This is a genomic window from Anaerotignum faecicola, assembly GCF_003865035.1.
Lineage (GTDB): Bacteria > Bacillota > Clostridia > Lachnospirales > Anaerotignaceae > Anaerotignum_A > Anaerotignum_A faecicola.
In genome coordinates, this window is sequence record NZ_BHVZ01000001.1 from 461,372 (window position 1) to 519,042 (window position 57,671).

General features: G+C 48.3%; 48 protein-coding genes, 8 tRNA genes, 1 rRNA gene and 1 pseudogene (2 of these 58 running past the window's edge). 6 read left to right on the forward strand and 52 right to left on the reverse strand.

The window, feature by feature from the left end:
• The 10 genes from EJE48_RS02155 to EJE48_RS02200 all read right to left on the reverse strand — a co-directional run.
• On the reverse strand, positions 1–914 hold the 5' portion of the coding sequence (locus EJE48_RS02155) for an electron transfer flavoprotein subunit alpha/FixB family protein (RefSeq protein WP_124984255.1). It extends 139 nt beyond the left edge of the window; the window shows 914 of its 1,053 coding nt (coding positions 1–914); the start codon lies at positions 912–914; the stop codon falls past the left edge of the window.
• Positions 915–943: 29 nt separating this feature from the next.
• Positions 944–1,735, reverse strand: a complete 792-nt coding sequence (locus EJE48_RS02160) for an electron transfer flavoprotein subunit beta/FixA family protein (RefSeq protein ID WP_016406921.1) — start codon at positions 1,733–1,735, stop codon at positions 944–946.
• 34 nt (positions 1,736–1,769) lie between these two features.
• On the reverse strand, positions 1,770–2,912 hold the full coding sequence (locus tag EJE48_RS02165; protein WP_016406922.1) for an acyl-CoA dehydrogenase: 1,143 nt from the start codon (positions 2,910–2,912) through the stop codon (positions 1,770–1,772).
• Between the two features lie 243 nt (positions 2,913–3,155).
• On the reverse strand, positions 3,156–4,244 hold the full coding sequence (locus EJE48_RS02170; RefSeq protein ID WP_118582955.1) for an iron-containing alcohol dehydrogenase family protein: 1,089 nt from the start codon (positions 4,242–4,244) through the stop codon (positions 3,156–3,158).
• Positions 4,245–4,658: 414 nt separating this feature from the next.
• Positions 4,659–5,207: an RNA 2',3'-cyclic phosphodiesterase gene (thpR, locus tag EJE48_RS02175; protein ID WP_160117296.1), complete on the reverse strand. Its 549-nt coding sequence runs from the start codon at positions 5,205–5,207 to the stop codon at positions 4,659–4,661.
• A gap of 87 nt (positions 5,208–5,294) precedes the next feature.
• Positions 5,295–7,277, reverse strand: coding sequence for a transketolase (tkt, locus tag EJE48_RS02180; protein ID WP_118582961.1), 1,983 nt, complete (start codon positions 7,275–7,277; stop codon positions 5,295–5,297).
• Between the two features lie 50 nt (positions 7,278–7,327).
• Positions 7,328–7,975: a fructose-6-phosphate aldolase gene (gene fsa, locus EJE48_RS02185; RefSeq protein WP_016406926.1), complete on the reverse strand. Its 648-nt coding sequence runs from the start codon at positions 7,973–7,975 to the stop codon at positions 7,328–7,330.
• A gap of 343 nt (positions 7,976–8,318) precedes the next feature.
• Positions 8,319–9,314: a hypothetical protein gene (locus EJE48_RS02190; RefSeq protein WP_118582964.1), complete on the reverse strand. Its 996-nt coding sequence runs from the start codon at positions 9,312–9,314 to the stop codon at positions 8,319–8,321.
• A gap of 15 nt (positions 9,315–9,329) precedes the next feature.
• The gene (gene thrC / locus EJE48_RS02195; protein WP_118582967.1) at positions 9,330–10,793 is read right to left on the reverse strand and encodes a threonine synthase; all 1,464 of its coding nucleotides are present in this window, start codon (positions 10,791–10,793) and stop codon (positions 9,330–9,332) included.
• 110 nt (positions 10,794–10,903) lie between these two features.
• Entirely contained in the window at positions 10,904–12,241 is a 1,338-nt protein-coding gene (locus EJE48_RS02200; protein WP_118582970.1) for an RsmF rRNA methyltransferase first C-terminal domain-containing protein, read from the reverse strand.
• Positions 12,242–12,385: 144 nt separating this feature from the next.
• On the opposite strand from EJE48_RS02200, the gene EJE48_RS02205 reads away from it, so the two are divergent.
• Entirely contained in the window at positions 12,386–13,036 is a 651-nt protein-coding gene (locus tag EJE48_RS02205; protein ID WP_118582973.1) for a flavin reductase family protein, read from the forward strand.
• Between the two features lie 44 nt (positions 13,037–13,080).
• Here EJE48_RS02205 and EJE48_RS02210 read toward each other — a convergent pair whose 3' ends face one another.
• The 5 genes from EJE48_RS02210 to EJE48_RS02230 all read right to left on the reverse strand — a co-directional run bounded on the left by EJE48_RS02210 (position 13,081) and on the right by EJE48_RS02230 (position 17,515).
• Positions 13,081–13,734, reverse strand: coding sequence for a hypothetical protein (locus tag EJE48_RS02210; RefSeq protein WP_124984256.1), 654 nt, complete (start codon positions 13,732–13,734; stop codon positions 13,081–13,083).
• A gap of 74 nt (positions 13,735–13,808) precedes the next feature.
• A complete protein-coding gene (locus EJE48_RS02215) occupies positions 13,809–14,498 on the reverse strand; it encodes a metallophosphoesterase (RefSeq protein WP_118582979.1) in 690 nt (229 codons plus the stop codon).
• 16 nt (positions 14,499–14,514) lie between these two features.
• Positions 14,515–15,306 carry a GTP pyrophosphokinase gene (locus EJE48_RS02220; RefSeq protein WP_118582982.1) on the reverse strand — a complete coding sequence of 264 codons (792 nt, stop codon included), beginning with the start codon at positions 15,304–15,306 and terminating at the stop codon, positions 14,515–14,517.
• Between the two features lie 255 nt (positions 15,307–15,561).
• A complete protein-coding gene (ptsP, locus tag EJE48_RS02225; RefSeq protein WP_118582985.1) occupies positions 15,562–17,238 on the reverse strand; it encodes a phosphoenolpyruvate--protein phosphotransferase in 1,677 nt (558 codons plus the stop codon).
• Between the two features lie 16 nt (positions 17,239–17,254).
• Positions 17,255–17,515 carry an HPr family phosphocarrier protein gene (locus EJE48_RS02230; RefSeq protein WP_016406935.1) on the reverse strand — a complete coding sequence of 87 codons (261 nt, stop codon included), beginning with the start codon at positions 17,513–17,515 and terminating at the stop codon, positions 17,255–17,257.
• Between the two features lie 198 nt (positions 17,516–17,713).
• Here EJE48_RS02230 and EJE48_RS02235 point away from each other — a divergent pair, with 198 nt between their 5' ends.
• From EJE48_RS02235 to EJE48_RS02245, 3 genes are read left to right on the forward strand one after another with little or no spacing between them, the layout of a single operon-like run.
• On the forward strand, positions 17,714–17,998 hold the full coding sequence (locus tag EJE48_RS02235) for a DUF2325 domain-containing protein (protein WP_016406936.1): 285 nt from the start codon (positions 17,714–17,716) through the stop codon (positions 17,996–17,998).
• Between the two features lie 52 nt (positions 17,999–18,050).
• On the forward strand, positions 18,051–18,641 hold the full coding sequence (locus tag EJE48_RS02240) for a DUF3793 family protein (RefSeq protein ID WP_016406937.1): 591 nt from the start codon (positions 18,051–18,053) through the stop codon (positions 18,639–18,641).
• Positions 18,642–18,688: 47 nt separating this feature from the next.
• Positions 18,689–19,102 (forward strand): flavodoxin, encoded by a 414-nt coding sequence (locus EJE48_RS02245; RefSeq protein WP_016406938.1) that lies wholly within the window; start codon positions 18,689–18,691, stop codon positions 19,100–19,102.
• Positions 19,103–19,569: 467 nt separating this feature from the next.
• On the opposite strand, the gene EJE48_RS12920 is transcribed toward EJE48_RS02245, so the two are convergent.
• The 11 genes and pseudogenes from EJE48_RS12920 to glmS form a co-directional block, all read right to left on the reverse strand.
• Positions 19,570–19,743, reverse strand: coding sequence for a FeoB-associated Cys-rich membrane protein (locus EJE48_RS12920; RefSeq protein WP_016406939.1), 174 nt, complete (start codon positions 19,741–19,743; stop codon positions 19,570–19,572).
• 25 nt (positions 19,744–19,768) lie between these two features.
• A complete protein-coding gene (gene feoB, locus EJE48_RS02255; RefSeq protein ID WP_016406940.1) occupies positions 19,769–21,793 on the reverse strand; it encodes a ferrous iron transporter B in 2,025 nt (674 codons plus the stop codon).
• Positions 21,794–21,937: 144 nt separating this feature from the next.
• On the reverse strand, positions 21,938–22,153 hold the full coding sequence (locus tag EJE48_RS02260) for a FeoA family protein (RefSeq protein ID WP_016406941.1): 216 nt from the start codon (positions 22,151–22,153) through the stop codon (positions 21,938–21,940).
• Positions 22,154–22,392: 239 nt separating this feature from the next.
• Complete coding sequence (locus EJE48_RS02265; RefSeq protein ID WP_118582991.1) at positions 22,393–22,524, reverse strand: FeoB-associated Cys-rich membrane protein; 132 nt, start codon at positions 22,522–22,524, stop codon at positions 22,393–22,395.
• Between the two features lie 12 nt (positions 22,525–22,536).
• Positions 22,537–24,773: pseudogene (gene feoB / locus EJE48_RS02270) on the reverse strand (ferrous iron transport protein B).
• A 141-nt stretch (positions 24,774–24,914) separates the two neighbouring features.
• Positions 24,915–25,649: an ABC transporter ATP-binding protein gene (locus tag EJE48_RS02280; RefSeq protein ID WP_118582997.1), complete on the reverse strand. Its 735-nt coding sequence runs from the start codon at positions 25,647–25,649 to the stop codon at positions 24,915–24,917.
• Positions 25,650–25,665: 16 nt separating this feature from the next.
• Entirely contained in the window at positions 25,666–27,189 is a 1,524-nt protein-coding gene (locus EJE48_RS02285) for a hypothetical protein (RefSeq protein WP_124984258.1), read from the reverse strand.
• Between the two features lie 13 nt (positions 27,190–27,202).
• Complete coding sequence (locus EJE48_RS02290) at positions 27,203–28,051, reverse strand: hypothetical protein (RefSeq protein WP_124984259.1); 849 nt, start codon at positions 28,049–28,051, stop codon at positions 27,203–27,205.
• Positions 28,048–28,428, reverse strand: a complete 381-nt coding sequence (locus EJE48_RS02295; RefSeq protein ID WP_016406947.1) for a GntR family transcriptional regulator — start codon at positions 28,426–28,428, stop codon at positions 28,048–28,050. Before EJE48_RS02295 ends, EJE48_RS02290 begins: the two co-directional genes overlap by 4 nt.
• Before the next feature lie 147 nt (positions 28,429–28,575).
• Complete coding sequence (locus EJE48_RS02300; RefSeq protein WP_124984260.1) at positions 28,576–29,178, reverse strand: hypothetical protein; 603 nt, start codon at positions 29,176–29,178, stop codon at positions 28,576–28,578.
• Positions 29,179–29,292: 114 nt separating this feature from the next.
• Entirely contained in the window at positions 29,293–31,116 is a 1,824-nt protein-coding gene (gene glmS / locus EJE48_RS02305) for a glutamine--fructose-6-phosphate transaminase (isomerizing) (RefSeq protein ID WP_124984261.1), read from the reverse strand.
• A 485-nt stretch (positions 31,117–31,601) separates the two neighbouring features.
• Here glmS and EJE48_RS02310 point away from each other — a divergent pair, with 485 nt between their 5' ends.
• Complete coding sequence (locus tag EJE48_RS02310; RefSeq protein ID WP_118583018.1) at positions 31,602–32,477, forward strand: hypothetical protein; 876 nt, start codon at positions 31,602–31,604, stop codon at positions 32,475–32,477.
• A 78-nt stretch (positions 32,478–32,555) separates the two neighbouring features.
• Here the strand turns inward: EJE48_RS02310 and EJE48_RS02315 are convergent, their stop codons facing one another.
• The 12 genes from EJE48_RS02315 to glgA all read right to left on the reverse strand — a co-directional run bounded on the left by EJE48_RS02315 (position 32,556) and on the right by glgA (position 44,433).
• Complete coding sequence (locus tag EJE48_RS02315) at positions 32,556–34,142, reverse strand: NAD(P)/FAD-dependent oxidoreductase (protein ID WP_118583021.1); 1,587 nt, start codon at positions 34,140–34,142, stop codon at positions 32,556–32,558.
• Entirely contained in the window at positions 34,139–34,903 is a 765-nt protein-coding gene (gene truA / locus EJE48_RS02320; RefSeq protein WP_118583024.1) for a tRNA pseudouridine(38-40) synthase TruA, read from the reverse strand. The genes EJE48_RS02315 and truA overlap by 4 nt, the downstream gene beginning before the upstream one ends.
• 9 nt (positions 34,904–34,912) lie before the next feature.
• The gene (locus EJE48_RS02325; protein WP_118583027.1) at positions 34,913–36,553 is read right to left on the reverse strand and encodes a putative manganese-dependent inorganic diphosphatase; all 1,641 of its coding nucleotides are present in this window, start codon (positions 36,551–36,553) and stop codon (positions 34,913–34,915) included.
• A 222-nt stretch (positions 36,554–36,775) separates the two neighbouring features.
• Positions 36,776–36,846: transfer RNA gene (locus EJE48_RS02330), tRNA-Cys, on the reverse strand.
• Positions 36,847–36,965: 119 nt separating this feature from the next.
• Positions 36,966–37,036: transfer RNA gene (locus EJE48_RS02335), tRNA-Cys, on the reverse strand.
• A gap of 3 nt (positions 37,037–37,039) precedes the next feature.
• Positions 37,040–37,111 (reverse strand) — tRNA-Glu (locus EJE48_RS02340).
• A 7-nt stretch (positions 37,112–37,118) separates the two neighbouring features.
• Positions 37,119–37,190, reverse strand: a tRNA-Asn gene (locus EJE48_RS02345).
• Between the two features lie 104 nt (positions 37,191–37,294).
• Positions 37,295–40,190, reverse strand: a 23S ribosomal RNA gene (locus tag EJE48_RS02350).
• Between the two features lie 265 nt (positions 40,191–40,455).
• A complete protein-coding gene (locus tag EJE48_RS02355) occupies positions 40,456–41,148 on the reverse strand; it encodes a CvpA family protein (protein ID WP_118579708.1) in 693 nt (230 codons plus the stop codon).
• A gap of 111 nt (positions 41,149–41,259) precedes the next feature.
• Positions 41,260–42,594 (reverse strand): DUF5711 family protein, encoded by a 1,335-nt coding sequence (locus EJE48_RS02360; protein ID WP_118579711.1) that lies wholly within the window; start codon positions 42,592–42,594, stop codon positions 41,260–41,262.
• A gap of 6 nt (positions 42,595–42,600) precedes the next feature.
• On the reverse strand, positions 42,601–42,855 hold the full coding sequence (locus tag EJE48_RS02365; RefSeq protein ID WP_016406544.1) for a hypothetical protein: 255 nt from the start codon (positions 42,853–42,855) through the stop codon (positions 42,601–42,603).
• Positions 42,856–42,999: 144 nt separating this feature from the next.
• Complete coding sequence (glgA, locus tag EJE48_RS02370; RefSeq protein WP_124984262.1) at positions 43,000–44,433, reverse strand: glycogen synthase GlgA; 1,434 nt, start codon at positions 44,431–44,433, stop codon at positions 43,000–43,002.
• Positions 44,434–44,634: 201 nt separating this feature from the next.
• On the opposite strand from glgA, the gene pepF reads away from it, so the two are divergent.
• Positions 44,635–46,431 carry an oligoendopeptidase F gene (gene pepF, locus EJE48_RS02375; protein WP_118579717.1) on the forward strand — a complete coding sequence of 599 codons (1,797 nt, stop codon included), beginning with the start codon at positions 44,635–44,637 and terminating at the stop codon, positions 46,429–46,431.
• An 88-nt stretch (positions 46,432–46,519) separates the two neighbouring features.
• Here the strand turns inward: pepF and EJE48_RS02380 are convergent.
• The 14 genes from EJE48_RS02380 to EJE48_RS02445 all read right to left on the reverse strand — a co-directional run.
• Positions 46,520–46,601, reverse strand: a tRNA-Leu gene (locus EJE48_RS02380).
• A gap of 176 nt (positions 46,602–46,777) precedes the next feature.
• Positions 46,778–46,851, reverse strand: a tRNA-Arg gene (locus EJE48_RS02385).
• A 10-nt stretch (positions 46,852–46,861) separates the two neighbouring features.
• A tRNA-Gly gene (locus tag EJE48_RS02390) sits at positions 46,862–46,932 on the reverse strand.
• Between the two features lie 10 nt (positions 46,933–46,942).
• Positions 46,943–47,016: transfer RNA gene (locus EJE48_RS02395), tRNA-Arg, on the reverse strand.
• 123 nt (positions 47,017–47,139) lie between these two features.
• The gene (locus EJE48_RS02400) at positions 47,140–47,649 is read right to left on the reverse strand and encodes a metallophosphoesterase family protein (RefSeq protein ID WP_118579720.1); all 510 of its coding nucleotides are present in this window, start codon (positions 47,647–47,649) and stop codon (positions 47,140–47,142) included.
• Positions 47,650–47,653: 4 nt separating this feature from the next.
• A complete protein-coding gene (locus EJE48_RS02405) occupies positions 47,654–48,247 on the reverse strand; it encodes an XTP/dITP diphosphatase (RefSeq protein ID WP_016406548.1) in 594 nt (197 codons plus the stop codon).
• A gap of 20 nt (positions 48,248–48,267) precedes the next feature.
• The gene (gene rph, locus EJE48_RS02410; RefSeq protein ID WP_016406549.1) at positions 48,268–48,999 is read right to left on the reverse strand and encodes a ribonuclease PH; all 732 of its coding nucleotides are present in this window, start codon (positions 48,997–48,999) and stop codon (positions 48,268–48,270) included.
• Between the two features lie 112 nt (positions 49,000–49,111).
• The gene (locus EJE48_RS02415; RefSeq protein ID WP_160117297.1) at positions 49,112–51,193 is read right to left on the reverse strand and encodes an N-acetylmuramoyl-L-alanine amidase family protein; all 2,082 of its coding nucleotides are present in this window, start codon (positions 51,191–51,193) and stop codon (positions 49,112–49,114) included.
• A 183-nt stretch (positions 51,194–51,376) separates the two neighbouring features.
• Complete coding sequence (locus EJE48_RS02420; protein WP_124984264.1) at positions 51,377–52,321, reverse strand: copper amine oxidase N-terminal domain-containing protein; 945 nt, start codon at positions 52,319–52,321, stop codon at positions 51,377–51,379.
• Between the two features lie 38 nt (positions 52,322–52,359).
• A complete protein-coding gene (locus EJE48_RS02425; protein WP_124984265.1) occupies positions 52,360–54,765 on the reverse strand; it encodes a Lon protease family protein in 2,406 nt (801 codons plus the stop codon).
• Between the two features lie 80 nt (positions 54,766–54,845).
• Complete coding sequence (gene rimI, locus EJE48_RS02430) at positions 54,846–55,310, reverse strand: ribosomal protein S18-alanine N-acetyltransferase (RefSeq protein WP_124984266.1); 465 nt, start codon at positions 55,308–55,310, stop codon at positions 54,846–54,848.
• Positions 55,307–56,020 (reverse strand): tRNA (adenosine(37)-N6)-threonylcarbamoyltransferase complex dimerization subunit type 1 TsaB, encoded by a 714-nt coding sequence (gene tsaB, locus EJE48_RS02435; protein ID WP_124984267.1) that lies wholly within the window; start codon positions 56,018–56,020, stop codon positions 55,307–55,309. Before tsaB ends, rimI begins: the two co-directional genes overlap by 4 nt.
• Positions 56,021–56,022: 2 nt before the next feature.
• A complete protein-coding gene (gene tsaE / locus EJE48_RS02440) occupies positions 56,023–56,454 on the reverse strand; it encodes a tRNA (adenosine(37)-N6)-threonylcarbamoyltransferase complex ATPase subunit type 1 TsaE (RefSeq protein ID WP_124984268.1) in 432 nt (143 codons plus the stop codon).
• Positions 56,455–56,464: 10 nt separating this feature from the next.
• Positions 56,465–57,671, reverse strand: the 3' portion of a protein-coding gene (locus EJE48_RS02445) for a TolB family protein (protein ID WP_118579738.1). Its footprint extends 779 nt past the window's final position; only the last 1,207 of its 1,986 coding nucleotides appear in the window; the start codon falls outside the window, past its right edge — the gene reads right to left on this strand; the stop codon is at positions 56,465–56,467.

Sequence of the window (57,671 nt, forward strand, 5' to 3'; positions counted from 1 at the left end):
AGTTCAGAGTTTTCCATACCTGCAACGTGCTGGATAGCACCGGAAATACCGCATGCCATGTACAGGTCGGGACGTACTGTCTTACCTGTCTGACCAACCTGTCTGTCTTTTTCAATCCAGCCAGCGTCTACACATGCTCTGGAAGAACCAACTTCTGCGCCCAGTGCATCAGCCATATCTCTGATTACATCAAAGCCTTCTGCGGAACCAACACCACGACCACCGGAAACAATCAGTTTTGCTTCTGTCAGGTCAACGGATTTCTTGTCGGATTTAACAGCTTCAACGATTTCAACGTTCATGTCTGCTGCTGTGAAATCTACCTTGAATTCAACCAGTTCGCCTTTTCTTGTTTCGTCCTTTGCGATCATTTTCATAACGCCGGGACGTACAGTTGCCATCTGAGGTTTTGTTCTGGGGCACATCAGTGTTGCCATGATGTTACCACCGAATGCGGGACGAGTCATCAGCAGAGCTCTTTCGGGTGTTGCGTTACCCATTGCTGCTTCCTTGTCCAGTTCTTCCTGTGTCTTAGCCATTCTCAGACCTGTTGTATCTGCAACCAGACCTGTTTTTACACGAGATGCTACACGGGGAGCAACGTCACGACCGATGGAAGAAGCACCGAACAGCATGATTTCGGGATCAAATGCTTTGATAACTTCGCAAACAGCCTTTGTGTAAGGTTCTGTTACATAGTCCTTCAGCATGGGATCGTCAACCAGGACAACCTTGTCAGCACCATAGTGGAAGATTTTGTCAACTTCGCCTTTGATATCATGACCCAGCAGTACTGCTACTACGTCATCCTTCAGATCTTCTTTCAGTCTTGTAGCTTCACCAACAAGTTCCAGACCTACGTTCTGAACCTTGCCGTATCTCTGTTCCATTACTACAAAAATACCTTTGCTCATTGGGTTTGCCTCCTAAATCTATTTCAAAATCAGATAATGAATTTTTCTTCCAGCTTCTTCACGATTGCATCAACCGCTTCTTCGGGTGTCAAACCATTCAGAATGGTACCTGCGCCCTTCACTTCTTTTGTGAAGGATTTGAATACGTTTGTAGGGGAACCCTTCAGACCAATCATATCCAGTTCCAGGTCGTCCTTCAGGTCTTCAAAGCCCAGAACCTTGATTTCTTTCTGGTATGCATCGAAAACGCCGCCGATGGACATATATCTGGGTTCTGCCAGCTCAGCGATAGCTGTCAGCAGGCAGGGTGTTTTTACCTTTACGATGTGGTAACCATCTTCAAACTGTCTCTTTACAACAACATGATCTTCTGCTGCTTCTACAACTTCTTCTACATAGGAAACCTGAGCCAGGTGCAGCTTCTCAGCAATCTGGGGACCAACCTGAGCTGTGTCACCGTCGATAGCCTGACGACCTGTGATGATCAGATCATAGCCGATGTGCTTCAGCGCTGCTGCAATGATGCCGGATGTAGCATAAGTATCGGAACCACCGAATTCTCTTGCGGATACCAGGTAAGCATCATCACAACCCATAGCCAGTGCTTCTCTCAGTGCAACGTCTGCCTGAGGGGGGCCCATGGAAACAACTGTTACTGTGCCGCCCAGCTGTTCTTTGATTCTCAGTGCAGCTTCGATACCTGTCTTGTCGTCATGGTTGATGATAGAGGGTACACCGTCACGAATCAGTGTGCCTGTTTTGGGGTCAATCTTTACTTCAACTGTATCGGGAACCTGTTTGATACAAACTAAAATCTTCATGGATTTTTTTCTCCTTCCGTTCTCTTATGTCAAATTATTTCAGTTTCATCCAGCTGGAGATAACCATCTTCTGAACTTCAGATGTACCTTCGTAGATTTCTGTGATCTTCGCGTCACGCATCATTCTTTCTACGGGGTAGTCTCTTGTATAACCATAGCCACCGAACAGCTGCAGGCATCTTCTTGTGATATCGCTTGCTGTAGAGCCGGCAAAGTATTTGCACATTGCAGACAGATGGCTGTAAGGCTTGCCTGCATCCTTTGTTGCCGCTGCTTCATAAACCAGCAGCTTTGCAGCCTCTGCTTTTGTAGCCATATCTGCCAGCTCGAACTGTGTATTCTGGAACTGACCGATCTTCTTGCCGAACTGTCTTCTTTCCATTACATATTTCACACATTCATCGATTGCACCCTGCATGATACCCAGAGCCTGAGAAGCGATACCGATACGGCCGCCATCCAGTGTCTGCATTGCAATCTTGAAGCCCTGACCTTCTTTGCCCAGGATGTTTTCCTTGGGGATTCTGCAGTTTTCAAAAATCAGATCGCAGGTTGCAGAACCGCGAATACCCATTTTTCTTTCCTTCTTACCAACGGAGAAGCCGGGTGTGCCTTTTTCTACGATGAAAGCAGAAATGCCCTTATTGCCTTTAGATTTATCTGTCATAGCGATAACTACATAAATATCAGCGTAGCCTGCGTTTGTGATAAATACCTTTGTACCGTTCAGAACATATTCGTCACCATCCAGAACAGCTGTTGTCTGCTGCATGGAGGAGTCTGTACCTGCACTGGGCTCTGTCAGGCCGAATGCACCGATTTTTTCGCCCTTTGCCAGGGGTACCAGATATTTCTGTTTCTGTTCTTCTGTACCGAAGTAATAGATAGGACCTGCACACAGAGATGTGTGAGCGGAAACGATAACTGCTGTAGTCGCGCATACCTTACCCAGTTCTTCAACTGCCATTGCGTATGTCAGATAGTTGCCGCCTGCGCCGCCGTATTCCTTAGGGAAGGGAATGCCCATAAAACCGTATCTAGCAAGTTTGGGAATGCTTTCTACGGGGAATCTTTCTTCTTCGTCAAGTTCTTCTGCCAGAGGTTTGATTTCCGTTTCAGCGAATTTCTTGTACATTTCTCTCAGCAGTACCTGCTCCTTAGAATATCCGAATTCCATAAATTTGTTTCCTCCTTTAAACATTTGCTTGTGTCTTTAGACGCATCGTCTTTTGCTCTTGTGAGACAAGTCTCACGGTTTATATAGATGAAATCCTCGATTTTTTCGATTTTTTCACACTATCCTAGTATAATGTACTTTTTTCTGTTTTACCAGAGTGTTTTTTTAAAAAAACTAAACAATTTTCAGGGGGCTCTGCATATCAACAAAATTGACAATAAAGACCCCCCTGAATTCCCCTAATTATGCTCTTTTTTTGTTATATTCTTCTAATTCCAGAATTGCATCCTTAATCATAGCAGGTGTGATTTCGTAAGGAACCACATCCAGGTCATATCTCTGTACTGCCAGCTCCAGTACGGGATCCAACTCGTCAACCTCGATTTCCAGGTCAGCCAGCTTTGTAGGCAGCTCCATGCCTTTGTAGAAGTCGAAGAATCTTTCCAGCTTGTCATACTGCTTATCCAGTGTCAGCAGCAGCAGTGTGCCGTAGGAAACAACCTCACCGTGTTTGTGTCTTGCTTCAATCTGAGGCAGTGTTGTGCTTGCGTTGAAGAAAGCGTGTGCCAAGGATGTGTTGTATTTTGCAGAGTCAACCATGTTGGAAACCATACCTGTGTTGATGAAGATGTTCAGTGCAACCTCTTCGATTGCCTTGGATGCACGGTTGTTTCTGCAGTCCTCCATTGCCTGTACGCCATATTTCAGCAGAGGCTCTGTGCAGCATGCTGCCAGTGCAACGCCTGCCTGTTCCTCCAGTGTCAGCTCGTGCTCTCTGCCTCTTGCAGAGAATCTTACCTCTGTTTCCTTACTCATGCCATCGCCGATGCCTGCCCACAGGAATGCAGCGGGTGCTTCTGCGATAACCTTTGTAGAGATGAAGATATGTACGGGGGGTCTGTCCACGCGGAAGAAGGTGCGGAACTCGTGGTTGGGGTAGTAGTAAATTCCCAGCGCGGAGTTACAAGCGCATGTAGATGCAATAGTGGGGAATGTGAAGTAAGGCTTATTCATTCTGTGAGCCAGCAGCTTACCCGTATCAATGGCCTTGCCGCCGCCCAGACAGAAAATCATATCTGCATTTTTCACAATTTCATTCTGTTCCAGGTCTTCTACAGCCTCGAAGGATGCTTCACCGGGGAACAGGATATAATCAATCTTTACAATACCGTCCTGTGTTGCTTCATCCAGATATTTCTTTGTTGCGTTGATAGAAATTTCATCACTGATAACAACAGCCTTTGTACCATAGGGAGAGCATACCTTGTCGATTTCCTTGTAAGCATTTTCACCTGCGGAATAGCCGGGGAAAAATACAGTATTGTTTGCCATAATTACATTCCTCCTAAAAAATTTAAATTCTCAAAAACTTCCTCATTATTTTGAACAAAAACTTTTCATACCTGTCAAGCAGGCTCCTCTTTGTACACAGCGGAAATACATTCCGTTGTTATACAAATAAAGTATATGAAAAAACCCTTTATTTTTCAATCAATTTCGCAAACAACAAATCATCTTCGGAACAATGAACAAGAAAATATGCCTTTTTCTTCCTTTTTTTGCTGAAAATTTGTTCATTTTTGTTGCTAATTTCACAAAATTAAACCTTATGTTTAATTTTTTTAAATTACTTCTATACGAAGGATTCCCCTCTCTCTCCCACACTTTGCACAAATAAAAAATACCAATCCCACGAAAAGACTGGTATTTTTTTTATTGCATCCTGCAAAATGAGATTTTTCTGTCTCATTTTCCGATTAAATTCTGTCTGAAAACAGGCACATACATCAACCTTGCACCCCTTCTGACACTTTCCATCAGCGAAATGCTTCTCACAGAAACACGCATCGGCTCCACCCGAACACCCCTCTGCACGTCAGTAAAATTCCGCTGTGACTCCACCTCTCTGCCAAGGGTGATATGCGGGCTGAGTCCCTTTCTCTCCCTCGCAAAGCCCTGCTGCTCCAGAGATTTTTCCAGCGTGCTGAACAATCTTTGCAGATGATTGCTTCTTTCAATCCCTGCCCATAAAATCCCCTTGTTCCCTCTCGGAAAAAAGCCGATTTTATCTATCGTCATCGTGAAAGGACGATTGCGGCGTGCCGTTTCGTAAATTGCCTCATGCAGATAATCCAGATCCTCCTCCTGCACCTCTCCCAGAAAATGCAGCGTCAGATGAAAGTTCTCCTTCGGTGTATAATTCCCCCTGCGGCAAAGCTTCTCTGCTTCTGCCTGCACCTCTGCCAGCTGTGCTTTGGTTTCCTCCTCCAGTTCAATCGCAATAAATGTACGCAAGCGTATCCACCTCCTTTTCTCAAGAAAAGCTCTGCACAGCCTTATCTTGCAGGACTGCACAGAGCCTTTTCCTTCCTTAAAATACTATTATTTTACCAGTGCCAACGCCTTCTCTACTACGTTTTCTACCGTAAAGCCAAAGTCCTTGAACAATAAGCCTGCGGGTGCAGATGCACCGAAGCCGTTCATGCAGATGATGTCGCCATCCAAACCAATATATCTCTGCCAGCCGAAGTCAGCCGCCGCTTCCACAGCCAGTCTTGCGCGCACATTCTTGGGCAGTACGCTTTCCTTATACGCCGCATCCTGTGCTTCAAATACCTCCCAGCAGGGCATGGAGATGACTCTTGCCTTTACGCCCTTTGCCGCCAGCTCGTCTGCCGCCTTGTAAATCAGCTCCACCTCGGAACCGGATGCCATCAGCAGAACATCAGGTGTACCCGCGCAATCCTTCAGCACATACGCACCCTTCAGTGCGTCCTTGCCTGTGCCTTCCAGTGCAGGCAGATTCTGTCTGGAAAGAATCAGTGCGGTAGGTGTTGCTTTGCTGTGCAGTGCATTATACCAAGCCGCCGCGGTTTCTCTTGTATCACAGGGACGGAATACATTGTAATTGGGCAGGCTGCGCAGCATTGCCAGATGCTCAATGGGCTGATGAGTAGGGCCATCCTCGCCAACGCCGATGCTGTCATGTGTCAGAATACTGATTACGGGCAAGCCCATCAGTGCTTCCATTCTCAGCCCCGCCTTCATATAGTCTGCGAATACAAAGAAGCCTGCAATATAAGGTCTTACGCCCCCATGCACAGACATACCGTTTGCGATTGCTGTCATCGCAAATTCGCGGATACCGAAATGCACATTAGAGCCTGCGGGGTTTTCCTTGCTGTAATATTCTCTGTCCTTCATCTGAGATTTATTGGAGGGTGCGAGGTCAGCAGAGCCGCCAAACAAGTTCGGCACTACCTTTGCCACCTTCTGCAATACCTTCTCGGATGCCGCTCTGGTTGCAAGGTCGCCCTCGTTCTTCCAGAAGTCCTCGTCATTGAGCAAATCAGCCGCCAGCTCGTCGCTGTGCCACTGTGCATATTCCTTCGCCAGTTCGGGATATTTTTCTGCATACGCGCGGAACATTTCATTCCATTCTGCTTCCGCCTTTGCACCCTCTGCCGTGATTGCCGCAACGTGCGCCTTCACCTCTTCAGGAACAAAGAATTCCTTGTCGGCATAGGGCCAGCCCAGGTTTTCCTTTGTCAGCTTAATTTCTTCCTCGCCCAAAGGCTCGCCGTGCGCAGAAGCCTTGCCCTGCTTATTGGGTGCGCCGTAGCCGATTTTTGTTTCAATCTTGATGATGGAGGGCTTGTCGGATTTCTTCGCTGCCGCAATCGCTGCCTGAATTGCGTCAACATCATTGCCGTCCGCAACCTCCTGTGTGTCCCAGCCGTAAGCCTCAAAGCGCTTCAGCACATCCTCGGCAAATGCGGTTGCTGTATCGCCTTCAATCGTAATATGGTTGCTGTCATACAGTACGATAATCTTATTCAGACCCATTGTCCCTGCCAGAGAAGCCGCCTCGGAGGCAACGCCCTCCTGCAAGCAGCCATCACCGCAGAGTGCGTATGTGTAATGGTCTACCACCTTGAATTCGGGTGTGTTGAATTTTGCAGCCAGATGGCTTTCTGCCAGTGCCATACCAACCGCATTGGCAATGCCCTGTCCCAGAGGGCCTGTTGTCACCTCAACCCCTGTTGTATGCTTATATTCGGGGTGGCCGGGTGTCAGGGAATTTCTCTGACGGAAGTTTTTCAGATCCTCAATCGTCAGCCCATAGCCAAACACATGCAGCAGGGAATACAGCAGTGCAGAGCCGTGTCCTGCGGAAAGAATAAATCTGTCTCTGTCATCCCAGTTGGGGTTTGCAGGGTTTGCTTTCAGCTCCTTTGCCCACAGGGTATATGCCGCAGGTGCCGCACCAAGGGGCAGACCGGGGTGACCGCTTTTTGCCTTCTGGATAGCCTCTGCCGCCAGAAAACGCAGGGTATTGATTGTCAGGTTGTCCATATTATTCATTTGGTTTTCCTCCAAAAGCTTCAATTTTTCTTCGCCGTTTCAAAACTGTCTTATTTCTTGGGTACGGATTCCCAGTCCTTCAGAAATCTTTCGATACCGATATCTGTCAGAGGGTGCTTTGCCATCTGAATCAGCACGTTATAAGGGATGGTTGCGATATGGCAGCCTGCTCTTGCCGCATCGATTACATGCAGGGGGTTGCGGATGGATGCCGCGATAATTTCTGTTTCAATGCCGTGGATATCAAAAATATCAACGATTTCTTCGATCAGTGTCATCCCGACAGAGCCAATATCGTCTACTCTGCCCAGGAAGGGGCTAACATAGGTTGCGCCTGCTCTTGCCGCCATCAGTGCCTGTGTAGCGGAGAAAATCAGTGTCACGTTTGTCTTTACGCCCTCTGCCGCCAGAATCTTAACCGCCTTCAGGCCCTCCAGTGTCATAGGAATTTTGATAACGATATTCTTATGAATTTTCACCAGCTCTCTTGCTTCCTTTACCATGCCCTCGTGGTCAAGGCTGATCACCTCTGCGCTGATGGGACCGTCTACGATGGTTGTGATTTCCTTTACCACCTCAACGAAATCTCTGCCTTCCTTTGCAATCAGGGAAGGGTTTGTGGTAACGCCGCAGATTACGCCCAGATCGTTTGCCTCTCTGATGTGGTCAACATTGGCTGTGTCAATGAACATTTTCATGATGCTTGTCTCCTTTTTTATCTTATCTTTTTTATCAGTATCCATTTCATCCGGCACCCTGCCGAACGCACATAATATGCTGATTTTATTTTACGTCATGCACGCAATAAAATCAATGCTTTTCCGTTTTTCTGCCAAAGAAACAAAAAAAGCAGGAAACCTCCTGCTTGATTTTTTTGCAAAACGCGGAAGGGTTCGGGAAACGAAGCGTTTTCCCGACCGGAATCCGCAGGCGAAATTTACTTTCGCCGAGGAAAACCGTAGGTTTCAAGGCATTCGCCGCCGGAACCTACGGTTTATTCTTCTGTCTCAGCAAGTTGAAAACCCCGTTTTCAACTTAATTTTATTCTACCTTCAATCTGCCCTCCTGCACCGAATCAGCCGCCTCAATCGCCGACTCCGCCGTCTCTACATCGCCGTTTGTCACATGAGAGCGGTCTACCAAATAGGTATATTTCAAGCCGTTTTCATCCTCCGCCTTGAAGTAAACCTCAATGTACTGTCCTTCTTTCACTTTAAACGCCTTCTCAATCGTGTAGGTGTAGCGTGTAAAATCCGTATCGTCTATTTCTGCCTGCATCTTATGCTTCTGCACCCGTTTTCCGTCCACATAAATTTCAATCGCGGGATTTTTCAGCGTCAGGCTCTTGTCCTTCTGCATCATCCAGTCGCTCGGCTGCACCTCAACATTGATGTCTCCACCGACCGTTGCCTCTTTGCCGACAGCTACCCAGGAATAGCTGCCCAAAAACTCACCGCTGAAATAAGGATATACCGCACCCGCTACACTCGTTTCGCCCAAATCGAAGGGGTACTCCGTATCTCCTCTTTGCAGGATTGCCGTAACCGCCGCTGTTTCGCAAAAGGGAATTTCCTTTTCCGCCGTAAAGCTATGGTCTGCACCTGCCGCCGCATCAACGGCAATCTTTTCGCCGCCGTCGCAGGAAAGATAGAACTGCAAGGAGGTATCCCCCGTTTTCCATTCCTTCGGCATTACCGTCATGCGAAGGGTTACCTTCTTCGCCTTCAAATCTGCCGCTGCAATTTCCACACTGCTCTCCCGAAAGGGATTATCCGCCTCCCGCAATGCAGTCTCAATGCTGTTCGGGATGTTGCCAATGCGGCTCTCCACGCTTGAGATTCGGTTTGCTATGCTGTTTTCAAGCTGTGTATTCCCCCTGCGGATGAGTGCTCTTGTCTGCATCCCCTGCAAAAAAATCGCAATCAGCAGAATAATCACACAGCCGTAAAAATCCCTGCGTGTCACAGGATACTGCTTCTTTTTCTCCTGCTTTTCGTCCTGTCTTTCCTCCGGATGTTCAAGCTTTTTTTCTTCCATACGTGCCTCCTTTTTTTATTTCAGCCAGTTTTTCACAACTTCCTTGATTTCATTTTTCTCGCAGACGTTCTTATGCAGAATCGGTCTATGCGCCAAGCCCACAATGGGTGCAGGCACAGCCACACCGCTGATTCTCTCCAAATCCGCCTGCAATGCAAAGGCATCCCCATCCTTGTATTTCGCATCCAGTGCTGTCATTACGTCCTTTGTGAATTTATACGGGCTTGCGGTGGAAACAATCACCATCGGCTTATCGTCGCCGCTCTCCGCCTTATATTTCTGATATGCCGCATAGGCAACCGCCGTATGCGTATCCATCACATAGCCTGTTTTTTCGTAGAAATCCTTAATTGCCGCAAAGGTTTCCGCCTCTGTTGCATATTCGCCGCTGATTTTCTTTTCTGTTACCTCCGCATGATATACCCCTGTTTTATTCAGGCTTTCCATTTCCGCCTTTGTCGCGGCCTGTCCGCCCATGTGTGCCAGCAGACGCTCCAGATTGCTGGAAATCAAAATATCCATAGAGGGAGAAACCGTTACATGGAAGGCTCTGTTTTTGTTATATTCGCCTGTGCGGAAGAAATCGTACAGCACCTTATTGTCATTGGATGCACAAACGAAGTGTCCTACGGGCAGCCCCATCTGCATCGCATACCAGCCTGCAAGAATATCCCCGAAGTTCCCTGTCGGTACAGTGAAATTCAGCTCCTCGCCGTTTTTGATTTCGCCCATGCGTACCGCCTGCAAATATGCCCAGAAATAGTAAACAATCTGCGGCACCAGTCTGCCGATGTTGATGGAGTTCGCCGAAGAAAATTGGAATCCCTTCGCCGCCAGCTCCTGCTCCAGCTCCTTATCCGTAAAAATGCTCTTTACCGCAGACTGCGCATCATCAAAGTTCCCCTTAATGCCGACCACGCAGGTATTCGCGCCCTCCTGCGTATTCATCTGCAGCTTCTGCACGGGGCTGACCCCATCCTCCGGGAAGAATACCATAATTCTTGTACCCTCCACGTTCGCAAAGCCCTCCAGTGCCGCCTTGCCTGTGTCACCGCTTGTCGCAGTCAGAATCACAATCTCCTTATCCAGACCGTTCTTTTTCGCCGCAGTTTTCATCAGATAGGGCAGTATAGAAAGTGCCATATCCTTAAATGCCAGTGTTCTCCCGTGGAATAATTCCAAAAACAGTGCATCGCCCTTTTTCACCACAGGCACAATCTCAGGTGTATCGAATTTCTCATCATACGCCCCCCTGATGCACGCCTTCAGCTCCTCCTCCGTAAAGTCCAGAAATTTGCTCAACACCTCATACGCCAGCTCCCGATAGTCCAGCCTTCCCAGTTCCTCCAAGGATTTCTCCATTTTGGGAATCTCCTCCGGAATATACAGCCCCCCATCGGGACAAATCCCCCGCAGAATCGCCTCGGACGCTGTTGCCTTGATGCTTCTGTCTCTTGTACCGATATATGTCAATGCCATTTGTTCCACTCCTTCTTTTCTTTTATGTCTGCCTATGATAGTTCTATTTTACAGGCGATTCCGCATTTGTCAACAGGAATCAAACAAATGTCTGTCTATTGTACACATTTTTATTCCCATTTCCAGCTGACAGCGTATTTATTCTTCAAGCGTCCCTTCTGCCGTTTTGCCCAGCCAAGCGGAAACCCGTCCACGCAAACCAGTGTCCAGCCATCCTTGCCTTCCGCCTCAACCGTTTCCCCCTTCAAATATCGAATCACCCGTTCATCCTCCAGAGAAAAATCCGCCGTATGCTTCACTTCTTCCTTACGCAGTCCCATTGCAAATGCCTGCGAAGGCTCAAACCGCCCCTTTTTCAGCGTTCCAAGCATCCATCCCGTCCGCAGTACGCGCAGCTTTTCCAGCTTCGGTGTCCCTTCCGGCAGAAGATACAGCCCCTCGCCGTAAATTTTATAAATTCCCTTCGGCTTCTCCTGCAAAACCTCCTTTGCAAAGTCCCCAAAGGCATCCATTTCCTTTGTCCATCCGCCACTTTCCGCAGGAATCGCCTTGCCCTCTGCCGCCTCCTTCTTCCGCAGCAGTGCCAGAAAATGTCCCTCGCCCTTCAGCCTGTGCGGATAGAGTCTGGCGCAGTCCGTATACGGTGCAAGCCCTTCCGCAAAGCCGTTTTTCTTTGCAATCGGCATCAGCTCAAATTCGGGATGGCGTTCCAGAAAATTGCCAATGCTTTTTTCGTTTTCCTCCGGCGAAAAGGTACAGGTGGAATAAAGGAGCATCCCGCCTGCCTTGAGCATCGGTGCGCATGCCTCCAGAATCTTCGCCTGCTCACTGCGACAAAACGCAAGCATCTCCGCATCCCAGCTTTTCACCATATCCGGCTCCTTACGGAACATTCCCTCGCCGCTGCAAGGCGCATCCACCAGAATCTTATCAAAAAAATGCGGCAGCCGCTCCGCAATCCGCTCCGGCGTTTCGCTCATCACAATCGCATTGCGTATTCCCGCAAGCTCCACATTTTTCAGAAGCGTTTTCGCCCTGCCTGCGCTGATGTCATTCGCAACCAGAAGTCCCGTTCCGCCCAGTCTTGCGCCAAGCTGTGTGGTTTTTCCGCCCGGTGCGGCGCAAAGGTCAAGCACCCTGTCTCCTTCCCCAATCGGCAGCGTCGCCGCAGGGCTCATGGCGCTTGGCTCCTGCAAATAATACAGCCCTGCATGGTAATACGGATGCTTGGCAGGGCGTTCTGCCCCGTCATAATAAAATCCCGTTTCGCACCACGGCACAGGTCTAAGAGAAAATACTCCCCTCGCCGCCATTTCCTCTGCGGAAAGCTTCAGCGTGTTCACGCGCAGTCCGTAAAATCGCTCCTCGTCAAAAGAGGCGAGATATGCGTCATATTCCTCCCCCAGAAGTGCTTTCATTGTTTCGGTATATTTTAAAGGTAGCTTCATCGTTCTTCTCCTATCGTTTTTGTTTGATTTTATCATACCGAAGCCATGTCGGTTTTACAAGTAAAATTCATTTTTTCTCTTTACAAACCGCCTCGCTTCATACTAAGATAAGCAGTAAGAAACCCATGAAAGGAGTACAGCACTATGGGAAAAGATATCTGGAAACCGGGGACTGTCATTTATCCTGTCCCTGCCGTTATGGTCTCCTGCGGCACAATGGAGCAGAAAAATATCATCACCGTAGCATGGACAGGCACTGTCAACAGCGACCCTGCCATGACCTACGTTTCCATCCGTCCGAGCCGCCATTCCTACAATATCATCAAGGAAACGGGCGAATTTGTCATCAATCTGGTTACGGAAAGGCTAGCGTATGCCTGCGATTTCTGCGGCGTGCGCAGCGGCAGAGATTTGGATAAATTTGAAGCCATGCACCTCACCGCAAAGAAGGGCGAAAAGGTCAATGCACCCATCATTTATGAAAGCCCTGTAAATATCGAATGTAAGGTAAAGGAAATTATCCCCCTCGGCACGCATGATATGTTCCTCGCGGAGGTTGTTTCCGTGCAGGTCAGCGATGAATATTTAGATGAAACAGGCAAGTTCCATTTCGACCGTGCAAAGCCTATCTGCTACTCGCATGGCGCGTATTACGGTCTGGGCAGAAAAATCGGCACCTTCGGCTATTCCGTCCGCAAAAAAGAGGAAACCAAACCCGTCAAAAAACCCGAAAAAAAGCCTGCAAAGGGCAAAACGAAAAAATCATCCGTAAAGAAAAAATCAAAGAAAAAATAACAGCAAAAAGGTCTCTTGGATATTTCGTCCAAGAGACCTTTTATTTATGCCGTTTCCTTGATTTCTGTTTTTTCTGTTTCTTCTGCTTTATCGGCATTTTCTGCTTCAACTTCTTCCGCTTCCGCCGTTTCTTCTGCTTCCTTTTCGGCTTCTGCCCCCAGAACCGCCTCCACCAGCTGTTCTACATTGCCTTCCTCCAGAGCAGTCTCCTCCACATCGGGTGCATCCGTCTCCGCAATGCCTGCCTCGGCATCCTTTCTGTCCTGCTCCTTCTGCAAAATATTTCTGCCGACCATAAATAACAGCACTGCAATCACCGCAGGGGGAATTGCCGTCAATGCCATCCGCACCAGCCGTAGTTCCTCACTCCAGCGGAAGAACGGCAAAAATACGCCATAAATCATCGTATAAAGTGCCGCAAGCAGAATCAGCACGCCTGCCAGTGTTTTCTTTTCCTCAAAGCGCTTCAGCGGGTCGCTTTTCACAAACGCAACCACCGTATCCCAGCAATCCTGGTCCTCAAATTCGCGGATTTCCTCAGGCAGCTTTGCAACATGGAAGGTATCGAAAAAGCAGTAGCACCAGATGACGGGCAGCAAAAACGCAAGGAATTTCCATCCAATCGTCAGCGTCAGCCCCGTAACCGCCGTAAAAAGCGCCATCACCATTGTCCCCTTCTTCATCATGCCGAAGTACATATAGCCACCGCCGGGCCAAAGGGCACAAAGAAATATCTGTATTTTTTCCTGTCGATATTCACTTGCCTTCCTCCTTATAAAATCCGCCTCGGACAAAACGCAATATAATCCGCCGCAATCAGCGCATAATCAATGCCTTCCCGTTTTCCTTCAAATGCCGTTTTATGGCTTGCCGCGCCATGCAGATGCCCATAAATCACCTTTTTGACGGGATATTCCCGAAATAACGCCGTAAATGCAGAATCCTCCTGCTTATCATTCATCGGCGGAAAGTGCATCATCAGTATGATTTTTTCCGCACCATCGCGCATGGCGGCATCCAGAGACAGCCTGAGCCGCACCTGCTCCCTTTCATAAATCCTTTTATCCTGCTCCGTAAACTGCACATCATTCGGGCAAAGCCAGCCCCTTGTGCCGCAGATATGCCAATCCGCATACCGATCAAAATTGTTTTTCAGAAACCGCATTCCGGGGTATCTCGCCTCTAATTTTGAGGAGGATTTCCACCAGTAATCATGGTTGCCGCCAAGCAGAATTTTTCTCCCCGGCAGGCTGTAAATCACATCCAAATCCGCCGCCGCTTCATCAATCCGCATCCCCCAGGAAAGGTCTCCCGGCAGAAGAACGGTATCTTCTTCGGTGATATACTTCTTCCAGCTTGCGATGATTTTTTCACTGTGATTCTTCCAGTTCTCCCCAAAAATATCCATGGGCTTATCCACGGAAAAGGCAAAATGCAGGTCTGCAATGGCAAAAAGTGCCATTTTCTCTCTTCCTTTCTTATATCCGATAAACCTCCACCAGCACATTCAGCTTTTCGTTGAATTCGCGCAGTTTATCAATATCGTTGCTGTTCCATACATCCGAAAATTCCTTATTGATGGCGCTCATATCCTCCAGATTCAGCATAAAATGCAGCTTCTGGATGTTATCCAGAATATTCGAGGTCATCTTTCTGCGGATTTCATTCAGCCGCTGTGCATTCGTGATTTCCTCCCGAATCGTAGACATTTCCTGATCTAAGTGGAACGCCGCCTCCGCGCAGTTATGCAGTCTGTCCTGCAGCTCCTGCGGAATGTTGCCGCTGTATTTATACCGCAGGGAATGCTCCGCCGTTGCCCAGAAATTCATTGCGTTTGTGCGAATCTGAATTTCCGCGAAAACCTCCTTCGGTCCCAGCGCCGTACTGAGCGGGTAGCGGATGATGATGTGGTAGCTGCGGTAGCCGCTCGCCTTTGTATTTGTTATGTAATCCTTCTCCTGCACGATGGTCATATCACGGCGGGAACGCACCATATCAACCACCTTTTGGATATCCTCCACGAACTGGCAGAGAATACGAATGCCTGCGATATCCTCGATTTCCTCCTCGATATGCTCGGGTGCGATATGCTTTCTGCCTGCCTTATCCAGAATACTGGCAGGGGTTTTCAGCCTGCCCGTGACAGAATCGACAGGAGAATAAATGCCTAAATGTCGACATTCTTTATCCAGATTTTTGAACTTCAGCAGCAGCTCCTCCACCGCCTGCTCATAGGGATAAAGTAATTCTTTCCAATTTATAATTTCCAAAGGGGTTCCTCCTTCGACTAAATTGCCATATCTCTTCTATTTTATTGTACTACAAAATCCTGCGGCTATGCAACGGGAGATTCTTTGAAACTAGGCGAAAATATGCCAAAATTCAGCAGCTGTCCACAGGGTGTCCACTTTTGCGGACTTATGGACAGAGTGGACACCGAGTGGACACATCTTTTCAGCCGTTTTTGCAGATGTGTCCACTGTGTTTTTCCACTGATTTTCCACTTCGATTTCAGCATTTCGATTTCAGCGTTCCAGTAACCCCCTGACCTCTTTTTCCGTTCCTGCCGCCAGAGCCCTTCGCGCAAGCTCCGCAGCCTGCTTTGCGGCAAGCCCCCGCACCTGATAGCGCACCGCCGCAATTTCATTAGATGCCATGCTGAATTCATCCAGACCCATGCCAAGAAGGAGCGGCACCGCTCTTGCATCTGCCGCAAATTCGCCGCACATCCCAACCTCCTTGCCCTCCTTATGCCCTGCCGCGATTACCTTTGCCACCGCACGCAGCACCGCAGGATGAAAGGGGCTATAAAGCTTGGTCAGCTTTTGGTTGCCGCGATCTGCCGCAAGGATATACTGTGTTAAATCATTCGTGCCGATGCTGAAAAAATCAGCCTCCTTCGCCAATTCCTCCGCTATAAAAGCCGCCGCCGGCGTTTCTACCATGATGCCCGTGCTGATGCTTTCCCGAAACAGCAGCTTTCGCTCGCGCAGCTCCGCCTTACATTCCTCCAAAATGGCATTTGCTTTACGAAATTCCTCTACGGAAACAATCATGGGGTACATGATGCGGATATCCCCGAAGGCAGCGGCACGCAGGATCGCCTTCAGCTGTGTTTTGAACACATCGCGCATATCCAGACAGAAGCGAATGGCGCGCCACCCCAGAAACGGATTTTCTTCCTTTTCAAACTGATAATACGGCAGGTTTTTATCCCCACCGATATCCAAGGTGCGAATGGTAATCGGCTTTTTCAGCATTTCCGCCGCCTGCTTATAAATTTCAAACTGCTCCTGCTCTGTCGGGAAGCGGCTGCTTTCCATATATAAAAACTCACTGCGGAACAGACCGATGCCCTCCGCGCCATGCTTTTTCGCCAGTTCAATATCTCTGAGACTGCCTGCATTGGCAAAAAGCACGACCTGCCGCCCATCCGTTGTAGCAGCAGGCAGGCGGTTCATTTCCTTCAGCTTCCGCTTCACTTCCTTTTCCGCCTGCTGCTTTTCCTGATACGCCGCCTGCGTTTTGGCATCGGGAGAAAAAATCAGCCGTCCCTCCTTTCCATCCAGAATGACGGCTTCGCCCTCCCGTACCTTTTTCAGAATCCCTTCCATCCCCAGAAGGGCAGGGATTTCCAGACTGCGCGCCAGAATGGCAACGTGGCTGGTCGTGCCGCCCTTTTCCGTCACCATCCCTCGGATGTATCGAAAATCCATCTGAGCGGTATCGGAGGGATGGAGCTCCTCTGCAAAAAGAATGGCCTTCTCGGTGATATTCCGAAGGGAGGTCTCCGAGACTCCCTTGAGTGCCGCCATCATCCGGCGGCATACATCACGCACATCTGCCGCACGCTCGCGCAGATAGGCATCCTCCAGACTTTCGAGCATCCCGGAAAGCTCCTCTGTTTCCTCCTCCAACGCCCACTCCGCATTTTTCCCTGCAGCAATTTTTTCTTCCACGCCCTGCAAAAGCGTTGCATCCTCCGCCATATCCAGATGGGCGGCAAAAATAGCGTTTGTTCGTGCAAGCGGGCGCAGTGACTCCCTCACCTGCTCCGCCGCCCGCCGAAATGCTGCCTGCTCCTTCTCCGCCTCTGCCGCAGTGATTTCACGCCGCTCCGCCGCCAAATCCGGCTGCTTCAGCAAAACAGCCTTTCCGATGGCAATGCCGCCGCTCTGCGGCTCCGTTCTGATTTCTTCCATGCTTATCCCTCCAGACTTATCCCTCCAGAATCGCCAGAAAGGCTTCCAGTTTTTCCACAGAATGCTTATCCCCTTCGCCATCCGCAGAAAGCACAAGCTCGCTGCCCTCCTTTGCCCCCAACGCAAGAAGCTGCAGGATACTGTCTGCCGCGGCTTTTTTGCCGTTATGCTCCAAATAAACCCTGCAGGGCAATTCCTTCGCGAAGGCAACCAGCTCCGATGCCGGACGCGCATGCAGCCCCGTCCGATTTTTTAAAACCACTTTTCGTTCTATCATTTCTTTTCCCTCCCGAAAATCATTTTTCTTAGTTTCTCTGCTTTCCCGAAAAATATGAGCCATTCTCAAGGAAGCGGCTTTTTGAGAATCTTTTTCACATAAATTCCCTAGGAATTGCTTGACATTCTTTTTTCCGCATGCTATGATAGGCGCATAAGTTAGTTACGGCTAACTAATCTTTGAAAGGAGGTCATCCTCATGAGCGTTGTCATTGTAGGCGGACATGACAGAATGGTTCGTCAATACATGGATATCTGTAAAAAATTCAACTGTAAAGGAAAAGTATTTACACAGCTACCCGGCAATTTCAAGGGACAGATTGGTCAGGCGGATTTGATTATCCTTTTCACCAGCACTGTTTCCCACATCATGGTAAACGGCGCAGTACAGGAGGCAGAAAAAAACAATATTACCATTGAGCGCAGCCACAGCAGTTCTTCTTCTGCATTAAAGCGTATTTTGGGTCAATATTGTTGTGCCTGAGTTATATGTTTCACCAAAAGTTAGCAATAGCTAACTAATAAGGAGGTATTTCATGTCTGATTTTGAAAAAGACCTGTTATATTTTGCCTCCCCCGCCCTTTTGGGCAGAAAGCAGGCAAATCTGTTTTCCTTTTCGATCAACTGCCTGACAGACTATCGCAAGGAAATCGACAGATATAAAAAAGAGCTTGCCCCCCTGGGCATTTCCGTTGAATATCTTTACTGCAAAAAACAGCGGGTATATCTTCTTGTTTACCGCAAGGATATGATGCTGCATTATTTCAAGCAGCCCGCTGTAAAGGAATTCCTCATCAAGCAGGGCTACCCCAAAACGCCGGATGAGGAAGCCTCCCTTTATGAAACCCTGTGCATCCTGCGCAAGCGTATCATTCAGGGCGCAGAATTTCCGCACGAGATCGGGTTCTTCTTCGGCTACCCCGCAGAGGACGTTTTCGCATTCATTCGCGAAAAAGGGCATAACTACAAGCTGGTTGGCGACTGGAAGGTTTACGGCGACGGCAAGGCCGCCCTGCATACATTCCGCAGCTATGCCAGATGCAGAAAAAGACTCTTGGAGCAAGCTTCCGCAGGTGCAGATATTGTGTCTCTTTTGACACCGGCACGCACCGGCGCAGCGATATAAAAAACACAATTACATCTCAAAAATTACATCTTAGGAGGCAAAACATTATGAAAAAAGCAGTTATCTATTGGAGCGGCACAGGCAACACAGCAGCAATGGCAAGTGCAATCGCAGCAGGTATGGGCGAAGGCACAGAGCTGTACTCCGTAGATCAGTTCACAGGCGATATTGCAGAATATGACAAAATCGCTTTCGGCTGCCCCGCAATGGGTGACGAAGTTCTGGAAGAAGGCGAATTTGATCCCTTCTTCTCCTCTATCGAAGGCAAGCTGGGCGGCAAAAAGGTTGCTCTGTTTGGTTCCTACGGTTGGGGCGACGGACAGTGGATGCGCGACTGGGCAGAAAGAACAACAAAAACAGGCGCGAACCTGTATGACGATGGTCTGATGGTAAACGGTTTCCCCGATGCTGATGCAAAAGTGCAGTGCACAGCATTCGGCGAAGGCTTCGGCGCATACTAATTCGTTAGATAGCATCTGACTCAGATGTTTCTATAAAAAAACTCCTCAAATAAACTCTCTTAAATTTAAACTCTATTATCTCTCTAAAAACGAAAACGAGTCCAAATGGGCTCGTTTTTGTTATGCTTTTTTCGGGATGCTCTCCCCTGCTCATGCTCCCACCCTCTTTAACTTCCCTGCTCTTCGCGCTTTGGGGCGGTGTACTGGATCGGTGGTGGTGTTCTTCCCTCTTGTTCCGCTGCGAAAGAGGTATAATGTTTTGGATGATTGGGATGGGGATTTATTCAGCCTCCCTGCGGCTGTCAGAGAGACTTTTGGGTTTGGATGACTGCGAAGTCGGGTTGCGCCGAGAACGCCTGTCAGAGAGGGAATTACAGCGCGGACAGGGCGTGCCTTCTCTGCAAAACGGACATATAAAATGCCCCTCACAGGAAATTCCTGCAAGGGGCGGAGAGAGGATTCGATATTTATTTTTCTGTATGACAGTCACAGCTGTGGTCAGAATCACCGGGGTGATGCTTCTGGCAACGTGTGGAATAGGGGCAACCTACGCATGCACCTTTCTTTTTCTCTTTTCTGATGTAGAACAATGCTGCACCAATAATAATTACCACTAATAAACCAACGATAATATCTATCATACTTATGACTCCTTTTTATGCGAACTTATGCGCTCTTTGCGCTATTGCTCATGTTATTGCCAAGCGCATATTCCTTTGCAATACTCTTGTTTGCTTTCACAATCAGATGTGCAATGAATGCAGCGATCAGGATAACCACAATCAGGCCGGGGATGAAGCCATTGCCCAGAGAGCCGGTTGTGATCAGTGTACCAATCTGGTATACGAAGAATGCGATTGTGAAGCCTGTTGCAAACTGCAGACCAATGCCGCCGAACAGCCATTTTTTGCTCTTGATTTCAGAGTTCATCGCACCCATTGCCGCGAAGCAGGGAGGTGTATACAGGTTGAACATCAGATATGCCAGAGCAGCTACCTTTGTCAGACCCATAATGGTTGCAACCTGATTGCCGCCGCCTACCAGTGCCAATTCCTCTGTATCAATGAAGTTTGTTACACCATAGCAAACTGCCAGCGTACCAACTACGTTTTCCTTTGCGATAAAGCCTGTGATTGCTGCTGCTGCCAGCTGCCATGCGCCGAAGCCCAGAGGAATCAGCAGAACTGCGAAGGGAGAAGCGATAGAAGCCAGAATGGAGGTATGCTCCATGCCCTCTTCTACCAGCTGCAGCTGCCATGTGAAGGACTGCATAATCTGTACGACTGTGTTACATACCAGAATTACAGTACCGGCTTTTACGATATAAGCCTTACCACGAGAGCACATGGAATAGAATGCTCTTTTCAGGCTGGGGATTTTGTATTCGGGCAGCTCCATAATGAAGAAGGATTTTCTTACCTTATGACCTGCGATTTTGTTAATCAGCAGTGCGCCGACAAAAATCAGAATAATACCTACGAAGTACATCAGGGTACCAACCCAGGATGCGTCTGCGAAGAATGCACCTGCGAACAGCGCGATTACGGGCAGCTTTGCACCACAAGGCATGAAGGATGTCAGCATTGCTGTTACTCTGCGTTCTCTTTCGTTTCTGATGGTACGCGCCGCCATAACACCGGGGATTGCACAGCCGGTACCGATAACGAAGGAAATGACGGATTTACCGGACAGACCAACCTTTTTGAAGATGGGGTCCAGAACCATGGATACACGTGCCATGTAGCCGCAGTCCTCCAAGAGAGCCATCAGGAAATACATTACCATTACCAGAGGCAGGAAGCCGACAACGGCACCAACACCGCCGACGATACCATCTGCTACCAGTGCCTGCATGAAGGGAGATGCGCCGGAAAGCTTATCTGCAACGAAGCCCTGGAAGGACTCAATCCAACCTGTCAGAATATCTGCCAGATAGGGCCCCAGCTGAGACTGGGAGATATTGAATACCAGGAACATAACCACAACGAAGATTAAGATACCGCCGATGGGGTTTGTCAGAATAGCATCCAGCTTATCCTGACTGTTTTTCTCTCTTGTCAGAATCTTTCTTGTTTCCACCTGCTTTACAACGCCGTTTACAAATTCAAAACGCTTTCTGTCGGATTCTGTAACTGCGTTCTTATCGGTCAGATCTACATTACCTTCCCAATAGGGTGCCTTCTGCTCTTTGCCCTTCTGCGCTACGGCTGCCTTTACAACCTCCAGAAGCCCCTTATCGGATGCGGTAACGGAAACTGTTTTGATAACGGGGCAGCCCAGCTTTTCGGACAGCAGCTTTTCATCAATCTTTGTTTCCTTCTTTTCGTTGATATCGCTCTTGTTCAGTGCAACAACAACAGGAATACCCAATTCCAGCAGCTGTGTTGTAAAGAACAGAGAACGGCTCAGATTTGTTGCATCCACGATATTGATAATAACATCGGGATGTTCATTTTTAACATAGGTACTTGTGATGCTCTCCTCAGATGTGAAGGGAGACATGGAGTAAGCACCGGGCAAATCGACTGCAATCAGTTCCTCTGCGCCATCATAGAAATTCTTCTTGATGTGAAATTCTTTTTTGTCTACCGTAACACCTGCCCAGTTACCAACACGTTCATTTCTACCTGTGAGCGCATTGTACATGGTGGTCTTACCGCTGTTGGGATTCCCCGCCAATGCAATTCTCATTTTTCTGTTCCTCCTATGAGCTTTTGATCTTCTTTCTACTCCTTTAGTTTTCCCGCTTCGGTTAGCTGAATCTAACCAAAGCACAAAATATATGTGGTGAATAAATCCACCACTTATACTTCATTCTTTTTCTTACTTTTTCTTTCACTCTACCTCAATGGCCTCTGCCAGATGATTGTCGATATTATAGCGACCATCCTTGATGGATACCACACAGCCACCCTTTACACGCCTTACAACTGTAATAGGTTCGCCTGCATAGCAGCCCAAAGAAAAAAGAAATGCATCCATTTCTTCATCATCTGTCACAATCGCCTTGACGATATGTTCTGTGCCTTCTTGCACATGTGTCAGGTTCATTGGATCCTCTCCTTCTTTTGTTAGTTATAACTAATTTAATTAGAGTTTACCATGACTAATTTTCTCTGTCAACCCCTTCTTATTGAGAAAAAATGTTTATTTGTGAAAAATTGCAAATTTTTTCCGCCTGCTTTTCCGTAAAAAAAAGAAGTGCACAGAGGAAAGAAAAATACCCTTCTTTTCCTCTTGCACTTATCCCATAGAAATACGCTGAAAAGAAAATTTCGCCAAAAATTTTTCTATTTTTTCTTCTCACAGTGGCTACAGTCTCCACCGCAGCCGCCACAGCCCTGATTCCTTTTCAAATGCCGCACTGCCGCAAGGATGCCGACTGCAATTCCTGCAAGAATGAGGTAATCCAAAATTCCCATGCGCCTTCCTCCTCAGAACAACAGGCAAAGGCCCTGATATACCAAAAAGGCAGCTGCCCACGCAACCACGCACTGCAGCACCACGACGCAGCCTGCCAACACACCACTGCCCAGCTCTCTCTTTACTGCCGCAATCGCCGCCATGCAGGGGGTATATAATAAGGTAAAAACAAGAAAGCTGATCGCAGAAAGCGGCGTAAACAATCCTGTCAATGCCGTTCCCAAGGTCTCCATGGAGGTTCCTGTCAGAACGCCCAAGGTGCTGACCACCGCCTCCTTTGCGGAAAAGCCTGTAATGAGTGCTGTGGGAATCCGCCAATCATCAAAGCCAAGTGGTGCAAAAATGGGTGCCAGCCAATGCCCCATCATGGCAAGCAGGCTATCTGCACTATCCGCCACCACATTCAGACGGCTGTCAAAGCTTTGCAGGAACCAGATTAACACGGTTGCCACAAAGATAATCGTAAACGCCCTTTGCAGGAAATCCTTCGCCTTATCCCACATGAGAAGGAACACGCTTTTTGCGGAAGGGAAACGATAATTCGGCAGCTCCATAACGAAGGGAACCGGATTCCCTCTGAAAACGGTTTTGCCAATCAGCAATGCCATCAGAATTCCGACAAGCATCCCTGCGGCATACAAGCCAATCATCACCAGTGCCGCACGCTGCGGGAAAAATGCCGCTGCAAAGACCGCATAAATGGGAATCTTTGCGGAGCAGCTCATAAACGGCGTAAGCAGAATCGTCATGCGTCTGTCTCTGTCCGAGGAAAGGGTACGCGTTGCCATAACGGCAGGAACGGTACAGCCAAAGCCAACCAGAAGCGGCACAATGCTTCTGCCGGAAAGACCAATTTTTCGCAGCAGCTTGTCCATCACAAAGGCAATCCGCGCCATATAGCCGGTATCCTCCAGAATAGAAAGGAAGAAAAACAGCACCACGATAATCGGCAGAAAGCTCAGCACACTGCCCACACCTGCAAACACACCATCAATCAGCAGGCTATGTACTACAGGGTTAATGCCATAAGCCGTCAGCGCCTTATCCACCACTGCCGTTACCCAATCAATGCCTGCCGCCAGAAGGTCGCTCAAAAACGCCCCGAATACGTTAAAGGTCAGATAAAACACCAGAAACATCACAACAATAAAAATCGGAATCGCAAGGTATTTATTCGTCAGCACACTGTCGATTTTTACACTGCGCAGATGCTCCTTGCTCTCCTGCGGCTTAATGACGGTTGCACTGCAAACCTTCTCGATAAAATCATAGCGCATGTCTGCCAGAGCGGCATTTCTATCCATGCCATGCTCCTCCTCCATCTGGATGATGCTGTGCTCAATCAGCTCCAATTCATTTTGGTCAAGGCTCAGCTTTTCGGCAATCGAGGCATCTCCTTCGATCAGCTTTGTTGCAGCAAAGCGGACAGAAATGCCTGCCTTTTCCGCATGGTCCTCAATCTGATGGCAGACAGAATGGATACAGCGATGCACAGGGCCGGAAGGGCAGAAATCATAAATCTGCGGATATTGCCTGTCCCTTGCAACATGAAGTGCCGTTTGCAGCAGCTCCTCAATCCCTTCATTTTTAATCGCACTGATGGGCACAACGGGAATCCCCAGCTCCTCACTCATGCGGCTGATATCCACTGTGCCGCCATTATTACGCATTTCATCCATCATATTCAGTGCCAAAACCATGGGGATGTTCATCTCAATCAGCTGCAGGGTCAGATAAAGATTTCTCTCGATATTCGTTGCATCTACAATATTGATAATGCCATCAGGCTTTTCATTCAGAATAAAATCTCTGGTAACGATTTCCTCACTGGTATAGGGACGGATGGAATAGATTCCCGGCAAATCCACCACCGAGCAATCCTTCTGCCCGCGGATTTCACCGATTTTCTGATCTACCGTTACCCCGGGGAAATTGCCGACATGCTGATTGGAGCCTGTCAGCTGGTTAAATAGGGTCGTTTTGCCGCAGTTCTGATTGCCTGCCAATGCAAAAATCATGCGGATTCTCCCTCCTTCACTTCAATATTCTTCGCATCCTCAATACGGATGGTCAGAGTATAGCCACGCAGACGCAGCTCGATGGGATCTCCCATCGGCGCTACCTTTGTAATTACAATTTTCGTTTTGGGAATCAGCCCCATATCCAACAGACGGCAGCGCAGCGCACCTGCTCCGCCTACCTTCGTAATAACAGCGGCTTTCCCGACAGGAAGCTCATTTAATGTCATAAAATTCCTCGATTCCATATCTAATGATAATTTTTCTCAATTTTCTAAGACTGAGTATATCATGGCTAACTTTTTCTGTCAATGAAGCAAAAGCACCGAGATCAACAGACCTCGGTGTTTTTTGCTGTTCGTAATTAAATTTTATGATAAAAGCTCCTCAAGGTTTCCTTCTTTATAGCCTGTGACCTCTTTCATCAGGCTTTGGAGACTTTTGTTCTCCTGCCGCAAAGCATCCGTCCGTACATCTGCCGCAATTTCGCCATTTTTGAGAATCAGCGCGCGGTCGATGAAATTTTCGATTTCATCAATCTCATGGGTGGTGATGAAAATGGTTTCCTCGCCTGTTAGGCTGCCTGCCAATGCCTGCATGAAATCCTGTCTGGTGAACATATCCTTCCCGATAAAGGGCTCATCCATGATAAGGATATGCGCCTTTTTCGCCATGCCTGCGGCAACCTCGGCTTTTGCCTTCTGCCCCTTGGACATCTTCTTGATTGGCTTTTCCTCTAAGCCGAAGAAGTGCAGCAGCTTTTCATAATACGCCATATCAAAAGAGGGGTAGAAGTCCGCCAGAAATGCACCATATTCCCTTGGGGTTAAATCCTTCAGATAGGTGCCGGCTTCGCTGATGAAGGCGATTTCTGCATTACATTCCCGAATTGGCTTGCCATTGAGCCAGACACCGCGTTCCGGCTCCTTCTCTCTGGGTCGGGGCGGCAAAAGCCCTGCCAGAACTTTCAGTAAGGTTGTCTTGCCGACACCATTCGCGCCCAGAACCCCGACAATCTCGCCCTTCTCTACGGAGAAGGAAATATCCTTCAGCACAAACTCTCCCCATTGCTCATAAGAAAACCAGATATGCTTTACTTCAATCATATTTCCGCCCCCTTTCTTAAAAATCCACCTCGAAGCTCTCCACCTCTTGACCTACTACCCAGCTTGTTTGCTTCGCAGTGCCGTCAACAGGTAAAAGCATTTTGAAGTATCTCTTTTTTACGCCAATACTGCTATATCTTATCCAGCTTTCTTCATCCCTTCTTTCGGTCAGCGGCTTTTCTCTCTGCCCGATATTGATTGCATAAAGCTCTCCATTATAATCCTCAACGAAATCTGTTTTCAGTTTGCCACGATAGAGCAGTTCATTTGTTTTTGCATCCGTCACTGTAATCTCATACCCATCAATCATATATCCGAAATAATCCGCCGCAATATGCTCCGGCTTCGTGCCATCCAGCTTCAGCACCTTTCCATCCTGCACATCTACATATTCCGCACCGCCGTCTATCGCAATCTGTGCAATGGATTTCTCCTGCACAACGAAGCATTTTGTGCCTTCGACCCGTTGATGAACCGTGCCGTCCTCATCCTCTTGGAAGGTTTTGCTCAGATCCAGCCAAAGCACCAAGCCATCCGCACGCTGCAGCATATTGACAAAGTCAATCTTATATTCCGATACCTTCTGCACGCCTGTTTCCAGACGATCCAGCAGCTTGCCCTTGGTATCATACAATTCCAGAATCAGTGCGTCCTGCTCCGTTCTTGCCAGAAGCAGCTGATTATCGCCTGCCTTTTCCAGCGAAAGAATGCGGTTTTCGGCATTGACGGAAAAGGTCTGCAATGGCTCTGCCTTGCCATACTGCTTTGTGGAATAGAGTGCATCCTCGCCGCTATAGGGAAAATCCGCCATACCATCCTTCGGGATACGGAAAATCGAAACCTCTCCCTGCCCATCTGCACCCGTTCGGGGAATGGCATACCTCGCATCGTCCATCTTTACGGTACAAAGGATAACCTCATTCCTGCCGTCAAACCAAGAGGATAGATGCGTTGTATCTCCCTGCTTTACCTTCGCAGCCTGATATTCCCCACCTTTTAATTGCAAGCCTGTAAAGAAACGGGTTTCTTCGCCGGTATAATTTCTGACTTTGCCGTAAACATCCAATGCATCGGCAGTCACGCCCTGTACGGTATCCCCATCGAAATATTCTCCGAGATATTCTCTGGTACTCTCCGATAAATCCTCCAAATCGGAAAGCCTGCGGACATTGGCATCCTTGGATGGTGCAAACTCTGTATCCGAAAAATAATCAGAACGCTCCAAACTTCTTTTTTTGAAATATCTGCTGATACCCTTGCTTCCGTCTCGCTCCTGTCGGATGATATAGCGCATTTCATCATCTGTAGCGGCGTAGTATTTTGTTTTCAGCTCACCATTCTGCCATGTATAGTAAATCTGTCCGTTATCATCCCCTGCAAGCCCTTCAAAGGCAAAGGCATTGAGGGCGGTTCTGTCGCCTTCGATATCCTCAAGAGCAAATACGCCGTTATCCCTCGCCGCAAGCATATAGCCCCAGAAAACCACAACCGCAAGAGCGGCGCAAAGGATAACCTCCAACACACGATTTCGTTTTTTCATATTGCACCCCTCCTTATAAATCGGTTCGCTTGCCGAGCTTTTGCACGATGGAATCCTGCCACCAGATTGCTGCCACTAAGCCGATTGTGCCGAGAATCAGCTGTCTGCCAATAGGTGCCTCATAATATGTAGAGGTGACATATCGGATCACATCATGCAGATACAAATAGCCGCCGCACAGAAGCATCGCACTACTGCCAAGCACAGCGGTCACTTTGTTTTCCGTACAAAAGCCTGCGAAGAAAATGCCTGTGAAGATTAAGGCCAAGCCGCCCAGCGCAGGCACAACCCTCCAGAAAGAGGAAGGAAAGACCATATCCAGAAAGGTGCTTCTGTGGAATGCGAGAAACAGCCCATTCGTCCGGGAAGCATCCAAGCCTGTGACGATATTGTCCTTCGTCAGAACGAAAATTTCCTTTGCCGCCTGCATTTTATAGAAGGACATCAGCGGAAAATACGCCGCCACCATAAGCACCAGCCACAAAAGATAATACAGCGCGACTGCCGCCGCCGCGGAAAGCACGAAGGCAAGATAGACCTCATGCCGCTTCATGGGCAGAAGAAGCATGGTATAAATTCCCTTGCCGTTTGTGGAAAAGCCTTTGATCTGCACGAAAATCCCAATCAGAATCAAAACCAGACCAAGCGCGAACAAAATCGGCAACAGGCTATGGTCAATCACCATATCGTAAGAGCGAAACACCTTGGGATAATAATCATACGCCTTTGGGTCTCCTGTCGGCACTGCGGCGGCAATGAGAAAGCACACCGCCAAAATCATGCTGACCAAGGTGACAGCCTTTGTCCATTTCTGCCACAGCCAGCCATACAGATAATTACTCAGCTTCCATACATTTTTCATACCTCGTCCCCCCATTCTTCCTGCAACAGCTCCGTTACTGTCTGCAATGTCAGTCCGTTTTCCTTTGCCTGTGCGACAAAATCCGCCACCAAGCCTGCAGTCAGCTCGCGCCGCAGTCTTGCGAAAACAGTATCATCCCAATGAATGACGCTGACGGCATGGGGCGGTGTTTCTATGATTTTTTCCTCCTCCATGAGCCGGAACGCCTTCTGTACCGTATTGGGATTGATTTTTAAAATTGCCGCAAGCTCTCTGCGCGAGGGAAGGGATTCGCCCTTTTCCGCCGCTCCTGTGAAAATCTGCCGCTTTACGAAGGAAACAATCTGCACATAGACCGGTTCTGTGGTATTCAATTCCAGCTTTCTGAAATCAAGCACAGGTTTTCCTCCTTTCAACTGTATTACTTGAGTCATACACTTCTTAACTGTATTATAGCCATAATACACCCGTCCGTCAATGGTTTTCAGAAAATTGTAAGAATTTTGCACAGAAAAAAGGACTTGGAAATGCCAAGTCCCTTTGATTTATTCCTGTTCAAATGTCACCGTAATACAGGAAATGTGCCAATCCTCTTCTGTATATGCCTGCCAGCCCATTTCCAGAAATTCCTTTGGATTTTTCCACAAATCCCCATGAAATTCCTCATAGCAATACACAGCATCCATCTGGTACAAAAGCGGTATCGGCTGTCCGTATACAACTGCGCCGCCATCTGTCCAGTAAATGCGCCGTTCCCAGGGCATCGTGGCAATGCTTCTTTCGACAGGTGCGAAATTGCCGCTTTCCGCCTTTTGAAACGCATCATCCGCTACTGCAACATTGTATCCATCTCGGATATCATTCCCGACGGAAAGTGCAAAGCTTGCCTTGCTTTTCTCGTGTATCAGCTCCTCAGATGTGCCGATTGGCTCCCATGCTCCATCCTTTGTCAGACTCCACGTTTGGAAGGTTGCCTGCTTGATTGGCTCTCTCCCCTGAAAATCGTAGAATTTTCCGTTCCAATTCAGAATATGGAGTACATTCTCCGTTTGCGTTTTGAGTTTTTTTGGCGTTAGCGTCATGGATGCTTCCCCTGCACAGCCTGTCAGCAGGAGCAGGCTCAGGCAAAGCAACAGTTTCCTTTTCATACGGGCAGCCCTCCTTTTTTTCAGCATACCAATAAAGGGAAGCACCGTCAATCTCATTTAAAGATGTACAGAAAAAAGGACTTGGAAATTCCAAGTCCCTGTAATTTTTGTTTCTTATTCAACTGTAACGGATTTTGCCAGATTTCTGGGTTTATCCACATCGCAGCCGCGTTCCACTGCGATATAATATGCGAACAGCTGCATGGGCAATACGTCATAGGATGCGGTAAAGAGATGATTTACCTTCGGCAGATAAACCACTTCATCGGCTACATCCTCGATAGCGGTGCAATCCTCCGTGGCGATTGCCAGCACCTTTGCGCCTCTCGCCTTGACTTCCTTCACGTTGCTGACGGTTTTCTCCAGCAGGCTTTCCTGTGTTGCGATGGCAACCACCAGTGTACCGTCCTCAATCAGAGAAATGGTGCCATGCTTGAGCTCCCCTGCGGCATAGGCTTCACTATGGATATAGGAAATTTCCTTCAGCTTCAGAGAGGATTCCATTGCAACTGCGTAATCCAGACCGCGTCCGATGATGAAGGCATTTTCGCAGTTTGCATATTTCTTTGCGATTTCCGCCATTCTTGCGTCAACCTTCAGCACCTCTGCTGTTTTTTCGGGCAAATCATGCAGTTCCTTCACTGCCGCGGTATAGGCTTCTTCCGTCATTGTGCCGCGCACCCTTGCAAAATACAGCGCAATCAGATACAGCACAGACACCTGTGTGGTATAGCCCTTTGTGGTCGCAACGGCGATTTCGGGACCTGCCCAGGTATAAATCACATCATCGCTTTCTCTGGCAATGGAGCTGCCTACCACATTGACAATCGCAAGCACCTTTACGCCCTGCTTCTTTGCTTCACGCAGTGCCGCGAGGGTATCTGCGGTTTCGCCGCTCTGGCTGATGATGATGCAAAGGTCATTTTTCGCAAGGATAGGGTTTCTGTATCTGAATTCGGATGCGATATCCACCTCAACGGGAATACGGCAGGTTTCTTCAATGACATATCTGCCGACAACCCCTGCGTGCATGGCACTGCCGCAGGCAACAATATGAATCCTTCCGCAGTTTTTGATTTCTTCCTCTGTCAGAGAAACATCCTCCAGATGGATGCCGCTTTCGGTCACTCTGGGCTGAATGGTCTTTTTCAGCGCTTCGGGCTGCTCCATGATTTCCTTCATCATGAAGTAATCATAGCCGCCCTTTTCTGCCGCCGCGATATCCCATGTGACATGATAAACCTCTTTCTTGATTTCCTTGCCGTTTATATCGTACAGCTTTACGCCGTCATTTTTCAGCACGGCAATTTCATTTGTTTCCAATAAATAATAATCTCTGGTGTATTCCAGCAGGGCGGGAATATCGGATGCGATATAATTTTCGCCCTTGCCCAGACCAATCAGCAGAGGGCAGTCCTTTCTGACTGCAACCAATATATCGGGATGATCTGTACACATAATGCCCAGAGCGTATGCGCCGCGGATTTTTTCCAGCAGCTTTCTTGTGGTGGAGACCATATCTCCATCATATAAATCCTCAAAAAGCTGTGCCACCACTTCCGTATCCGTTTCGGATTTGAAGGTATAGCCCTTTTCGATGAGCATATTTTTCAGCTCCAGATAATTTTCAATGATGCCATTGTGTACCACGGAAATTTTGCCGTTTTGGCTATTATGGGGATGGCTGTTTATTTCATTGGGCACGCCATGGGTTGCCCAACGGGTATGCCCGATGCCGATATGAGAGGATTTTTTATCATCCTTCTCCACCTTTTCTCTGAGACCTGCCAGCTTCCCCTTTACCTTGATGGTATGAATCCCATCATGATAAACGGAAATACCGGCAGAGTCATACCCACGATATTCCAATTTGGACAGACCGTTCAGCAATACGGGAACAGCCTGATTTTCACCAATATATCCTACGATTCCGCACATAAATTTCAACCTCCAACGTTTTATTCGTTCGTTGCCTTTCTTTTGTCGGGAGCGTTGACCGCTCTGTTTTGTAAAAAGGCCTGCGACCCTGAACGAAAGGGCGAGGAGCATCCGCCGAATTTTCGATATGGAAAGCAAAAAAATACTTAAAATGCTCTCTGCACTCCTGCCTCGTCAGCCGCCCAATCTGCGGCTCTGGCGCTTAAAAACTCTTTTAACCTTCCTTTCCTTTATACTGACCGATTGGCAGCCCTTGCCGAATTTTGTGGTATACATAGTTCGACATGATATTATAGCATTTTTTCCTTCTGTGGTAAAGCCCTTTTCTTATCTTATGCGGCGTTCGCCCGTCCCTGTGTACGAAAAAAGACAAAATCTTTATAAATTTGAAAGACTTTTGTTATGGAAATTTTAAAAAAATACGTTATACTATAAATACAAAGAATTCCGAAAAAAGGATATTGCCGAAAAGGAGGAATATAAAAATGAAAAAATTACTGGCACTTTTCCTTGCCTGTACGATGGTGCTTGGCTTAGCATCCTGCAAGGAGCAGGATGAGGAAGAAAAAAACACCCTTACCGCAGAGGAAACGGTAGCAACCATGCAGGACCCCATTGACGCACTGGCACGGTGCATGGTGGAAAACAATCTGGAATACAACCCCGAAGATCCTGATTTCTTCTGGACCGCACTGTATTATTTTGCAGGGGGCTATGGTCTGAAGCATGAGGGCGTAGAGGAATTGACGGATACATATCAGCTAAAGGTTCCTTCTACTGTAATGGAGGAATATGCGATTGCGCTGTTCAGCGACTACAAGGGACTGCCGGAGCTGCCCGAAATCATGCAGGGCAACGTTTCCTACGATGAAAATGCAGATGCGTATCTGCTTTCCGAAGGGGATATCGGTCTTTCCGAAACAAGGCTTGGCGATATCAAGGAAACCAAGGACGGCTACACACTGGTTGCAGAGCTGACCGGCACGGATGAAGAGGAGGAATTGATTGCATCCTTTGATGTTACACTGATTCGCAACACCTTTGCGGATGAAATCGAAAATCCCCTGTATCTGTGCAGCGTTTCTTCCATGAAGATGACACAGAAAAAGGGCGCGGATGTTTCCGAAGGCGGCACAGCAACACTGATTCCCGACGAAACCATCACGGCAACCTTCAACGGACTTTCCGATGCACATACTGCGGAAATGACGCTTTCCGAAGGCGATATTCGTGCATTTCAGTTTGATGCGGAATCTGCCGCAGGCAAAATCATCAGCGGTCTGAATGAAGGCGACGTTGTAACCTTCGGCTATATCGTGGATAAGCGCAACGGCTCTTATGTGATTGTAAGCGCGGAATAAGGAATTTACGTCGAAAGCGGAGCTTTCGACCCGAAAAACAGAAAATACCACATTCACAAACGCGAATGTGGTATTTTTTTATTTCATCCAGCCATATTTTTCTGCAATTTTTTCTGCGACAAAAATGCCATCCACTGCCGCGGAGACAATGCCGCCTGCGTAGCCTGCGCCCTCACCGGCAGGGTAAATGCCCTGCTTGCAAAGGCTCATGCCTGTTTTATCGCGCAGAATACGAATCGGGGAGGAGCTGCGGCTTTCCACCGCCGTCAGAACCGCATCCGCGCGGTCAAAGCCCTTGAGCTTTCTGCCCATGGCAGGCAGAGCTTCCCGCAGGGCTTCTGTCATGAAGGCAGGAAAAATCTCATCCAGACTGCTTTCCCTTACGGCAGGGCGATAGGTTGCTGTGACCTCTGCGGCTTCGCCTTTTCCCTTGCCCAGAAAGCTACCGACCGTCTGCACAGGTGCGGTATAGCTGCCGCCGCCTGCCAGAAATGCCCTTTCCTCCAATTCCCGTTGGAAAAGCATCCCTGCCAGAGGGTGATCGCTCCCGAAATCCTCAGGGAAAATCTGCACCAGTAATGCAGAATTTGCATTCTTCCCATCTCTGGCATGCTCACTCATGCCATTGACGGCAAGCCTACCTTCTTCGGATGCCGCCGCCACCACATAGCCACCGGGACACATACAGAAGGTATAGACACCGCGGTTTTTCTGCGTAGTATAGGTCAGGCGATAATCTGCCGCAGGCAGAATCGCTGCTGCATCACCATACTGCACGGCATCAATCATAGCCTGAGGATGCTCAATCCGCACGCCCATGGCAAAGGGCTTCTGCTCCAGTGCAAATTTTTCTTCATATAATAAGGTAAAGGTATCCCTTGCGCTATGCCCCAAGGCAAGCACAACATCCTCTGCTTCGATTTTCTCTCCATTTTGCAGGAAAACCGCCTGCACGCAGTCATTCTCCCACTGAAAGCCTGTCACCTTGGCGAAGAAGCGCACCTCACCGCCCAGAGAAATGATTTTTTCCCGAAGCTGCTTTACCACGCCGCGCAGCAAATCTGTCCCGATATGCGGCTTGGCATCATAAAGAATTTCCTCGGGCGCGCCTGCGTCCACCATTTCCTCCAGAACCTTGCGGCAACGGGGGTCTTTGATGCGCGTAGTCAGCTTGCCATCGGAAAAGGTACCTGCGCCGCCCTCGCCAAACTGCACGTTGCTTTCCACATCCAGCTTGCCTGTTTGCCAAAAGGTATCGACCGCCTGCTTGCGGCTGTCCACATCGCCGCCACGCTCCAGTACAATGGGCTGCAAGCCCATTTCCGCCAGAAGCAAGGCAGCAAACATGCCCGCAGGCCCGAAGCCAACCACAACGGGACGCTTTGACGGGCGATTTTCCCCCTTTGGCAGATGATACGCCAAATCGGGTGTTTTGGAAATGTGTTTCTCCTTATTTTTTTCCAGAATTTTATTCTCGTTCTTCACTTCCACATCCACCACATAAGCATAATGGATGTTATCCTTTTTTCTGGCATCCAGAGAACGCTTGAAAATGCGGTACGCCTTGATTTCCTCCACAGGCACGCGCAGCGCCTTTGCCAGCTTCTTTTCCAAAGCCTTTTGATTGCCTGTCACAGGCAGTTTCAATTCAGATACACGAATCATGCTTCGCTGCCGCCTTTCCAATCCTCATAAAATACCTCGCGCAAAAAAAGTCCGCGGCTCGGTGCCGTAAAGCCTGCCTGCTCTCGGCTTTTTGCCAGTAAAATCCGCTCTGCTTCGCCTGCGTTTTTCTTCCCCTCACCAACCTCGATGAGCGTTCCCGTAAGGATGCGCACCATCTGGTAGAGAAAGCCGTTGCCGTAAAAATGCAGGGTCAGCTTATCCTCTGTTTCCTCGAACACGATATCATAAATCGTGCGGACGGTTGATTTTTTCATTCTTTTATTGGCACAGAAGCTTTTGAAATCATGCGTGCCGATGAAGGCTGCCGCCGCCTGCCGCATTGCCTGAACATCAAGCGTTTCCGTACAACGGAAGGTATATTTTCGCTCAAACACAGGCGAATGCTTGCCAATCCAGATGGAATAGGAATAATGCTTCGCCTTTGCGCTGAGTCTGCTGTGGAAACGAGGGGGCATTTCCGCGATGGAAACCGCCGCGATGTCCTCGGGCAGCTTCGCATTGAAGGCATCCAAAAGCTGTTCGGCTGTGCCGTTCCAGTTAATGCGGAAATTCATAACCTGCCCTGTGGCGTGCGTGCCTGCGTCCGTTCTGCCGGAGCCGAAAACCTCTGTTTCCGCGCCGCTGATTTCCTGTAGGATGCGTTCCAGCTTTTCCTGTATGGTGTTTTCCGTATTGCCCTGCTTCTGCCAGCCGTTATAGCGTGTGCCATCGTATGCCAGAACCATTTTATAATTCTTCATAGCTGTCCCTTACTGCTGCAGCACATGCAGAACACTGGGAACAAACTGTTTCTTTCTGGAAACCAGACCGGGCACGTGTACCCAGTTCTCCTCAGGCTCGCCAAATGCGGTTTCCACCAGTTCCTTCGCGCCTTCGCCTGCAAATACCAGATCGGAGGATTCTGTCAGGATATTTGTCAGCAGGAAGAACAGCATTTCACCTTCCTTGACTGCGCCTTCCATATAAGCCGCAATTTTAGGACGCAGCTGCTCCAGCTCTGTCTTATCCATGGAAGAAATCTGCCCTGCGCCAAAGTTTTTATCGTTGCCGCTGAATTTTTTGAAGTCCTGATAGAAAATTTCTTCGGGTGTTTTATCTGCAAGGCTGCTGCCGGCGCGGAACATTTTTTCTGCATGCTCCTGAATTTCAATACCTGCGATTTTCGCCAGCTCCTCTGCCGCCTTTTTATCCTTCGGGGTGCAGGTAGGAGAACGGAACATCAGCGTATCGGAAATGATTGCGGAGCAAAGCAGCCCTGCGATTTTCTGATCCACTTCCACGTTATTTTCCTGATACAGGTCATAAATAATCGTACCTGTGCAGCCTACAGGCTGATTGCGGAAAAATACGGGCAACGCCGTTTCCATACTGCCCAGTCTGTGATGGTCGATAATTTCCAAAATTTCTGCCTCATCAATGCCATCAACCGCCTGTCCCTTCTCATTATGGTCAACCAATATAATTTTCTTATTATCCATACTCAGCAGGGAGCGTCTGGAAAGCATACCGCAATACTTCCCATCTCTACCCAGAACGGGGAAATCTCTGTGGCGGATTTTTGCCAATGTATCACGGATGTCGCTGATGAAATCCTCTCTGCTGAAGGTGATCAGATGATCCTTTTTCATAAAATAGCGCACGGGTGCAGACTGGGAAATCAGTCTTGCTACCATCAGGGTATCATGCGGTGTGCTGATGATTTTGCAGTTATTTTCCTTTGCCAGCTTCTGAATTGTCTTAGAAATAGGTGCGCCGGTACAAACCACGATGCAGCCTGCATTCATCTCGATACCGCAAAGCTGATTTTCAAAACGGTTCCCGGTCAGAAGCATATCGCCGTCTTCTACATAGTTTTCCAGCAGATCAGGATTTGCCGCACCAATCAGAATTTTCCCCTTTGTAATTTCTTCCTCGGAATCACCGACAATCATTGTACCATCAATCGCATCCAGAACATTCGTATATTTTGTGTGGGATATTGCCAGAATCCGTGTTTCGTAGATGTCCATATTCGCTGTTGCGATATCCTTAACGGAAATAATGCCCTCCAGCACGCCATCGTTTACAATGGGCATGGTGGATTCACGCAGGTCTCTCATTTTATTCCACGCATTTTTCAGGGAAATACCCTCATCCAAGGAGGGGGTGGGCTTAATCTCCACATCCTTCACCTGTGTGCCGACATGACCGATGAATTCAGGCGTTTCCACATCAAAAAAATCCAGCACATACTTTGTTTCGTTATTAACCTCGCCTGCTCTTTTCGGTACAAATACACCATCATCCGTTTTATTTTTCAATGCTGCATAGGCAATCGCAGAGCAGATGGAATCTGTATCCGGATTTTTATGCCCAATGACAAATACCTTCTTTTCCTTTAACATTTTTATTCCTCCCTAAAAATTTCTACTCTTCATATTGAAATTTCCAATATTTAACCAAGTTTAGTATATCCTATAAAACAGCAGAAGGAAAGCAAAAACCTGATTTTCGTGAACTTGCCTACTTCGCCTGTCTTTTTGTATACAGAATACGGTAATTATAAACATTCTGTCGTTCTTTTGTTATTCTCTTACATAAAAAATGTCCTGATTGGAAAATCAGGACTCAAGAGGTGCCACCCGGATTTGAACCGGGGGTAGAGGTGTTGCAGACCTTTGCCTTACCACTTGGCTATGGCACCATATTCAACTGTTGTTTATAAGTATACTCTCCTTTTTGGGTTTCGTCAATCCTTTTTTCTTTTCCCAATAATCTGCTTTTGTGCAAAGAAAAAGCCTCGGCTTTCAACCGAGGCTTGCGAGGCGCCACCCGGATTTGAACCGGGGATAGAGGTGTTGCAGACCTTTGCCTTACCACTTGGCTATGGCGCCAGATGATCCGTGCGGGATTCGAACCCGCGTTACCGCCGTGAAAGGGCGGTGTCTTAACCCCTTGACCAACGGACCATAAAAACTCCCCGAGCGGGACTCGAACCTGCAACCCTCCGGTTAACAGCCGGATGCTCTGCCATTGAGCTATCGAGGATTATTATACTTCCCTTTATTCTCTTTCTTACACCTTCAAAACTGAATACCAGTGAAAGCTTTTTTAGTTTATCATCAATCGTCTTCTTTGTCAACCTTCTTTTTTTGGTCAAGCCCTCGATCTATTAGTATTGGTCAGCTGAACATGTTACCATGCTTACACCTCCAACCTATCAACCTCATTATCTTTAAGGGATCTTACTTCCGAAGAATGGGAAATCTTATCTTGAGGGCGGCTTCACGCTTAGATGCCTTCAGCGTTTATCCGTTCCATACATAGCTACCCGGCTGTGCAGTTGGTCTGCAACCGGTACACCAGAGGTACGTCCATCCCGGTCCTCTCGTACTAAGGACAGCTCCTCTCAAATTTCCTGCGCCCACAACGGATAGGGACCGAACTGTCTCACGACGTTCTGAACCCAGCTCGCGTACCGCTTTAATGGGCGAACAGCCCAACCCTTGGGACCTACTTCAGCCCCAGGATGCGATGAGCCGACATCGAGGTGCCAAACCTCCCCGTCGATGTGAACTCTTGGGGGAGATAAGCCTGTTATCCCCAGGGTAGCTTTTATCCGTTGAGCGATGGCATTCCCACTTATTACCACCGGATCACTAAGTCCTACTTTCGTACCTGCTCGAGCCGTCGCTCTCGCAGTCAAGCCACCTTTTGCCTTTACACTCTTTGAATGGTTTCCAATCATTCTGAGGTGACCTTCGAGCGCCTCCGTTACCTTTTAGGAGGCGACCGCCCCAGTCAAACTGCCCGCCTGACATTGTCCCTCATCCGGATTACGGATGCAGGTTAGAAATTCAATGACATAAGAGTGGTATCCCACCGGCGGCTCCACGAAAACTAGCGTTCTCGCTTCTTAGCCTCCCACCTATCCTGTACATATATCATCGAATCCCAGTATCAGGCTGCAGTAAAGCTCCATGGGGTCTTTCCGTCCTGTTGCGGGTAACCAGTATCTTCACTGGTTCTTCAATTTCACCGGGCGTGTTGTCGAGACAGTGCACAAATCATTACGCCTTTCGTGCGGGTCAGAACTTACCTGACAAGGAATTTCGCTACCTTAGGACCGTTATAGTTACGGCCGCCGTTTACTGGGGCTTGAATTCAAAGCTTCGCTTGCGCTGACCTCTCCTTTTAACCTTCCAGCACCGGGCAGGCGTCAGCCCATATACTTCACCTTACGGTTTCGCATAGACCTATGTTTTTGCTAAACAGTTGCTTGTGCCTCTTTTCTGCGGCCTCTTGCGAGGCTCCCCTTATCCCGAAGTTACGGGGTCATTTTGCCGAGTTCCTTAACAACACTTCTCCCGTCGGCCTGTGGATTTTCTCCTCATCTACCTGTGTCGGTTTACGGTACGGGTACACATAACGCAATAGCGGCTTTTCTCGGCAGTGTGGATTCGGAAACTTCCTTACTTTTTTTCAGTCCTCATCACGTTTCACTTACAGGAGACGGATTTGCCTATCTCCCACAGCTTTACGCTTGACCGGGTCTTTCCATTCCCCGGTTTCCCTATCCTCCTGCGTCCCCACAGTTCTGATTATGTGTAGTACAGGAATATCAACCTGTTATCCATCGACTACGACTTTCGTCCTCGCCTTAGGCCCCGACTAACCCTGGGAAGATTAGCTTTACCCAGGAATCCTTAGATATTCGGCCTACATGTTTCTCACATGTATCTCGCTACTCATTCCGGCATTCTCTCTCCTGTTTCGTCCACCATCGCTCTCACTTTGGCTTCGTCCTTGCAGGATGCTCCTCTACCACTCCTTACTTTGTAAGGAATCCGTAGCTTCGGTGTCGTGTTTTAGCCCCGTTACATTTTCGGCGCAGGTTTTCTCGACTAGTGAGCTATTACGCACTCTTTAAATGTATGGCTGCTTCTAAGCCAACATCCTAGTTGTCTATGAAATCCCACATCCTTTTCCACTTAACACGTACTTTGGGACCTTAGCTGTCGGTCTGGGCTCTTTCCCTTTTGTCCACGCGACTTATCTCACGCAGACTGACTCCCGAGGGTATCTTGACGGCATTCTTAGTTTGATATGAGTTGGTAACCTTTTTGGGCCCCGCGTCAGTTCAGTGCTTTACCTCCGTTAGACTCCAGCTCGAGGCTAGCCCTAAAGCTATTTCGAGGAGAACCAGCTATCTCCGAGTTCGATTGGAATTTCTCCGCTATCCACACCTCATCACCACGTTTTTCAACACATGTGTGTTCGGTCCTCCAAAACCTTTTACGGTTCCTTCAACCTGGACATGGATAGGTCACCCGGTTTCGGGTCTACTAATACCAACTCTACGCCCTATTCAGACTTGGTTTCCCTTCGGCTCCGATGCTTCTGACATCTTAACCTCGCTGGCATTAGTAACTCGCCGGACCGTTCTACAAAAAGTACGCCATCAGCCCGTAGGCCTTTGACTGTTTGTAAGCACAAGGTTTCAGGTTCTCTTTCACTCCCCTCCCGGGGTCCTTTTCACCTTTCCTTCACAGTACTGCTTCACTATCGGTCACTAGGGAGTATTTAGGCTTGGGGGGTGGTCCCCCCGGCTTCCCACAAGGTTTCTCGTGTCTCGTGGTACTCTGGATCCTGCTCGCTGCTTCAAGATTTCGTCTACCGGGCTTTCACCGTCTACGGCTGGCTTTCCCAAAACCATTCGTCTATCTCTCGGCAATGCTAATTGCAGTCCGCAACCCCGAAGAACCAGGTCCTTCGGTTTGGCCTCTTTCCCGTTCGCTCGCCGCTACTTAGGAAATCGAGTTTTCTTTCTCCTCCTACTGCTACTTAGATGTTTCAGTTCACAGCGTTCCCTTCCATACGCTATGGATTCACGCATGGATACTTGAGGTTTGCTCAAGTAGGTTTCCCCATTCAGATATCTCCGGATCGATGGCTGTTTGCGCCTCCCCGAAGCTTTTCGCAGCTTACCACGTCTTTCATCGGCTCCTAGTGCCAAGGCATTCTCCTTGTGCTCTTTCTTGCTTGACCAGTTTAATATAATAGCTATTTCTCTGGAATGTTTCGTTGTAGCGATACAACTTTTGTTACATTTGAAAATAGAAAATTTTTGTTTTCTCGATTGACTCTATTTTTGCTTTACTTGTATTCAGTTTTCAAGGTGCAAGTTGTTTTATTTTTGGCCGTTCTCGCGACCGCTTAAATATATTATCATGGGGATACTTCTTTGTCAACAACTTTTTTCGTTTTTTGCAAAAATTCTTTCAAAACAGCAAAAGCCCGTAAAACCGGGCTTTCAGGTAAATATCGTCAGAATCAGCTGCAATAATATGTTGTTTTCGTAAAAATATCCTGCAAAAAGCGTTCGTTCCATGGCAGAAAAAAGTTCTGCAAACGCCCCCCTGCACTGAAAAAATGTCAGCACAATGCCTGACAGCCAGACGCAGACAATCCCCTTCGCGCCACCCACCAGAAATCCGCTGAATCGATTCAGAAAATTCAGTCCCGGCAGCTTACTGAACAGGTGCAGTGCATTGATTACCACCTTCACTACAATATAAATCAGCACAAACGCCGCCGCAACACTCAATACATTGATGCAGACATTCGCGAGATACCCTGCGATATATTCCTTCAGGCTTTCCGCGTGGAGCAGCTGATAAATCACAGGATTATTATTTTCCAGAAGCGCCTCCTTCAGAAATTCCGGCAGGGGCATTGCCTCAATCAGCGCGGTCTGCGTCTGCATTGCCCCCTCCTGCAAAGCCGTATCCAGTCCCATGGAGGTCTGAATTGCCGTGGACATTTTATCAAACAGGATTGTTTCCCTTAAAAATCTTCCGATAAAAGGGCTTACTGCTTTCGTTCCGAGCAGCGCCAGTGCCATCGGCAAAAAGCCGAGTACCGCGCGAATCAGACCCTTTCGCCATGCCGCAACGGCGCAGCCCAGAATGATCGCCGCCACAGCCCCATCCAATATCCAATTCATCCGTTTTCCTCCTTTTTCTTCTATATATAATAGAACCGCATGCAGAGAAAATTTTCACAAAAGAAAGGCGGCCTGGCATTCTCTTGCCCATTCTGCCGCCCTTCCCTATTTTTACTGCTTTTGTGTCGCTTCATTTTGTGTTTTTTCATTCTGCGTTGTTTCATTTCTCGCAGAAACACTTGCATTTTCCGTATCCGCCGTTTTTGTCGCATTCGTCTGCTTTTTCCCCTTTGTCATGGCATAAACAGAAATCTCATTCTTCCCAACTGCCATCACGCGGTTCAGCTTTTCCATCGGAATCAGGTCATTCAAATCGGTGATTGCCGTATAATTCCAGCTTTCATTGCCGCTGTAGGTTACACCGGTATAATCGCGGTCATTGCCGACCACAATGCCTTTTTCTGCCGCATGCAGATACGTCACACTCTCGCCGGAGGCAAAGGAGCCCTTCTCATTGCCGTTGCCATCCAGCCAACAAACCGTTCCCTTCTCTCTGCCATCCTTATTTGCCACACCGTCCCCCAGCGCAAGCACAATATATTCCTTATTCCCTAATGCTGCTTGATCAACGGTATTTTCCAGAGGATAATTCCAAAGCTCGCCGCCGTCACTGCCAACACCATAGACTGCCTGATCGGAAATCACCGCCAACGCGCCATTTTTGCGATAGCTGATAACGGGAATGATTTCATCCGTTTTTTCCACTGCCGCAAACATGCTGTCCGTAAAGTTTTCTCCATCCTCCGCATTGATATAGAACAGCAGAACGCGCCCCATCGGGGAAATATCCGTTGTGTCCAGATAGCTGATCGCAAACACCCTGCTGTCATCCGATACATCCGAGGAAAGGGGATAAATGCCCTTGCTCTCCTCTACGCGCTCCTTCAAAAGCTTCCCCTTTCGGTTATAAACACAGATGCGGTAGCTGCTGTCATTCTTCGTAATCAGGGAAAGATAGCCGGTTTCATTCAGCGCGAACTGCACAGGAGAGCCTTCCGCCTGCAAATCATAAACCATTCCTTCCTTATTATAAACCCGTACCGTTTTACCGCCCATGTCGCCAACAGCAACAAAATCGCCTTCCTGCACAAGGGTTGGCGAGGTCATACTGAAGGTATCACTCCACTTCTGCGCCCCTACGGCGGTATAATATTTCACGCCATCCTTCGTGCAAAGCAGAAATTCCTTTCCAAATGCAGCGACAGCCGCCTTACTGCCGGCATCCACCGCCACGCTTTCCTTCGGTGTATCCTCCTGCACGGCTGCGTCCTCCTCCTGCGCCTGCGTTCGGTTCGTTTTTCCGATAAGGGCGAGAAAACGCCCCTGTCCATGGAAGGTATCAATATAAATCCCACCTGCTACCAGACAGACCACCGCCAGAATACAGACCAACGCAGTCAGCATCTTATTACTGTTATTCAAAAATTTTTTCGGTCTTCTTTTCATTGCCGCTTATTCCTTCAAATTTCTCTGTACCAAAAACATGGCTCTGTCATAGTCTTCCTTCCTGACATAAATCAGGTATTCCGTCTGATGGTCGATATCTGCATCCGTCGAAGTTGTTCTTCCGCTCACAAAAAAATCCGCCCGATCAGAAACGCGCATCTCATAAGAAATATCAAATTTCCAGAGAATATCTCGCACCTCCGCCTGTTTTTTCATATCAAATGTGCAAAACAGCTCTTTCCTGTTCCATACTGTAATCATGGCAATCCCTCCTGACGCTTGATTGCAATTCTTTTTCTCTATCATACTATATTCATACCGCTTTTGCAAATCAACACAGCTTTCTTTTTTCAAAAAAACGCCCGAGAAATTTTATAACAATTTTTTCTCAGGCGTTCTCTTTTCTTAATTTTCTTTCAGCTTTTCATACAGTGCAATATACTGTACTGCGGAGCTTTCCCACGAATAATCGCAAAGCATTGCATTTTTCACAACGTGCGCCCATTCTTCCCTGCCCATATGGTAGGTACGCAGGGCTTCATCCAATGCCCAAAGCAGTCCGCCGCAGTCATAGTTTTCAAATAAAAACCCATTGCCCTCCTTCGTCTCAGGGTTATACTGCCGAATCGTATCCGCCAGACCGCCTGTTTTTCTCGCAATCGGCACAGTGCCAAAGCGCAGGCTGAACATCTGCCCTAAGCCGCAGGGTTCAAACTTGGAAGGCATCAGAAATAAATCCGCAGATGCGTAAATCTGCTGTGCCAGTGCCTCATCAAAGAAGATATTCGCAGAAACCCTGCCGGGGTAACGGCTCTGCAGGCTGCGGAAGGTATATTCATACGAAGGCTCACCCGTGCCAAGCAGCACAAACTGCACATCTCGGCGCATCATTTCATCCAAAACAGGTGCCAGAATATCCACACCCTTTTGGTCTGCCAAGCGTGTAATCATGGCAATCAACGGAACCTCCCGTTCCTCCAGACCCAAGCGCTTTTGCAGGGCATGCTTATTCTCTGCCTTTCCTTCGGGATGCGCCGCGCTGAAATGCTTCACGATAAAACCATCTGTTTCGGGGTTATTCGCCGTAAAATCAATGCCGTTCAGAATCCCGCAAAGGCGGTCGCTTCTGCTGCGCAAAATGCCATCCATGCCATACCCATATTCGGGTGTCTGAATTTCCTGTGCATAGGTTCCGCTGACGGTACTGATATAATCGGCATACACCAGACCCATTTTCATATAGCAGACCGTATTATAAAATTCAATATTGGCGTATGCCCAGTCGGATACCCCCAGAAGCTCCATGGTATCGAGCGAAAAACGTCCCTGATACTGCAAATTATGAATTGTAAACAGTGTTTTGATTTTGGAATATTCCGTTACCTTATTGTACATTTCCTTCAGATACATACAGACCGGCCCTGTCTGCCAGTCGTTGCAATGAATCACATCAGGATAAAAATCAAGCATTGCCAGCATATCCAGAACAGCCTTGCCGAAAAAGGCAAAGCGTTCGTTATCGTCATCAAAGCCGTATAACGCACCACGGCTGAAATAATAATCGTTTTCAATAAAATAAACAGGCACCTCTCCGGGCTTTACCAGAACCTTGGCTCTCTGTTTTCTCCATTGTAAATAAACGTCAAATTCTCCTAAAAATTCCACGCCGTACATTGTCTCGTTTTTAATTACTCTATGACGAGGAATGACCACACGGACATCCACGTTCTTTTTCTGCAATGCCTTCGGCAAAGAGCCGACAACATCACCCAAGCCGCCGCTTTTGACAAAAGGCGCTGATTCGGAGGCAACTAAAAGTACCTTCAAACCCTTTTCCATAAAATATCACCTCTTTTTTATCATACAATGAAAACGTCCCGACAGCAAGAAAAACCCGCAGAACATCTGATAAAATTTACGGATTTCCGAAAAAAATACACGTTTTCATCCCCTTTATAAATTCCCAAAGAAATGGTATGCTATAGATTGAAATAAAAAAAATCAAAAAATAAAATCTAAAATAGAAAAGAGGCTACGATTATGAATCATACCATTCCCGAACGAAAGGATACCGACCCTCGTTTTCATTGGCACATCGAGGATTATTTCAAAACCGATGCTGATTGGGAGGCTGCCTATGTCTCTCTGGAGGAGAGCCTGCCCGAGCTGACCGCCTTTGCCGGCAAGCTGGCGGACTCCGCAGAAGCACTGCTTTCCTGCCTGAAAAAGAATGAGGCACTTTCCCTGAAATTAGACCATATCTATACCTACGCCTCCATGCGGATGCACGAGGATAGTGCAAATGCCTTCTATCAGGGGCTGGCTTCCCGTGCAGAGCTGCTGCTGATTCGCTATTCTGCGGCAGTTTCCTTCCTCACCCCTGAAATTATTGCCATTCCGGAGGAAAAGCTTACCGCCTTCCGTGCAGAAAAAGCGGCAGATTTTGCTGTCTATGACCATTTCTTCCATACCCTTCTGCGCCAGAAGGCACACACCCTTTCCCCTGCGGAGGAGCATCTGCTTGCCAGAACCGCGGAGCTGGGCGGCGCGCCACAGCAGATTTTTACCATGCTGAACGACGCGGATATCACATTCCCGCCTATCCGCACTGCCGTAGGAGAAGAATTGGAGCTGACAAAGGGCAGATATGTCACCTTTCTGGAAAGCCCCGACCGCTCTGTTCGCGAGCAGGCGTTCAAAAATCTCTATTCTGTCTATTCCGCACAGAAAAACACCATCGCCGCAACCTATGCCGCATCTGTAAAAAGCGATGTCTTTTTCGCACAGGCAAGAAAGTACGGCTCTGCGATGGAAATGGCGCTTTCCGATGACAATATTCCGCTTTCTGTATATGATACGCTGATTGAAACCGTCAACAAGAGCCTTCCCCTGCTGCACCGCTATGTTTCCCTGCGCAAAAAGGAGCTGGGTGTAGATGAACTGCACATGTATGATTTATATGTTCCGCTTGTACCCGATGCAGATGTCAAGATTCCTTATGAGCAGGCAAAAGTAACCGTAAAAGAGGCATTGCAGGTAATGGGCGAGGAGTACTGCAAGGCTCTGGCGCATGGTATGGAAAGCGGCTGGATTGATGTTTACGAAAACAAGGGCAAGCGCGGCGGTGCGTATTCCTGGGGCAGCTACGGCGTGCATCCCTTTGTTCTGCTCAACCATAACGATACCATCAACAGCATGTTTACCCTTGCGCATGAAATGGGGCATGCCCTGCACAGCTTCTTCACATGGAAAAAGCAGCCCTATCTTTATGCCGACCATAAGATTTTTGTTGCAGAGGTAGCTTCCACCTGCAATGAAGCCCTGCTGATGGAGCATCTTCTGAAAACAACTGAGGATAAAACCATGCGGAAATATCTCATCAACTATTTCCTGGAGCAGTTCCGCGGTACACTCTTCCGCCAGACCATGTTTGCCGAATTTGAAAAAATCACACACGCCATGGCAGAAAAGGGCGAACCCCTTACATGGGAAGGCATGAACCAAATCTATCGTGATTTGAACATCAAATATTTTGGCGAGGATATCGTGATTGATTCGGAAATTGATATTGAATGGGCGCGTATCCCCCATTTCTATAATGCGTTCTATGTATATCAGTATGCAACCGGCTACAGTGCTGCGATTGCCCTTTCCAGAAAAATTCTGAACGAGGGACAGCCTGCGGTAGCTGCGTATCTGGATTTTCTCTCTAAAGGAGACAGCGAATATTCCATCGACCTGCTCAAGGGTGCCGGCGTAGATATGACCACTGCCGTTCCCATCGAAAATGCCATGCAGCTGTTCAAGGAATTGCTGGATGAATTTGAAGCCTTATAATCGACAAAAGCAACAAAAAACAGCGGTATCTTTCGATACCGCTGTTTTTTTCGCCGAAGGATAGCCCTTTCGGATTATCCTTTTTCCCTGCGGATAACAGGACTTGAACCTGCACGAGTTGCCTCACTGGAACCTAAATCCAGCGCGTCTGCCAATTTCGCCATATCCGCAAATAAAAAATCCCTCTGATTTTTACTCGGGGAGGGTACTCGAGGTGGAGCGATAACCGCTTTCATCCACACGCTTTTATTTTATGTGCTTTTTTTGAAAAAGTCAACCGTAAAAACAAATTTGTACAAAGAAAAAAAGCCAATTCCTCCGATTATCGGTTGAAATGGCTTTTTTATGAACCAGGAGGGATTCGAACCCCCGACCCACGGCTTAGAAGGCCGTTGCTCTATCCAACTGAGCTACTGATCCGCATTGCGAAAGCGGGTGATGAGAATCGAACTCACGTGTTCAGCTTGGAAGGCTGACGTTCTACCATTGAACTACACCCGCAAAGAAAAAATGAACCAGGAGGGATTCGAACCCCCGACCCACGGCTTAGAAGGCCGTTGCTCTATCCAACTGAGCTACTGATCCACGTTACTAGCGCAAGAGATATTATGCCATAAAACGTCATGCCTGTCAACAGGTTTTTCAAACTTTTCTTATTTTTTAAAAAAGCCGATGAAATCTCCTGTGTTGTTTCATCGGCTCCTTCTTTTAATTGATGCGTTTGAAATGCTCCTTATTCCAATATTCCATAATTGCCCCTTCGATTCTGCCGCCTTCCATTGTCAGAATCCCAAAGGTAGGCAGTGTTCCGCCCCTTGGCAAAGAGATACTCCCGGGGTTAAAGAGGGCAACTCTGCCGCCCGTCTCCCAAAGCGGCATGTGCGTATGTCCGAAAAGCACAACATCCGCCCCCTGTTCCTCCGCCCAATAAGAAATCGTGTCATAATTCCAATACACGCGCTGCTTATGCCCATGCGTTAGGAGCAAGTTTTTTCCGCCAAGCCGTACCAGCTTCTGCGAAGGCGTATCCACGCGATAATCATTATTCCCCTTGACATAATGAAACGACAGCTTAGGAAATTCCTGCTGTAATGCAACCGCGTCATCATCATGATCGCCCAGATGAAACACCGCGTCCACCTTCCCTTGCAGCCGCGCAAGCACCGCTCTTGCATTTTCCAGATACGCATGGGTATCACTCAAAACCAGAATTTTCATAGGCTTACAGTTCCTTTTTCAGCATTTCTTTCATTTTGCGCAGTGCCTTTCCTCTGTGGCTGATTGCATTTTTCTCCTCGGAAGAAAGCTCTGCCATATATTTTCCCTTTTCCGGTACATAAAAAATAGGGTCATAGCCGAAGCCATTCTCGCCCTTTGCCTCATAGCCGATGATGCCCTCAACGGTATCATAGCTGACCAAACGTCTGCCATCAGGGAATGCTGCCGCAATACAGCTGACAAAGCGCGCCGTTCTCTTTTCCTCCGGCACACCGTTCAGCTTTTCAAAAATCGCCTTGAAGCGTTCGGGGTAAGGCGTATCCTCGCCCATAAAGCGCGCGGAATAAATGCCGGGGGCTTTATCCATGTAGTCGATTTCCAAACCGGAATCGTCGCTCAGGGTAATCTTGCCGCCGATTTCCATCACCTGCACTGCCTTTTTCATGGCATTTTCCTCAAAGGTCTTGCCATCCTCCACCACGTCAATCGTAATGCCTGCTTCCTCCATGGAAATGACATTTACATCCATATCCGCCAGAATTTCGTTGATTTCCTTGATTTTCCCTTTATTTTTCGTTGCAAAAATAATCGTTTCCATCGTTTCCTCCTCGTTCATCCTTAGCTCAATTCCAGACCATCCAACGCCGCCTGCTGCAGCTGTTTCAATTCGCCTGCCGCCTTTCTACCAAGCGCAAGCAGCTCCAGAAGCTGTTCCTGCGTAAAGGTGCCATGCTCCCCTGTGCCCTGCACCTCTACGAAGTTTCCTTCATCCGTCATGATAATATTCATATCCACTTCCGCCGCGGAATCCTCCTCATAGCAAAGATCCGCCATGGCAACGCCATCTACCACACCAACGCTTACCGCGGAAATATAACGGTGCAGGGGCATTTTTTCAATCAGCCCCTCCGCTACCAATTTCCGACACGCCATTGCCAGTGCAACAAAGCCGCCTGTGATAGATGCCGTTCTGGTGCCGCCGTCCGCCTGCAGAACATCGCAGTCCACCGTAATGCTTCTTTCGCCCAGCTCCGTAAAATCCACTGCCGCACGCAAGGCTCTGCCAATCAGTCTCTGAATTTCCGTGGAACGCTGATTCAGCTTCAGCTTATTGATGTCCCTTTTGTTTCTTGTTGCGGTTGCGCGAGGCAGCATGGAATATTCTGCCGTTACCCAGCCTTCGCCGCTCCCCTTTTTAAAGGGCGGCACGCTTTCCTCTACGGAGGCGTTGCAAAGTACCTTTGTGTTGCCCCATTCTATCAGCACAGACCCCTCCGCGTAGCGCGTAAAATCCTTGATGATTTTTACGGGACGCAGTTCATCTGTCTTTCTTCCGTCAAAACGGTTCATCTCTCATTCCTCCTGTTGTTCTTTTTCTATTCCGGATTAAATTATACCATATTTGCAGAAAAATTTATAGAAAAAGACCACAGCATCTCTGCCATGGTCTGATTTTCTTATCTTATCGCAAGGGATAAGTAAATGCCTCCTCGATTGCATCTGCAATCGCCTTTGCGACTTTATTCTGATAATCCTCCTGCGAAATCTTGAGCGCATCGCCGGGGTTGCTGATAAATACCGTCTCTACAATAACCGCAGGTACGGTTGTTGTATTCAGAATCAGCAAATCGGTACGCAGCTTTGTTCCTCTATTGGTGTTGCCTGTTGCGCTGACAATGCTATTCTGAATCAGCTGTGCCAGCTTCAGGCTTGTCAGATTGCTGCCCGTATCATTGGAATGGTTTTTATACAGCACCTCTGTGCCGTTTGCCACTGCCGAGCCGGAATTCATGTGAATGGAAACCATTGCATCCGCAATCGCATTTGCACTCTGCGCCCTGCTGCTGTTTGTGGGGTAGGTATCGCTGTTTCTTGTCACATAAACCTTAATGCCGCTGCCGTCCAGATAATTTGCAACCTTCTGCATAATGGTAAGGGTGAGATTTTTCTCCGTCAGTCCGTTGCCGCTTGCGCCGGGGTCACTGCCGCCGTGACCTGCATCCAGCAGAAGCACCTTACTGTATACATCCTGCGGATTCTTTACGGAAATGACATATCTTTCCTGCTCCTCCGTAATGCTGTAGCAGCTGATACGGCTCTGGTTAAAACGGATGGTTGTCTTGCCACCACTTGTGGAAACCTGAATACTCTTGATTACACCGTTATCGATATCATAGGTGCCGCTGCCGAAGGTTTCGGAATAATCTCCGGGCAATACCACATCGGTATAGCCATCCAGATAATGATCATTGATTTTCACACTGCCTGTCTGAATGGTATCCTTTTTCTGCAAATACAGCTTATTTGCGCTTGTATCATAGCTCATGTTTTTCATACTGGAGCTGAAAATCTGTAATGTCATCGCATGATTATCTGTGGTATAGCTGTATTTCGCCATGCCGTCCACCTCAAATACCAACCGCAGAGTCGTATCGTTGAACATTGCCGCTCTGCCTGCCGTTACATATTCCAGTGCGCTTACATCAAAGGTGCTGTCCAACTCGGAAACCGCATTGGGAATATCCACTACGATTCTGCTTGGGTTGGAAAGCGTATAGACGCTCACGCCCAGTGCGCTGTCCCCGCCAACCTCAATGATATCTCTGTCGGTGCTGCTGTTATGTCGAATTGCAATATCGCTGACCGTTACGCTTTTGAATGCAATCGTCAGCTTGGATTTATCCGCACTCTGCGTAATGGTGTAGTTCTTTTTCCCTGTTAAATCAAACACCACTCTGGTGTAGATTGTACCATCATCCGCTGTATGCTCCGCCGTCCGCACTGCGGTCACAATACCGCTGTTCGTTGCAGTCAGACTTGTCGCCAGACCGTTCTTTGCGCCGTAAAAATCAAGCACAATCTTGTTATCTGCCACATAGACCTCCTCATAGGAGGAAACCGCACCGCTTGCCTGCACGGAGAAGGTCTGCTCCGCCGTTTTGCTTGCCGGCACAGTCACCTTGTTCAGCGTGACATAATTCACGCTCGGTGTAGTGGGTGTGGTGGGTATAGTGGGTGTGGTGGGATTTGTCGGTGTTGTAGGCGTTGTCGGCGTGGTGTTTGCCGTCGTTTTGATGGAAACCGTTCTGGTTGCATCATCCCACTGAATGTTCAGATCCAGTGCAGAAGCCAGCGCACGCACAGGCAGCATCGTTCTGTCGTTTACAATCATCGGCGGCACATCCATGGTAAAGGTTTTGCCGTTTTTGTAGCCAGTTGCCTTATTCATTTCAAAGACCAGTGTGTAATCATCATTGATCACATACGCCTGCTTGGCTTCTTCGTTCCAGGTAACCTCGCAGCCAAGCTCCTGCGCAATCTGGCGCATGGGCAAAAGCGTTCTGCCGTCAATCGCGACCGCAGGCATATCCTTCGGTGTCATGGTTTTTCCGTCAATCTTTACCACAATCTCCTTCGCATTGTATGCGTGGTTCTTGCCGTTATAAAACAGGTTCATGCTGACATTTGCTGCAAATGCCGTTACGGATGAAAGCATCCCCACCGCCATCGTTGTCAGCAGGAGCCGTTTCCACTTATGTCTCATTGTGTATTCCTCCTGCTTATCCTTATGTAAACTTTCCTTTGACATACTCCTCTAGTATATCAGTATATCAAATTTTGTCAAAATGAAAAGGTTCTTTCCCATTTTGTAAGAAAGTCTTAATCTTTAGTCGAAAAAAGAGCGTCTATTGTTCCCAATAAACGCCCTTTTCCAATATTTTCTTGCTTATCTGCCGCGGTTTTCCGTATAGCTCCCCTTGAGCGTTGCGGTTTTCGTTTCATCGTTCCAGAGAATTTTTTCTGCGCCGAAAATCTTCGCCCAATCCCGCATCGGAAGGAAGGCTCTGCCATTGACAATCTCTAGTTCCCCCGAGGTTTCCAATGGATTGCCACCATAAAGCATTTTCTTTTCGCCTGCTTTCATTTGAAAATAGACATCTCCCTTCAGAATGGTGACCTCTTTCTCCCCTGCGTTCCAATCAACTTTGGTCGGCTCACGGTCAAACGCCTTTACCGCCGCACGCAGGGGCAGCATAGTATAGCCGCTTTTGCTGAGGTAAGCCGGAGTATCCAACGCGATCCTGTCTGCGCCGGAATAAATAGAATTCTCGCCCACAGGAATGGTTATCACCCAGTTTGTTCTGGTCGAGATTTCAAAGTTCGCATCCACGAAATTTTCAATCACCTTTGTCTGTTCAGTTTTTCCGTCTGCATCCTCGTAGTCTGCATACAGACCATAATGCACACCGGAGCCAACCTCCAATGCGCCATTTTCCGCATCCAGCGTATAATCGGAAAGTGTCAGCGCTTCCTGTTTTTTATCATCCGCCGCAAGAATCTGCACAATCAGCTTGCCTTCCTCTACGTAACATTCCGCCTTTACGGAGCCGTTTTCCACAACCGTTTTTTCTTTCTCTGCAAACTGCATTTTTCCTTCTGCGGTAAATACGAATTTCGCGCCTGCCGCAAAGCCATCTGTCTCTGTTTCCGTCAGAATCAGCTTCTTCATGGTAATTTCATCCGGTCTGTCATCCTTTTTGAAGCCCGTGTGTCCATTCGCATACTCGCACTTTGTCGCGATATCCACCGCAGGAAATTCCGCCGCCTGCGCCATCACAGGCATCGCTGCCAGACAGCCTGCCACCAAGGCTAAACCAATTATTTTCTTCATAAAATGCTCCTTTCGTTTTTCCCATGTTGTCTTGCTTTTTATTCTTCCTCGCCCTGCGCTCGTTTATCAAACGCCTTCAGCTTTTTCATAACCCTGCCGTGTACGCTGTTCGCAGGGAAATTTCCTGTCTTATTCTTCTTTCCGGCGGACAGCCCCATCAGAAGCTCAATCCCTTCATCAATCTTAGAAATCGGATAAATATGGAACAGACCGTCCTTCACCGCCTGCACCACCTCATCCTTCAGCACCAGATCCTTCACATTGGAAACAGGAATAATTACCCCCTGTGTCCCCGTCAGACCGCGCTTTCTGCAAAGGTCAAAGAACCCTTCTATTTTATGGGTCACGCCGCCGATTGCCTGAATTTCGCCCTTCTGATTCACAGAGCCTGTCACCGCCAGATCCTGCCTGATCGGCAATTCTGCCAGAGAAGAAAGAATGCAGTATAATTCCGTACTGGAGGCGCTGTCCCCATCAATACCATTATAATTCTGCTCGAAGCAGACCCGACAGCTCAAAGAAAGCGGAAAATTCTGTGCATAGGTCTGCCCCAGAAAGCCCGTAATAATCTGCACGCCCTTGTCATGCGTCTGTCCGCTTAGGCGTGCCTCCTTCTCGATATTCACAATGCCGGATTTGCCGACATAGGTTGTTGCCGTAATACGGGAAGGATTCCCAAAGGCATAATTGCCCATATCCAGAACAGCAAGCCCGTTAATCTGCCCGATTTCCGCCCCTTCGGTATCAATCATAATGACGTTTTCTTCGAGCATTTCGTCCAGCTTTTCTTCATACAGCTTCATCCGCTGTTCCTTTTCGTAAATGGTTTTCTGAATATGTGCCGCCGTCACAAGCTCCGCTCCTTCCAGCTTTGCCCATGTTACCGCTTCGCAGAGAATCTCCGCCAGATGATTGAATCGCGTGGAAAGCTTATCCTGCCGCTCTGCCGTTCGGGAGGAGTATTCCACAATAGCGCAAACCGCGCTTACATCAAATTCCATGCACCCCTCTCTATCCACAAACCGTTTGATAAACTGCGCGATTTTCCGGATATTTTCATCTGTACGAGGCATTTCATAATCAAAGTCCGCGCGAATTTTGAAGAACTTATCAAATTCCTCGTCATATTCATTCAACAGCTCATAATAATAGCTGCTGCCAATCATAATCACCTTGATATTTGCAGGAATCGGCTCCGGCTTCAGGGTGGGCGCAACCACCGCACCCAGCTGCTCCCGTATGGAGTCCATGTTGATTTCTCTGGTCTTCATCACGCGGCGGAGTGCCTCCCATGCCTGTGGCGTAGAAAGGATATCCTGCGCCTGCACCAGCAGGTAACCGCCATTCGCCTTATGGAACAGACCGCCCTTAATCTTCATGAAATCCGTTGTCAAATTCCCGAATTCGCTGTCATATTCCACCTCACCCACCAGATTATTATAGGTCGGGTTAAACGTCACCACGATGGGCGCACCCTTGCTGTCGGAATGGTCTACAATCAGATTGACCTTATATTTCAGCGTCACATCCTCGGCAGGCTTTTTCCCAAGCATCGGCAGGAGACTTGCAAGGCTGTCCTCACCATCCTCTTCCTCCTCAACGAACTGGCTGATATTTTCCAGAACATCCTCCTGCACCGCATTGATGTAGGAAATAACTCTTTCATATTCCTGATATTTTTCCTGCACCGCATTCACATGATGCCCGATGGCAAACATTCCCGTTTTATAATCCAGCTGATCGGTCTGCCGCTTGGATTCCTTATCCATATCGCGCAGCTCACGCATAATGGAGCCTGCTTTTTCCTGCACCATCTGAGAATTTTTCTCAATTTTATTTTTTACATCCTCGCTCAGGTCATCGTATTCATCCTCGCCGACTGCCTTGCCCTCTACCACTGGCATGAAAAATACGCCTGCATTCGTTGTTTTTACTTGAAAGCTGTACTGCTCCGCAACGGCACTCATTTCTGCCATAAGCGCATCTCTCTTTTCATCAAAAGAATGCTCCAAAGTGTTTTTCTGTGTTTCATAATCCTCTGCACGGAACGCCTTTTGCAGCTCTGTTTTGAAAAGCTGTACCAGTTCTGCCATGTCCTCCTTGAACTGCTTGCCCTGCCCCGGCTCGAAGCACAGTGCCAAAGGGCTTCTGGGGTTCTGGAAGTTATAGACATAGCACCAGTCATACGGCACCGGCTCTGTCTGCGCCAGCTTTTCGGTGCTGTTTCTTGCATAGGTGGTTTTACCTGTGCCGGAAGGCCCTGCCATATAAATATTGTAGCCCTTCATTTTTACTGCCAAGCCGAAATCAAATGCCTTTACGGCTCTTTCCTGCCCGATGACCCCCTCCAGAGGCTTGATCTCCGCCGTTGTACGAAAGGACAGTTCCTCAGGAAAGCACCCTTTCTTTAGCTCTGTATACGCCAATTCAAATGGTTTTTCCATTTTTCTTCATCTCCTTTTTGCAAAAAACGCTGAAATGCACTCTCACATCTCAGCGTTTCTATTTTTTCTTTTCCGCTCCGTCAAAGGGACGCACCCTCTGCATCGGGGAAATATTTCCACATGATAATTGCATCCTCCTTGGTGTCGGGGTAATAATTCTTACGGATGCCCTCTGCCTTGAAGCCATATTTATGGTACAACGCCTGTGCAGGCCGATTCCCCATGCGTACCTCCAAGGTAATGCCTGTCATTTCTTTTTCCAACGCCTTTTCAATGAGCTTTTCCATCAGCATGCTGCCGATGCCTTCACAGCGTACCTCCTCCAGTACGCCCACGTTTGTGATATGTCCTTCTGTTACTACATGCCACATCCCTGCATAGCCGACTACTCTGCCATCCATCAGCGCCACATAGTAAATCGCCATTGTGTTTTCTCTGACCTCTCTTTCAAAATCCGCTCTGGTCCAGGGGATGGAAAAGGTTGCTTCCTCAAGCGTCACCACGCCGTCGATATGCTCCTCTGCCATAGGGACAATCTCAATCATTCTCCTGCTTCCTCCTTCGCCAGTCTGGCTTCTCTTTCCCGTTCCGCCTGTGATTTTCTCAGATAAATCAGCTCAAATGCATTGCCCGGCTTTGCCAGTCCTTCCTCTGCCATGATTGCGCCCAGCGTTGCCACCGCAGATGCTCTTTGCATATTGCAGTGCGCAGGAGCGAATAAAAATGCGGGGTTCTGTTCCAGTCTTTCTCTGTGCACCGGCACGCCGTCCCCCAGAAAAATGACCTCATGCTCCAGCATTTCCGCAATTTCAATGACACGCTCAATGCTTTCTGCCATGTGGTCTGTCAGGCGAATCAGCTTGCCGTTTTCCCACATATAAAAAGCGGCATAAACCTGATTTCTTCTGGCATCCATAATCGGGCAGATGAATTTATTCGTTTCAAACACATTATATGCCAATGCATCCAATGTGGGAACGGCAACAATAGGCTTGTCCAGCGCAAGCGCAAAGCCCTTCGCCGTTGCCGCGCCGATTCTCAGCCCCGTAAAGGAGCCGGGGCCGCAGGCACAGGCAATGCAGTCAATGCTTGCCTTGTCCGTTTCCGTCCGTTCCAGAATATCCGCAATCATGGGCAGGATGGTCTGGCTGTGCGTCAGCTTATAATTCATGGTAAATTCCGCAATCAGCTTATCTCCCTCCACAAGAGCGGCACTGGCGGTCTGCCCCGTGGTGTCAATTCCTAAAATCTTCATCCTCAGCCCTCCTGTCTGATGGTGATGCGGCGGTAATCGTCATCCTTGGTGTAGTCCTTCTCTATCGTAATCCAGACGGCATCGGCAGGAATCAGCTCCTTCACCAGCTCCGCCCATTCTACCAGACAAACGCCCTCGCCGTAAAAATATTCCTCATAGCCGGTGTCCTCCATTTCCTCCTCGCAGGAAATGCGGTACACATCAAAATGATACAGCGGCAGTCTGCCCTCGTATTCATTCACAATGGCAAAGGTAGGGCTGGTCACATGCTCCGTAATCCCAAGCCCCTTGGCAAAGCCCTTCGTAAAGACCGTTTTGCCAACGCCCAGATCGCCGCTCAGACAGTAAATCTGCCCCGCCCTTGCCTCTCGTCCCAGCTTTTCTCCCAAGGCTTCGGTTGCCTCAGGGTTGTTTGTTTCAATTCTTTCGTTCATCGTATCATCCTCAATAAATAAAGATTGCCGTAATGCCTGTATCTAGCTTGCGCGCTTCCTTACCGTCATAATAATACAAATCGCCCACGCCTGCATTCACATCATACTTGCCGATATAAACCAGCTTGCCGTTATCCTTATACTGGAAAGCAAATACATCCTTGGCAATGGTGGTTTCTGTCTTGCCATCCCATGCACGCAGCTCGCCGTTGCCTGTTGCTGCATCTGCATCGGCAACATAATACACCGCGTCCTCTGTGAACTGTACGCCGCTTGCGTTTGCAATGGTTGTTTTGCTGCCTGCTGCGCCCAATGTGCCTACGCCTTCTGTATAATCAAAGTAATAAATCAGGGTATTGCCGATGTAGCCGAAGCTCTGTACATTTGTGGCAACGGTTTCTGCTTTTTCCTTTCCCAGCTCGATTTCCACCAGAATGGTATCCCCTGTATTCGCATCGGTATCCAGATAAGCTGCCTTCTTGCCGTTTTCGGAAAGCTTCAGCCCATCCAGCTGCGGCTGACTGCCGGAAAGCAGATTTACCTTCCCTGTCGTATCCGCAAGGAATACCTCCATGCCGCCATAATTCAGAGACATATAATAAATATATTCCACCATGTCCAGTCCGCCATCCATTACAGAAAGATGCATGGGTGTAAATTCCTTTGTTTTATAGCCTGCCACATAGGTCTGCTTGCTGTCAACACCGACTGCCGCAACCACATCACCTGCTACCCGAACGCTCTTGCCGCCTGTCAGCACATAGCATTCCTGCAAAAGCGGTTCAAAGCCCTCGCCGTTTTTCATTGCCTTACGGATTTCGTCTCTCTGCACCTTCTGCTCATAGCCCTCATCGCCCTTTTTCAGCTTCGCATCCTGCTCTGCCATGTCATCCACGATAATGTCCTTATAAAGCACCTTTTCTTCGCTCTTTTTGCAGTAGAGCACATCTCTGCCGTTGGGCATCATTTCCATGGAAGAAACATTTTCGACTGCGGTCTTGGGCTCTCCCTTGAAATCATAGCTGAAAATGTTATAGCCATCCTTGCCTGCCGCAACGTAATACAGAATTCCGCTTTCCTCCGCCAATGCGTAGGTTTCCGCGGAATCGGTCAGGGGAAGAATGTTATCCTCCATATTCTTGCCGACTGCAACTGCATTCAGAAGCCCTGTGGTATCGGTGAATGCAAGATATTTGCCATTGCCGCTCAACGCATAA

Excerpts from the sequence above, each read along its gene's own strand:
- EJE48_RS02160 (WP_016406921.1), bottom strand. The coding sequence starts at position 1,735 with ATGAAGATTTTAGTTTGTATCAAACAGGTTCCCGATACAGTTGAAGTA.
- EJE48_RS02165 (WP_016406922.1), bottom strand. The coding sequence starts at position 2,912 with ATGGAATTCGGATATTCTAAGGAGCAGGTACTGCTGAGAGAAATGTAC.
- EJE48_RS02170 (WP_118582955.1), bottom strand. The coding sequence starts at position 4,244 with ATGGCAAACAATACTGTATTTTTCCCCGGCTATTCCGCAGGTGAAAAT.
- tkt (WP_118582961.1), bottom strand. The coding sequence starts at position 7,277 with ATGAATAATATGGACAACCTGACAATCAATACCCTGCGTTTTCTGGCG.
- fsa (WP_016406926.1), bottom strand. The coding sequence starts at position 7,975 with ATGAAAATGTTCATTGACACAGCCAATGTTGACCACATCAGAGAGGCA.
- EJE48_RS02190 (WP_118582964.1), bottom strand. The coding sequence starts at position 9,314 with ATGGAAGAAAAAAAGCTTGAACATCCGGAGGAAAGACAGGACGAAAAG.
- thrC (WP_118582967.1), bottom strand. The coding sequence starts at position 10,793 with ATGGCATTGACATATATCGGTACAAGAGACAGAAGCATCAAGGCAACA.
- EJE48_RS02200 (WP_118582970.1), bottom strand. The coding sequence starts at position 12,241 with ATGAAGCTACCTTTAAAATATACCGAAACAATGAAAGCACTTCTGGGG.
- EJE48_RS02205 (WP_118582973.1), top strand. The coding sequence starts at position 12,386 with ATGGGAAAAGATATCTGGAAACCGGGGACTGTCATTTATCCTGTCCCT.
- EJE48_RS02210 (WP_124984256.1), bottom strand. The coding sequence starts at position 13,734 with ATGTACTTCGGCATGATGAAGAAGGGGACAATGGTGATGGCGCTTTTT.
- EJE48_RS02215 (WP_118582979.1), bottom strand. The coding sequence starts at position 14,498 with ATGGCACTTTTTGCCATTGCAGACCTGCATTTTGCCTTTTCCGTGGAT.
- ptsP (WP_118582985.1), bottom strand. The coding sequence starts at position 17,238 with ATGGAAGAAATCAGAACGGAGCCGCAGAGCGGCGGCATTGCCATCGGA.
- EJE48_RS02230 (WP_016406935.1), bottom strand. The coding sequence starts at position 17,515 with ATGATAGAACGAAAAGTGGTTTTAAAAAATCGGACGGGGCTGCATGCG.
- EJE48_RS02235 (WP_016406936.1), top strand. The coding sequence starts at position 17,714 with ATGAGCGTTGTCATTGTAGGCGGACATGACAGAATGGTTCGTCAATAC.
- EJE48_RS02240 (WP_016406937.1), top strand. The coding sequence starts at position 18,051 with ATGTCTGATTTTGAAAAAGACCTGTTATATTTTGCCTCCCCCGCCCTT.
- EJE48_RS02245 (WP_016406938.1), top strand. The coding sequence starts at position 18,689 with ATGAAAAAAGCAGTTATCTATTGGAGCGGCACAGGCAACACAGCAGCA.
- EJE48_RS12920 (WP_016406939.1), bottom strand. The coding sequence starts at position 19,743 with ATGATAGATATTATCGTTGGTTTATTAGTGGTAATTATTATTGGTGCA.
- feoB (WP_016406940.1), bottom strand. The coding sequence starts at position 21,793 with ATGAGAATTGCATTGGCGGGGAATCCCAACAGCGGTAAGACCACCATG.
- EJE48_RS02260 (WP_016406941.1), bottom strand. The coding sequence starts at position 22,153 with ATGAACCTGACACATGTGCAAGAAGGCACAGAACATATCGTCAAGGCG.
- EJE48_RS02265 (WP_118582991.1), bottom strand. The coding sequence starts at position 22,524 with ATGGGAATTTTGGATTACCTCATTCTTGCAGGAATTGCAGTCGGCATC.
- EJE48_RS02280 (WP_118582997.1), bottom strand. The coding sequence starts at position 25,649 with ATGATTGAAGTAAAGCATATCTGGTTTTCTTATGAGCAATGGGGAGAG.
- EJE48_RS02285 (WP_124984258.1), bottom strand. The coding sequence starts at position 27,189 with ATGAAAAAACGAAATCGTGTGTTGGAGGTTATCCTTTGCGCCGCTCTT.
- EJE48_RS02290 (WP_124984259.1), bottom strand. The coding sequence starts at position 28,051 with ATGAAAAATGTATGGAAGCTGAGTAATTATCTGTATGGCTGGCTGTGG.
- EJE48_RS02300 (WP_124984260.1), bottom strand. The coding sequence starts at position 29,178 with ATGAAAAGGAAACTGTTGCTTTGCCTGAGCCTGCTCCTGCTGACAGGC.
- glmS (WP_124984261.1), bottom strand. The coding sequence starts at position 31,116 with ATGTGCGGAATCGTAGGATATATTGGTGAAAATCAGGCTGTTCCCGTA.
- EJE48_RS02310 (WP_118583018.1), top strand. The coding sequence starts at position 31,602 with ATGAAAAAATTACTGGCACTTTTCCTTGCCTGTACGATGGTGCTTGGC.
- EJE48_RS02315 (WP_118583021.1), bottom strand. The coding sequence starts at position 34,142 with ATGATTCGTGTATCTGAATTGAAACTGCCTGTGACAGGCAATCAAAAG.
- truA (WP_118583024.1), bottom strand. The coding sequence starts at position 34,903 with ATGAAGAATTATAAAATGGTTCTGGCATACGATGGCACACGCTATAAC.
- EJE48_RS02355 (WP_118579708.1), bottom strand. The coding sequence starts at position 41,148 with ATGAATTGGATATTGGATGGGGCTGTGGCGGCGATCATTCTGGGCTGC.
- EJE48_RS02360 (WP_118579711.1), bottom strand. The coding sequence starts at position 42,594 with ATGAAAAGAAGACCGAAAAAATTTTTGAATAACAGTAATAAGATGCTG.
- EJE48_RS02365 (WP_016406544.1), bottom strand. The coding sequence starts at position 42,855 with ATGATTACAGTATGGAACAGGAAAGAGCTGTTTTGCACATTTGATATG.
- glgA (WP_124984262.1), bottom strand. The coding sequence starts at position 44,433 with ATGGAAAAGGGTTTGAAGGTACTTTTAGTTGCCTCCGAATCAGCGCCT.
- pepF (WP_118579717.1), top strand. The coding sequence starts at position 44,635 with ATGAATCATACCATTCCCGAACGAAAGGATACCGACCCTCGTTTTCAT.
- EJE48_RS02400 (WP_118579720.1), bottom strand. The coding sequence starts at position 47,649 with ATGAAAATTCTGGTTTTGAGTGATACCCATGCGTATCTGGAAAATGCA.
- EJE48_RS02405 (WP_016406548.1), bottom strand. The coding sequence starts at position 48,247 with ATGGAAACGATTATTTTTGCAACGAAAAATAAAGGGAAAATCAAGGAA.
- rph (WP_016406549.1), bottom strand. The coding sequence starts at position 48,999 with ATGAACCGTTTTGACGGAAGAAAGACAGATGAACTGCGTCCCGTAAAA.
- EJE48_RS02415 (WP_160117297.1), bottom strand. The coding sequence starts at position 51,193 with ATGAGACATAAGTGGAAACGGCTCCTGCTGACAACGATGGCGGTGGGG.
- EJE48_RS02420 (WP_124984264.1), bottom strand. The coding sequence starts at position 52,321 with ATGAAGAAAATAATTGGTTTAGCCTTGGTGGCAGGCTGTCTGGCAGCG.
- EJE48_RS02425 (WP_124984265.1), bottom strand. The coding sequence starts at position 54,765 with ATGGAAAAACCATTTGAATTGGCGTATACAGAGCTAAAGAAAGGGTGC.
- rimI (WP_124984266.1), bottom strand. The coding sequence starts at position 55,310 with ATGATTGAGATTGTCCCTATGGCAGAGGAGCATATCGACGGCGTGGTG.
- tsaB (WP_124984267.1), bottom strand. The coding sequence starts at position 56,020 with ATGAAGATTTTAGGAATTGACACCACGGGGCAGACCGCCAGTGCCGCT.
- tsaE (WP_124984268.1), bottom strand. The coding sequence starts at position 56,454 with ATGAACGAAAGAATTGAAACAAACAACCCTGAGGCAACCGAAGCCTTG.